General features: G+C 33.2%; 58 protein-coding genes (1 of these 58 running past the window's edge). 42 read left to right on the top strand and 16 right to left on the bottom strand.

Features of this window, described 5'->3' with window-relative positions:
- From QO200_RS06595 to QO200_RS06580, 4 genes are all read left to right on the top strand, one after another.
- Window positions 1-187, top strand: the end of a protein-coding gene (locus QO200_RS06595; RefSeq protein WP_371537945.1) for a hypothetical protein. 803 nt of this gene lie to the left of the window's left edge; 187 of the gene's 990 nt are visible here — the last part of the coding sequence; its start codon lies beyond the left edge, outside the window; it ends in the stop codon at window positions 185-187.
- Between the two features lie 83 nt (window positions 188-270).
- Entirely contained in the window at window positions 271-1,575 is a 1,305-nt protein-coding gene (locus QO200_RS06590; protein WP_371537943.1) for an MATE family efflux transporter, read from the top strand.
- A 75-nt stretch (window positions 1,576-1,650) separates the two neighbouring features.
- Complete coding sequence (locus QO200_RS06585; RefSeq protein ID WP_371537941.1) at window positions 1,651-2,721, top strand: hypothetical protein; 1,071 nt, start codon at window positions 1,651-1,653, stop codon at window positions 2,719-2,721.
- 139 nt (window positions 2,722-2,860) lie between these two features.
- Complete coding sequence (locus QO200_RS06580) at window positions 2,861-3,976, top strand: O-antigen ligase family protein (RefSeq protein WP_371537938.1); 1,116 nt, start codon at window positions 2,861-2,863, stop codon at window positions 3,974-3,976.
- Window positions 3,977-4,006: 30 nt separating this feature from the next.
- Here QO200_RS06580 and QO200_RS06575 read toward each other — a convergent pair whose 3' ends face one another.
- Window positions 4,007-4,393, bottom strand: coding sequence for a hypothetical protein (locus QO200_RS06575; RefSeq protein WP_371537936.1), 387 nt, complete (start codon window positions 4,391-4,393; stop codon window positions 4,007-4,009).
- 202 nt (window positions 4,394-4,595) lie between these two features.
- Here QO200_RS06575 and QO200_RS06570 point away from each other — a divergent pair, with 202 nt between their 5' ends.
- The 5 genes from QO200_RS06570 (at window position 4,596) to QO200_RS06550 (ending at window position 9,842) form a co-directional block, all read left to right on the top strand.
- On the top strand, window positions 4,596-5,714 hold the full coding sequence (locus QO200_RS06570; RefSeq protein ID WP_371537934.1) for a glycosyltransferase: 1,119 nt from the start codon (window positions 4,596-4,598) through the stop codon (window positions 5,712-5,714).
- Window positions 5,715-5,727: 13 nt separating this feature from the next.
- A complete protein-coding gene (locus tag QO200_RS06565) occupies window positions 5,728-6,468 on the top strand; it encodes a class I SAM-dependent methyltransferase (protein ID WP_371537932.1) in 741 nt (246 codons plus the stop codon).
- A gap of 171 nt (window positions 6,469-6,639) precedes the next feature.
- Window positions 6,640-7,623 carry a UDP-glucuronic acid decarboxylase family protein gene (locus QO200_RS06560; RefSeq protein WP_371537928.1) on the top strand — a complete coding sequence of 328 codons (984 nt, stop codon included), beginning with the start codon at window positions 6,640-6,642 and terminating at the stop codon, window positions 7,621-7,623.
- Between the two features lie 66 nt (window positions 7,624-7,689).
- On the top strand, window positions 7,690-9,057 hold the full coding sequence (locus QO200_RS06555; RefSeq protein ID WP_371537926.1) for an exopolysaccharide biosynthesis polyprenyl glycosylphosphotransferase: 1,368 nt from the start codon (window positions 7,690-7,692) through the stop codon (window positions 9,055-9,057).
- 2 nt (window positions 9,058-9,059) lie between these two features.
- Window positions 9,060-9,842: a glycosyltransferase family 2 protein gene (locus tag QO200_RS06550; protein WP_371537924.1), complete on the top strand. Its 783-nt coding sequence runs from the start codon at window positions 9,060-9,062 to the stop codon at window positions 9,840-9,842.
- On the opposite strand, the gene QO200_RS06545 is transcribed toward QO200_RS06550, so the two are convergent.
- Window positions 9,826-11,136, bottom strand: a complete 1,311-nt coding sequence (locus tag QO200_RS06545; RefSeq protein WP_371537922.1) for a phenylacetate--CoA ligase family protein — start codon at window positions 11,134-11,136, stop codon at window positions 9,826-9,828. The genes QO200_RS06550 and QO200_RS06545 overlap by 17 nt on opposite strands.
- A 131-nt stretch (window positions 11,137-11,267) precedes the next feature.
- On the opposite strand from QO200_RS06545, the gene purD reads away from it, so the two are divergent.
- Window positions 11,268-12,542, top strand: coding sequence for a phosphoribosylamine--glycine ligase (purD, locus tag QO200_RS06540; protein ID WP_371537920.1), 1,275 nt, complete (start codon window positions 11,268-11,270; stop codon window positions 12,540-12,542).
- Window positions 12,543-12,588: 46 nt separating this feature from the next.
- Here purD and QO200_RS06535 read toward each other — a convergent pair whose 3' ends face one another.
- Window positions 12,589-12,819 (bottom strand): uracil phosphoribosyltransferase, encoded by a 231-nt coding sequence (locus tag QO200_RS06535; RefSeq protein WP_371537918.1) that lies wholly within the window; start codon window positions 12,817-12,819, stop codon window positions 12,589-12,591.
- Window positions 12,820-12,963: 144 nt separating this feature from the next.
- On the opposite strand from QO200_RS06535, the gene QO200_RS06530 reads away from it, so the two are divergent.
- Window positions 12,964-13,893, top strand: a complete 930-nt coding sequence (locus QO200_RS06530; protein ID WP_371537915.1) for a DUF6427 family protein — start codon at window positions 12,964-12,966, stop codon at window positions 13,891-13,893.
- Here QO200_RS06530 and upp read toward each other — a convergent pair.
- Complete coding sequence (upp, locus tag QO200_RS06525; RefSeq protein WP_371537913.1) at window positions 13,888-14,541, bottom strand: uracil phosphoribosyltransferase; 654 nt, start codon at window positions 14,539-14,541, stop codon at window positions 13,888-13,890. The genes QO200_RS06530 and upp overlap by 6 nt on opposite strands.
- Window positions 14,542-14,674: 133 nt before the next feature.
- Between upp and QO200_RS06520 the strand changes: the two genes are divergently transcribed.
- Together QO200_RS06520 and QO200_RS06515 are read left to right on the top strand one after the other, a co-directional pair.
- Window positions 14,675-15,280, top strand: a complete 606-nt coding sequence (locus QO200_RS06520; RefSeq protein ID WP_371537911.1) for a DUF4254 domain-containing protein — start codon at window positions 14,675-14,677, stop codon at window positions 15,278-15,280.
- A 45-nt stretch (window positions 15,281-15,325) separates the two neighbouring features.
- Entirely contained in the window at window positions 15,326-16,339 is a 1,014-nt protein-coding gene (locus QO200_RS06515; RefSeq protein ID WP_371538254.1) for a glycosyltransferase family 9 protein, read from the top strand.
- An 83-nt stretch (window positions 16,340-16,422) separates the two neighbouring features.
- Here the strand turns inward: QO200_RS06515 and QO200_RS06510 are convergent, their stop codons facing one another.
- Complete coding sequence (locus QO200_RS06510) at window positions 16,423-17,475, bottom strand: 2Fe-2S iron-sulfur cluster-binding protein (protein ID WP_371537909.1); 1,053 nt, start codon at window positions 17,473-17,475, stop codon at window positions 16,423-16,425.
- A 151-nt stretch (window positions 17,476-17,626) separates the two neighbouring features.
- Here QO200_RS06510 and QO200_RS06505 point away from each other — a divergent pair, with 151 nt between their 5' ends.
- From QO200_RS06505 to QO200_RS06380, 26 genes are all read left to right on the top strand, one after another.
- Entirely contained in the window at window positions 17,627-17,968 is a 342-nt protein-coding gene (locus QO200_RS06505) for a PadR family transcriptional regulator (protein WP_371537907.1), read from the top strand.
- A gap of 9 nt (window positions 17,969-17,977) precedes the next feature.
- Entirely contained in the window at window positions 17,978-18,649 is a 672-nt protein-coding gene (locus tag QO200_RS06500) for a hypothetical protein (protein ID WP_371537903.1), read from the top strand.
- The gene (locus tag QO200_RS06495) at window positions 18,646-19,317 is read left to right on the top strand and encodes a hypothetical protein (RefSeq protein ID WP_371537901.1); all 672 of its coding nucleotides are present in this window, start codon (window positions 18,646-18,648) and stop codon (window positions 19,315-19,317) included. The genes QO200_RS06500 and QO200_RS06495 overlap by 4 nt, the downstream gene beginning before the upstream one ends.
- A gap of 6 nt (window positions 19,318-19,323) precedes the next feature.
- Window positions 19,324-19,995 carry a YrzE family protein gene (locus QO200_RS06490; protein WP_371537898.1) on the top strand — a complete coding sequence of 224 codons (672 nt, stop codon included), beginning with the start codon at window positions 19,324-19,326 and terminating at the stop codon, window positions 19,993-19,995.
- A gap of 6 nt (window positions 19,996-20,001) precedes the next feature.
- Entirely contained in the window at window positions 20,002-20,664 is a 663-nt protein-coding gene (locus tag QO200_RS06485; protein ID WP_371537896.1) for a hypothetical protein, read from the top strand.
- Window positions 20,661-21,368, top strand: coding sequence for a hypothetical protein (locus QO200_RS06480; RefSeq protein ID WP_371537893.1), 708 nt, complete (start codon window positions 20,661-20,663; stop codon window positions 21,366-21,368). Before QO200_RS06485 ends, QO200_RS06480 begins: the two co-directional genes overlap by 4 nt.
- 47 nt (window positions 21,369-21,415) lie before the next feature.
- Entirely contained in the window at window positions 21,416-22,900 is a 1,485-nt protein-coding gene (locus QO200_RS06475; RefSeq protein WP_371537891.1) for a DUF5687 family protein, read from the top strand.
- A 40-nt stretch (window positions 22,901-22,940) separates the two neighbouring features.
- Window positions 22,941-23,636 (top strand): ABC transporter ATP-binding protein, encoded by a 696-nt coding sequence (locus QO200_RS06470; RefSeq protein WP_371537888.1) that lies wholly within the window; start codon window positions 22,941-22,943, stop codon window positions 23,634-23,636.
- An 87-nt stretch (window positions 23,637-23,723) separates the two neighbouring features.
- Window positions 23,724-26,363, top strand: coding sequence for a tetratricopeptide repeat protein (locus tag QO200_RS06465; RefSeq protein WP_371537886.1), 2,640 nt, complete (start codon window positions 23,724-23,726; stop codon window positions 26,361-26,363).
- A gap of 2 nt (window positions 26,364-26,365) precedes the next feature.
- Entirely contained in the window at window positions 26,366-26,773 is a 408-nt protein-coding gene (locus QO200_RS06460; protein WP_371537883.1) for a polymer-forming cytoskeletal protein, read from the top strand.
- Window positions 26,742-26,969, top strand: coding sequence for an AtpZ/AtpI family protein (locus QO200_RS06455; protein ID WP_371537881.1), 228 nt, complete (start codon window positions 26,742-26,744; stop codon window positions 26,967-26,969). Before QO200_RS06460 ends, QO200_RS06455 begins: the two co-directional genes overlap by 32 nt.
- Window positions 26,970-27,035: 66 nt before the next feature.
- Window positions 27,036-27,428 carry a DUF6168 family protein gene (locus QO200_RS06450; protein ID WP_371537878.1) on the top strand — a complete coding sequence of 131 codons (393 nt, stop codon included), beginning with the start codon at window positions 27,036-27,038 and terminating at the stop codon, window positions 27,426-27,428.
- 118 nt (window positions 27,429-27,546) lie between these two features.
- Window positions 27,547-28,701 carry a F0F1 ATP synthase subunit A gene (atpB, locus tag QO200_RS06445; RefSeq protein WP_371538252.1) on the top strand — a complete coding sequence of 385 codons (1,155 nt, stop codon included), beginning with the start codon at window positions 27,547-27,549 and terminating at the stop codon, window positions 28,699-28,701.
- Window positions 28,702-28,735: 34 nt separating this feature from the next.
- Window positions 28,736-28,927: an ATP synthase F0 subunit C gene (gene atpE / locus QO200_RS06440; protein ID WP_371537875.1), complete on the top strand. Its 192-nt coding sequence runs from the start codon at window positions 28,736-28,738 to the stop codon at window positions 28,925-28,927.
- Between the two features lie 88 nt (window positions 28,928-29,015).
- Window positions 29,016-29,516, top strand: a complete 501-nt coding sequence (locus QO200_RS06435) for a F0F1 ATP synthase subunit B (RefSeq protein ID WP_371537873.1) — start codon at window positions 29,016-29,018, stop codon at window positions 29,514-29,516.
- A gap of 4 nt (window positions 29,517-29,520) precedes the next feature.
- On the top strand, window positions 29,521-30,054 hold the full coding sequence (gene atpH / locus QO200_RS06430) for an ATP synthase F1 subunit delta (RefSeq protein WP_371537872.1): 534 nt from the start codon (window positions 29,521-29,523) through the stop codon (window positions 30,052-30,054).
- A gap of 38 nt (window positions 30,055-30,092) precedes the next feature.
- The gene (gene atpA / locus QO200_RS06425; protein WP_371537869.1) at window positions 30,093-31,670 is read left to right on the top strand and encodes a F0F1 ATP synthase subunit alpha; all 1,578 of its coding nucleotides are present in this window, start codon (window positions 30,093-30,095) and stop codon (window positions 31,668-31,670) included.
- A 93-nt stretch (window positions 31,671-31,763) separates the two neighbouring features.
- Entirely contained in the window at window positions 31,764-32,624 is an 861-nt protein-coding gene (gene atpG, locus QO200_RS06420) for an ATP synthase F1 subunit gamma (protein WP_371537866.1), read from the top strand.
- Between the two features lie 490 nt (window positions 32,625-33,114).
- Window positions 33,115-33,519 (top strand): GNAT family N-acetyltransferase, encoded by a 405-nt coding sequence (locus tag QO200_RS06415; protein ID WP_371538249.1) that lies wholly within the window; start codon window positions 33,115-33,117, stop codon window positions 33,517-33,519.
- An 11-nt stretch (window positions 33,520-33,530) separates the two neighbouring features.
- Window positions 33,531-34,028: a hypothetical protein gene (locus QO200_RS06410; protein ID WP_371537864.1), complete on the top strand. Its 498-nt coding sequence runs from the start codon at window positions 33,531-33,533 to the stop codon at window positions 34,026-34,028.
- A gap of 38 nt (window positions 34,029-34,066) precedes the next feature.
- Window positions 34,067-35,524 carry a lipopolysaccharide biosynthesis protein gene (locus QO200_RS06405; protein WP_371537862.1) on the top strand — a complete coding sequence of 486 codons (1,458 nt, stop codon included), beginning with the start codon at window positions 34,067-34,069 and terminating at the stop codon, window positions 35,522-35,524.
- A 143-nt stretch (window positions 35,525-35,667) separates the two neighbouring features.
- Entirely contained in the window at window positions 35,668-36,102 is a 435-nt protein-coding gene (gene dut, locus QO200_RS06400; RefSeq protein WP_371537858.1) for a dUTP diphosphatase, read from the top strand.
- Window positions 36,103-36,279: 177 nt separating this feature from the next.
- Window positions 36,280-37,296: a sugar phosphate nucleotidyltransferase gene (locus QO200_RS06395; protein WP_371537856.1), complete on the top strand. Its 1,017-nt coding sequence runs from the start codon at window positions 36,280-36,282 to the stop codon at window positions 37,294-37,296.
- 224 nt (window positions 37,297-37,520) lie between these two features.
- On the top strand, window positions 37,521-38,864 hold the full coding sequence (locus QO200_RS06390; RefSeq protein ID WP_371537854.1) for a tetratricopeptide repeat protein: 1,344 nt from the start codon (window positions 37,521-37,523) through the stop codon (window positions 38,862-38,864).
- 7 nt (window positions 38,865-38,871) lie between these two features.
- Window positions 38,872-39,642: a DUF4292 domain-containing protein gene (locus tag QO200_RS06385; protein ID WP_371537851.1), complete on the top strand. Its 771-nt coding sequence runs from the start codon at window positions 38,872-38,874 to the stop codon at window positions 39,640-39,642.
- A 23-nt stretch (window positions 39,643-39,665) separates the two neighbouring features.
- Window positions 39,666-40,955: a murein hydrolase activator EnvC gene (locus tag QO200_RS06380; RefSeq protein WP_371537849.1), complete on the top strand. Its 1,290-nt coding sequence runs from the start codon at window positions 39,666-39,668 to the stop codon at window positions 40,953-40,955.
- Between the two features lie 187 nt (window positions 40,956-41,142).
- Here the strand turns inward: QO200_RS06380 and QO200_RS06375 are convergent, their stop codons facing one another.
- The 5 genes from QO200_RS06375 to QO200_RS06355 form a co-directional block, all read right to left on the bottom strand.
- Entirely contained in the window at window positions 41,143-42,081 is a 939-nt protein-coding gene (locus QO200_RS06375; RefSeq protein ID WP_371537846.1) for a transglutaminase domain-containing protein, read from the bottom strand.
- Window positions 42,082-42,086: 5 nt separating this feature from the next.
- A complete protein-coding gene (locus tag QO200_RS06370; protein WP_371537843.1) occupies window positions 42,087-43,040 on the bottom strand; it encodes an alpha-E domain-containing protein in 954 nt (317 codons plus the stop codon).
- Window positions 43,041-43,071: 31 nt separating this feature from the next.
- Window positions 43,072-44,508 carry a circularly permuted type 2 ATP-grasp protein gene (locus QO200_RS06365; RefSeq protein ID WP_371537841.1) on the bottom strand — a complete coding sequence of 479 codons (1,437 nt, stop codon included), beginning with the start codon at window positions 44,506-44,508 and terminating at the stop codon, window positions 43,072-43,074.
- Window positions 44,509-44,880: 372 nt separating this feature from the next.
- Window positions 44,881-45,735 carry a polysaccharide deacetylase family protein gene (locus QO200_RS06360; RefSeq protein ID WP_371537839.1) on the bottom strand — a complete coding sequence of 285 codons (855 nt, stop codon included), beginning with the start codon at window positions 45,733-45,735 and terminating at the stop codon, window positions 44,881-44,883.
- 10 nt (window positions 45,736-45,745) lie between these two features.
- Window positions 45,746-46,771 carry a hypothetical protein gene (locus QO200_RS06355; protein WP_371537836.1) on the bottom strand — a complete coding sequence of 342 codons (1,026 nt, stop codon included), beginning with the start codon at window positions 46,769-46,771 and terminating at the stop codon, window positions 45,746-45,748.
- Between the two features lie 176 nt (window positions 46,772-46,947).
- Between QO200_RS06355 and QO200_RS06350 the strand changes: the two genes are divergently transcribed.
- On the top strand, window positions 46,948-49,038 hold the full coding sequence (locus QO200_RS06350; RefSeq protein WP_371537834.1) for a TonB-dependent receptor family protein: 2,091 nt from the start codon (window positions 46,948-46,950) through the stop codon (window positions 49,036-49,038).
- A gap of 262 nt (window positions 49,039-49,300) precedes the next feature.
- On the opposite strand, the gene QO200_RS06345 is transcribed toward QO200_RS06350, so the two are convergent.
- Together QO200_RS06345 and QO200_RS06340 are read right to left on the bottom strand one after the other, a co-directional pair.
- Entirely contained in the window at window positions 49,301-49,753 is a 453-nt protein-coding gene (locus QO200_RS06345; protein WP_371537830.1) for a cytochrome c, read from the bottom strand.
- 145 nt (window positions 49,754-49,898) lie between these two features.
- Window positions 49,899-51,014: a PQQ-dependent sugar dehydrogenase gene (locus QO200_RS06340; protein WP_371537827.1), complete on the bottom strand. Its 1,116-nt coding sequence runs from the start codon at window positions 51,012-51,014 to the stop codon at window positions 49,899-49,901.
- Between the two features lie 140 nt (window positions 51,015-51,154).
- Here QO200_RS06340 and QO200_RS06335 point away from each other — a divergent pair, with 140 nt between their 5' ends.
- Entirely contained in the window at window positions 51,155-51,373 is a 219-nt protein-coding gene (locus QO200_RS06335) for a hypothetical protein (protein WP_371537825.1), read from the top strand.
- 398 nt (window positions 51,374-51,771) lie between these two features.
- On the opposite strand, the gene QO200_RS06330 is transcribed toward QO200_RS06335, so the two are convergent.
- The 3 genes from QO200_RS06330 to QO200_RS06320 all read right to left on the bottom strand — a co-directional run bounded on the left by QO200_RS06330 (window position 51,772) and on the right by QO200_RS06320 (window position 56,518).
- Window positions 51,772-55,218, bottom strand: coding sequence for a DUF3427 domain-containing protein (locus tag QO200_RS06330; protein WP_371537823.1), 3,447 nt, complete (start codon window positions 55,216-55,218; stop codon window positions 51,772-51,774).
- On the bottom strand, window positions 55,211-55,606 hold the full coding sequence (locus QO200_RS06325) for a (deoxy)nucleoside triphosphate pyrophosphohydrolase (protein ID WP_371537821.1): 396 nt from the start codon (window positions 55,604-55,606) through the stop codon (window positions 55,211-55,213). Before QO200_RS06325 ends, QO200_RS06330 begins: the two co-directional genes overlap by 8 nt.
- Window positions 55,607-56,056: 450 nt before the next feature.
- Entirely contained in the window at window positions 56,057-56,518 is a 462-nt protein-coding gene (locus QO200_RS06320) for a hypothetical protein (protein ID WP_371537818.1), read from the bottom strand.
- Between the two features lie 466 nt (window positions 56,519-56,984).
- Here QO200_RS06320 and QO200_RS06315 point away from each other — a divergent pair, with 466 nt between their 5' ends.
- Window positions 56,985-57,383: a DUF2452 domain-containing protein gene (locus tag QO200_RS06315; protein WP_371537816.1), complete on the top strand. Its 399-nt coding sequence runs from the start codon at window positions 56,985-56,987 to the stop codon at window positions 57,381-57,383.
- A 79-nt stretch (window positions 57,384-57,462) separates the two neighbouring features.
- On the opposite strand, the gene QO200_RS06310 is transcribed toward QO200_RS06315, so the two are convergent.
- A partial coding sequence (locus tag QO200_RS06310; RefSeq protein ID WP_371537814.1) for a hypothetical protein occupies window positions 57,463-57,671 on the bottom strand: 209 nt, incomplete at its 5' end.

The raw sequence follows: 57,671 nt of genomic DNA, 5'->3' as shown, positions 1-57,671 counted from the left end.
AGTACAATTAGTTGGATTAAACAAAATTATAAAGGACAATAGTACCACATTAAATATTGAAAACAGCAAGTCAATCAATGGTAAATTAAAACTGGTTTTGCCAATTTTGTTTTTGCTTTCATTTATTTTTATACACTTATTTTTAAAGTATTATAAAAGTCAAATGAAAAAGGCACAATTGATATAATTTCTTTTAAAATAAGGCAGAATCAAATAGGCATTTAATTAATTCAACAAATACAATTTCCTGAAATTTTGAAAAAAATCAATATGGGTTTCAATAAAATAAAAAAAAATCCAATTGTTTTACAGAGCTTTACAACTATGTTTTTAAGAATCATAGGGGTACTCACTCTTTTTGGTTTTTCATTGTTTTTAACCCATAATTACGACCCAAAAATCATTGGTCAATTTGACTTTATAAGAATGGTTTTATTGGTTTTAAGCAGTATTTGCGTTCTGGGCACAGATCAATCCATATTGTATTTTACTGGCATATTAAAAAGCAGTAATGAAACAGAAAAATTAGAGGCGATTTATAAAAAAATTGTCAAATTGATTTTTGCAATTTCTATGCTGGTACTGACTGTATTTTTCATCATTGGTCAAAATAGAATTAATGTTTTTTTTAACCAAAAAGGTACTTATTTACTCATGGCTAAGGCCATTATCGCCTTGTTTTTCTATTCCATAACTTTATTTAACACAGAAACAATTAGAGCATTAGACAAAATTTATATTGCTGAATTGTTTAGAAATACCTTTAAGTATGTTTCCGTTATTATTGGGGCTGTCGTCTTGTTTTATATACATGAGGAAAGCTATTTGGTAGATACTTTTTTGATCGGGTTTGTTGCGCTATCGATTATAACGACGATTATTGTTTTTAGACTGTTCGAAAAGCAAAAAAAGGAATCAGTATTAGCAAATGGAATTGATCGTTTTACCTACTCTTTTATCGCCCACAAATCATATCCTATGGCTATTAGTAATTTAGCTATTTTCTTGATGATGACCTTTGACGTGGTGTTTTTGAAAAAGTTTAAAGGAGATGAAACAGTCGCTTATTATTCAATTGTGATGAAGTTGGTTTCTGTTTTGTTCATGATTAATAACTCCGTGTATATTTCTGTTTCTTTAAAAATTGCACAACTTTATACTGAAAAGAATCAGGCAGAATTAGTAAAAACATTGAAAGAAAGCGCTAGAATAATTGTTATGTTGACATTGGCCGTGGTTATAACCGTTTGTTTGTTTTCTGAAGATATTTTATATTTCTTTGGAGAAAACTATATAGAAGGTAAACAGGCGCTTTTGATATTAATGCTAGGACAATTGTTAGCTTCTTTTTTTGGAGTTTCTGCGATTTATTTGAATATGACGGGACGACAAAGTATTTTCCAAGTCGTCTTGATTTTTGCAGTAGTACTCAATTTACTTCTAAATATTATATTAATCCCAATGTATTCAATGACAGGAGCAGCAATTGCTTTTGTTGCGAGTTTACTTTTTTGGAATATAATTACATCAATAATTATATATAAAAAAGATAAAGTAGTGGTTCTATTTCATTAAAAATCGATTGTAAACAGCATCGATTTTTAACTGAATTATTCATAAACAAATTAAGGTTTCCTATAAAAAGCAAAAATGCGAACACTAGTTAAAAAAAATAAGGCAGTATTTATAGGGTTGTTTTTTTGCAATTTACTAGTTGCCTTTTTAACGCCTTATATTTTACCAGAAAGGTATTTTAATGATACTGTAATAATTGTGTTTGACAAAGGGCACGAAATAGGCTGGTTGGGTAGTTATCCGTTTGCGATTATGTTTTATAAACTTACAGGTTTACGGCATCTTTCTTTTTTTCTTATTGCCTTGATTCAATTTCCCATAGTAACTTACATACTATATAAAATTGGGGTTCCGTACAACTTTCATAAGCTAAACGTAAAAAACATTTTGGTCTATATTGGGTTCTTGCTTTTGGGAATATATATGTCGATGCCCACTAAGGAATTCATTACATTTTTAATGTTTTGTACTATTCCTTTTATATTTCAATCCAATAAAAAGCCAGTATTTAAAATTGCGTTTTCACTTATTTTAATCGCTTGTTTTTCTTTTTTCAGGCCTTATTATCTATTGATGCCAATATTTGCAATAGGGATGTATGTACTGTCGTTTATCGAATTTGAAAACAAAACACTGTCGATTATTTTTTATGGAATATTGATCGCGATTTTTTTATCACTGAGTCATGGAGTTATAAAAGGGGAGTATATTTCGAAGCAAACAAGGGAAAATTATGTAGTTGAGAATATAAATAAAAAGAATATAAATACGGCTGTAGTATCGCCACTATCGCAAGACACATGGTACGGAGAGGCATTTGGTATTGTTTATGGTTTTATGGCTGTAAATGTACCCGTAATTGAAGCAATCAAACATATTTTATCACCACAAGTATTGGTTTTTGTATTGTGGCAGTTATTGCTATTTTATATTTTGTTTGTCCGGTTTTCCAGATGTTTAAAAAACAGGAAACAATATCAATTTGAGTTATGGACCTTATTGATTTTATTTGCTTTTTTTATCGTTCAAGGTATATTTGAACCAGATTTAGGCACTTCTATCCGACATAAAATAGGGCTTTTTCCTTTAATATATTTTGCATTGTATTATGAAGATTTCAGAAAAGACATTCGACAAATTATTTAATTTATTTCTGTTTCTAATTGCTATTACATTAATTTTCAGAAAACTATGTACCGTTTTTTTGATAGCTTTTGTAGTTTTCAATTTGCTGTTTTTAAAAAAAATAAAAATTTCAAAAAAGCAACTGCCAATTATCTTGTTAGTGGCAGCTCCATTCTTAATGGAAATGTTGTTTTTTTGGAATAATGATTCTTACGCTCTCGGTTTAAAATCATTAGAGAAAAGTGTTTCGCTACTCTTTTTCCCAATATTTATAATTGGGAATTATCAGCGTATTCAATTTATAAAAATTTTGAAAGCCTATTGCATCACTACAACGCTTATTATGGCCTTCTTTTTTGTGCGTTTTATAGTGTTGGATCCGGAGCATTTCTTTAAATACCTTAATGGGAATGACCTTTGGGAAATGGGCTATGTTTTTGCTGATAGTATTGGTATTCATGCACCAGCGCTCAATATGCATTTGGCTTTTGTTGCTTTTTCTAATTTTTATTTCTTGTTTGAAGCTTCCAAAATCAATTACAGTAAATGGACCAAAATAAGCAATTTATTGATTTTCATTCTTTCCTTCTTTTTTGTTTTGTATGTGAACACCAGAATGGCTTTATTAGCCACTTTAATTGGTTTTCTGATAGTTGTTTATTTCCAAATTTCAAAAAGTTACAGCTCTAAAGTAATCTTTAAAAGAGCCATAATTTCTCTAGTTTTGGTTACTTCGGTTTTATTTTTATTCATACAGAAGAATCCCTATATGAAAGAGAAGTATTCGACTCAAATTTTTTCGAATATGGATAAAGTAGGGAAACTAGACGAGATTGATCATCCTGAAATAGCGGTTTATAGCTCTTTTGTTACTAGGGTATCCATCTGGAAATCTGCTTGGGAACTATCACTCAAGAATCTTCCTTTTGGAGTAGGAGCCTCAGATGGAAAGCCAGAATTAGTAAAGTATTTTAAAGAAACAAATCAAGTATTTCTGGCAGAATATGAGTTTCCCACGCACAATCAATTTTTAGATTTTTTATTAAAATTTGGAATATTGGGTCCCATTGTTGCCTTGTTCTATATTGGATTTATTGCTTATTTGGGAATTAAGACTAAAAACGCAGTGATAATTTCGTTCTTTTTTTTGTTTTTCATGTCAAACCTGACAGATGATTTTCTGCTTCGTTTTGATGGAATTGTTTTCAGCGGATTATGGATTTCTATATTTGCTAGTTATTGGCTTCAACAAAAATCGGAGGCAATTGTAACTTAATATTTTTAGAATGAAACAAAAAAAAACCGCTTATTTAGCGGTTTCAATTACATCTTTTTTAAATTCTAAATGTGGATATATTTCTCCAACTTCTGAAAATTGTTGTAGTGTTTCCATAGGCACATTTTTCACGACATAATCTTTCCCAGGAGGTAGTGTTTTTATATAATCATCCGTAGCCGCTATTGAATTAGTTCTCCAACGAGCGCCTTCTTTTATTAAATACCATTGACCATTAGTTCCTAAAACAATTTTGCCTTCGTAACGGTCAAAGTCAGTAACTTCAACTTTTACTTCATTAGATGTTGCAGGTGCAATCTCTTGCATAGCATCTTGCTGAGGCGTTTCCTCGTTCTTGTTTCCGCAAGACAATGAAAATAAAGCAACAAGAGTTGCAATTAAAAACCTTTTTTTCATTTGAATTTATTTAATATAGTAAAATTAAAATTTTGGTAAATATCGCTATTTTTTTTATCAAAGAAACTGAATATATTTCATAAAGTGAATTGTCTTTTTTTAAAGATTCGAATGGCATAATTTAAGGCAATACTATGTAATCATTAAAATAATGATACATTTGGATTTAAATGCAAATGGATAAATTGCGCATATAATTAAAATGGCAAAAACGAAAATAGCTCATCTATTACATTCCTTAGGAGGAGTCGATATTTATGTAAGACTGTTATTAAATAACATTGATACAGATTCATTTGAAAATATAGTCATTCATGGCACTAAAGACACCGCTGTGCCTTTTTTGGATAAAAATAAGAAGAATCTAAAAGAGTATAAAATTTCAATTTTTAGAGAAATATCAATATTTAATGATCTAAAAGCTACCTATCAAACCTACCAAATTTTAAAGAAAGAAAAACCCGATCTAATTCATAGCCACAGTGCTAAAGGAGGGATAATAGGAAGGGTTTTAGGACCATTATTAGGGGTAAAAGTAATTTATACACCGCATGCTTTCTCCTATTTGAGCACCCAAAGTAAATTAAAAAGAGGCATTTTTCTGGCTATTGAAAAACTGCTGGCAAAAAGAAGCAGTTTGCTGTTAGCAACCTCTAATTCTGAGAAAAAACGTGCGATTGATGAAGTGGGGTTTGATCCTCAAAACACCATCGTTTTTAATAACTGTATTGAACCAATATTAAAAATAGAACCCTTATCCATTCCTAAAACATGGCCTGATTATTATATCTGCACCGTGGGCCGACCTTCTTATCAAAAAAATATTGAACAGATGGTTAGGGTAATGAATGAGGTGAATAAAGAAGTTAAAATTCATTTAGTGGTAATGGGAGTAGGGCCTGTTTCAGATCAATTAGAATCAGTAAAAAGTCTTATTCAAGAACTTGATATGGAGAATGAGGTAACTCTTTTGAGTTGGACTGAAAGAACAGACGTTTTTAATATAATTGACCAATCTAAATTGTATATTTCGACAGCTCGATATGAAGGGCTTCCATACGCTGTCATAGAAAGTTTAGCATTATCGAAGCCTTGTGTCGTAACAAATTGTGACGGAAATAGGGATTTAATTAAAGACGGTTTTAACGGTTTTGTTATTAATGAAGACGTGATTCAATTCAAGGAGAAAATTTTAAAGTTGCTTGGAGATGAAAAATTATTAGAGCGCATGTCAAAGAATTCGCAGCAAGTTTTTGCGGAAAAATTTTCAATTAAATCGAATATCAAACAATTGGAAGCAATTTATAAAAACTACAATTAATTATAACAAATTCATGTTCAGAGAAATAATTAAAAAAAGAATAAAGAAAGAAAAATTTAATCCTGGAATACTTGGTTTTTTTATCAACTATAATTTTCTGATTAGAAGGTCGCTATTTTTAGCTATTAAGGATAATGCCACTAAATTAGATGGTTCATTATTAGATTTTGGTTGCGGTACAAAACCATACAAGGATTTATTTGTCAATGCGAAAGAATACGTAGGAGTTGATTATAAAATTGAAGGAAGAGATCAAAATACTGATGAAATTGACCGATTTTATGATGGAAAAGTGATTCCATTTGAAAACGAAAGATTCGATTCTATTTTATCCACCGAAGTCTTGGAACATGTTTTTAATATTGATGAATTATTGCAAGAGTTTAATCGAGTTTTAAAAGAAAAGGGAAGAGCAATAATAACAACTCCATTTACATGGGAAGAACATGAAATGCCTTATGATTTTGCCAGATATACTACTCCAGCGCTACAGTTTTTATATCAAAAACATGGTTTTAGAGTTATTGAAAATTTTAAAACAGGGAATTATATTGAAGTCATTTTTCAATTTCAGTTAAACTACATAAAGAACATACTTCCCGGCAATAAGAATCTAAGACAGGTATTTCTTATTCCTTTCATCGTTTTCTTCAATTTCTTTGGACTGCTGTTTAGTTTAGTATTGCCAGTAGATAAAAATGCCTATTTTAACAATGTCTTTGTGTTAGAAAAAACATCAAATATAGTAGAGTAAATAGTGGATTTGGTAAATCGATTAACAATACTAAAAATTTTATAGGTATTACTTTCGGAATCCTAATGATAAAGTTATTTTTGACAGAATAAAATTTATTATAAAAGCGGAGATCCGTTTTTTTATTCCATTCTGTATTTTTTATACAGGCCTATTTCTAAATGTTTTATTATGAAAAGAATACTTATTACAGGAGCTGCAGGATTTTTAGGCTCACATTTATGCGACCGTTTTATTAAAGAAGGATACTTTGTAATGGGAATGGATAATCTCATAACTGGAGATTTAAAAAATATAGAACATTTGTTCAAACTGGAGAATTTTGAATTTTATCATCATGATATTACAAAATTTGTTCATGTTCCAGGTAAATTGGATTATATCTTACATTTTGCCTCACCAGCAAGCCCTATTGACTATTTAAAAATCCCGATACAAACTTTAAAAGTAGGTTCTCTAGGAACGCATAATCTTTTAGGATTGGCACGAGTAAAGAATGCTAGAATTTTAATCGCATCGACATCTGAGGTTTATGGAGATCCATTGGTTCACCCGCAAACCGAAGAGTATTATGGAAATGTAAACACAATAGGACCTAGAGGGGTTTACGATGAGGCGAAACGCTTTCAGGAATCAATCACTATGGCCTATCATACTTTCCATGGTGTTGAAACTAGAATCGTACGAATTTTCAATACATACGGACCAAGAATGCGACTCAATGACGGTCGTGTGATTCCTGCATTTATAGGTCAGGCAATTCGTGGGGAGGATCTAACCATTTTTGGTAACGGAATGCAAACTCGTTCGTTTTGCTATGTTGATGATCAGGTAGAAGGAATTTTTAGATTGTTGCACTCGGATTACGTATATCCAGTGAATATTGGAAACCCAGACGAAATCACGATTAAAGATTTTGCCGAAGAGATTATAAAATTGACGGGAACCAATCAAAAAATTGTATATCATGCTTTGCCAGAAAATGATCCTTTGCAACGTCAGCCAGACATCACTAAAGCAAAAGAAATATTGGGTTGGGACGTTACAGTAAATCGTGCCGAAGGAATGAAAATAACCTATGATTATTTTAGATCATTATCAGAAGATGAACTTTCAAAAGAAGAGCACAAAGATTTCTCTAAATACATCAATTAAAAAAGGATACTTTTAAACCAATAAATTTAATTCTATTACAATTCAGTTAGGATAGATTCGCTACTCATGACATTACCCCAAATAGGAAGATATTCAAAATACATAAGGCCAATAAGCATCTTAATGGACTTATGTATCATTTCTATTTTAGGTTTTTTTTTATTCGAAGACCTTAAAATAAATTTAATTTTCTATTTAATATACCAAGGATTAGGTTGGATTGCCATTGCTTTGCTTATAAAATTTTATGGAGTCTATCGTTTTACAAAACCTATAGAAATAATTTCAAAAATAATAAAGCAAGGTGTTCTTTTTCTTTTGATTGTCATTGCTTTTTTCCCGTTTTCGGATCAGGCTATTTTTAATGCAGAGCGTATTGGTCTATTCATAGTATGTAGCTTGATTTTAATCACTATTTCAAAATTCTTTTTGTTTTATTGTTTGAAAAAATACCGATTGATAATAGGGAATAATTGCAGATTTGCTGTGATCGTTGGGTATACACCAGAATCTATCCAGTTGAAAGAACTTTTTGAAATTAGGAAAGATTATGGATATCAGTTTTTGGGTTATTTTTCAGATAAGAAAAGAAATCAGGAAATCAAGGGAAATTTACAGGATTTAAAGACCTTTTCAATAGCAAATCATGTCGATGAAATATATTGCTCCTTGAGTGAAGTTTCAAATTCACAACTCAAAGATTTAGTGGAATTTGCTGATGAAAATAACAAAACAATAAAATTCATTCCAGACACAAAAGAGATTTTTTCAAAGAATTTAAAGGTAGATTATTACGATTTTTTTCCTGTACTATCTTTGAAAGACACTCTTTTAAATGAGCCGACAATAAAGATATTTAAACGTTTTTTTGATGTCATTTTTTCATTGATTGTAATAATTGGTCTTCTTTCTTGGTTAGCGCCATTATTGGCTATTTTAATCAAATTAGAGTCCAAAGGCCCAATTTTTTTCAAGCAAGGAAGACCAGGAATTGGTGAAAAACCATTTAACTGTTATAAATTTCGTTCGATGCAAATAAATGCAGTGTCAGAAACAGAGGCTTCTAAAGACGACCCTAGAGTTACTAGGATAGGGAAATTGATGCGGAAATCGAGTATTGATGAAATGCCTCAATTTGTAAATGTTTTGTTTGGAGATATGTCTATTGTTGGACCGCGGCCTCATCTTTGGTCACAAAATAAAACCTATGCTGGTAAGATTAAAAAATACATGATGCGTCATTATGTGAAACCTGGGATTACTGGTCTGGCTCAAGTAAGTGGTTATAGAGGAGAGATTGAGACAGAAAAAGACATGGTTAATCGAATAAAAATGGATGTATTTTATATTGAGAATTGGTCTGTAATTTTAGATTTAAAAATAATTCACATGACTATTGTTAATATTCTAAGAGGAGATAAAAAAGCATATTAAAAATGGAAAGTACTCTTGTATCTGTAATTATTCCAACATTCAATTCTGAAAAGTTTATTTCGCAAGCGATTCTTTCTGTCCAAAATCAAAGCTATGTGAATTGGGAAATTATCCTTGTTGATGATTGTTCTACTGATGCTACTCTTTCTATTGTGTCAGAACTTGCTTTAAACGATACACGAATTAAATACTCTAAATTATCCAAAAATTCTGGAACTGGTGTTGCCAGAAATCGTGGCGTATCTAATGCACACGGAAGGTATATTTCCTTTTTGGATGCAGATGATTTATGGAAAACGGAGAAACTTCAAAAACAAATTGATTTCCTGACGGTAAATAATGTACCGTTCACTTTTTCTTTTTATGATTGCATGGATGAAGAGGGGAAACCCTTAAATAAAAGAGTCGAAGCACCATTGAATTTGAGTTATAGGCAATTGTTTTTCTGTAATTATATTGGGAATTTGACGGCTATTTATGATGTTAATTATTTTGGAAAAATCCCTATTTCTCCTATTCGAAAAAGACAAGATTGGATGCTTTGGCTTACGGTTCTTAAAAAGTTAAAAGTTGCCCATCCGGTTACTGAAAGTTTAGCGTATTATAGAGTAAGAGATAACTCCATTTCGACTTCTAAGTTTGATTTGATAAAATATAATTATGCTGTTTATAGAAAGTTTCACGGTTTTATTTTCCCTTTTGCAATAGCCTGTATGAAACTGTTTTTATTCACACAATTGTTCATAAAACCATGGTATATCAAGAAAATTAAACCATCGATTTAAACTGTTTCAGTTTTCCTCTTTTGTTTCTTTCTAAGGTGGTTTTTCGTATAAAAGTAAACTTCAAATTGGGTTCCAAATATAGAATAATGGCTTGTTCAATTTTTTGAATTTCGGCCAAATTCAATTCAGTTTCACTGACATATTTTATCTCAAAAGTATCAATTTTGGTTTGCTTAATCGTAAACTCTTTTACATTTCCGTCGTCTTCGATAATGCTTTTTGTTATGTAGTAAAAAGTTAAACCGGGTGCTTTTTTTCCGCTTGGTAATAAGGCAACATCATTTGTCCTTCCAATTAATTTTTTGAGAATAGGTTTTTGAATGGTACTTTTTTCATCCAATATTCCTATATCACCTATATCATATCTAATAAAAGGATGTGCTTTGTTAAAAAGGGAAGTGATTACGATTCGACCTTCCTGTCCGTGAGGTAAAACGGCATCATTGTCATCTAAGATCTCTACAAATAAGGTTTCCGAATTTACTTGCCATTCTCCTTCCAGATTCTGAAAAGCAATTAAATCCAATTCTGACGCACCATATTCATTGACAATGGGAATGCCTAATTGTTTTTCCAAAAGGATTCTATCGTCCTCAAAAAGCATTTCAGAGGTAGCCATGCAAACTGTAAGTGAAGGACAGATGTCTTTTAGTACGATATGCTTTTTCTGTAGAAACTTAGCAAACAAAACAATAGAACTCGTGTAACCGTTGATATAATCAAATTTTTTGTTTCTAAACTGAGTCAGAAATTCTTCCAACACAGCATCTGACAAATCAAAAATGGGAAAACGGAAACGTTTGCTTAAAAAATCTTTTAATTGCTCTTTTTTATTACCAATGAAATCCATTGGGATTCCATAAAAACGTGCTTGGTATGAGTTGTTAAAATCAAGACCGTACCAACCAAACCGATAGATGTTTGAAGCCCAAGTCAAAGAATGGCAATATTTGTCTTTTGCAAAAATAAAAGGATCTCCGCTTGAACCAGAGGTTTTGTTTCGATAAATATTTTTAAGTGTATAGCCTTTAGAAAGCCTTTCCTGTAAAGGTTTTTGCAAGTTTTTTTTATTCAAAACAGGCAAATCGGCCCAAGTGCTACAATCTTTTTCGCCAACCAAATCCCGATAAAACGGATTGTTTTCCAAATGAAAAGCTACGATTTCTTTCTTTTTTTGTTCAATAAAAGTCTGCTTATCCATTTCAGATAACGCTGTGATTTTCAATAAATCGGCACTAGCCCTTTTTATCGGATACCCGTTTAATTGAAGCGATAAGTCAAAAATAGATAGCATTTTATGAGTTTATTTAGTCAAAAATAATATTTAACGGCAACTAATAGGGGAGAACCAACAAGTTTTTAAAAATTAATTATTATTTACGTGCAAAAGCAATTATTTTTGCACGACAACTAAAATAACAACACATGAATATTTTACTATTGGGTTCAGGAGGAAGAGAACATGCATTTGCATGGAAAATGATTCAAAGTCCGCTTTGTGATACTCTTTTTGTAGCACCGGGTAACGCAGGAACCGCTTCGATTGCAACGAACGTCAACATGAGTCCAACAGATTTTGATGCCATAAAAGCATTTGTAATTGAGAAAAAAGTAGAAATGGTTGTTGTAGGGCCGGAAGATCCTTTGGTAAAAGGGATTTATGACTTTTTCCTAAATGACGATAAATTAAACCATATACCAGTTATTGGCCCTTCAAAATTAGGCGCACAACTGGAAGGAAGTAAAGAGTTTGCAAAGGAATTTCTTGTAAAACATAAGATTCCAACTGCAGCTTATGATAGTTTTACTGCTGAGACTGTAGAAAAAGGATGTGATTTCCTTGAAACACTGAAACCTCCGTATGTTTTGAAAGCAGACGGTCTGGCTGCAGGAAAAGGGGTTTTGATTATTCATGACTTGGCAGAAGCCAAAGAAGAATTAAGAAACATGTTAGTGAACAAAAAATTTGGTGCCGCAAGTTCAAAAGTGGTTATCGAAGAATTCCTTGACGGAATTGAATTGAGCTGTTTTGTTCTTACAGACGGAAAGAGTTACAAAATTCTGCCAACAGCCAAAGATTACAAACGTATTGGCGAAGGCGACACAGGCCTAAATACAGGCGGAATGGGAGCTGTTTCTCCAGTTCCTTACGTAGATGCTGTTTTGATGGAAAAAATAGAAACACGCATCGTTAAACCTACAATTGACGGTTTCCAGAAAGACGGAATACCTTATAAAGGATTTGTGTTTATTGGGTTGATTAATGTGAATAACGAACCTATTGTTATTGAATACAACGTAAGAATGGGTGATCCAGAGACAGAAGTGGTCGTTCCTAGGTTGAAAACGGATTTAGTTGAATTATTTTTGGCTGTAGCCAATGAAAAATTGGACGAAATAACACTTGAAGTTGACGAAAGAAGTGCAACTACGGTTATGCTTGTTTCTGGTGGTTATCCTGAAGATTTTGAAAAAGGAAAAGTCATTTCTGGATTAGAGAATATCACTGATTCCATTGTTTTCCATGCCGGTACAAAATTAGACAACGGTACTGTTGTTACTAATGGAGGAAGAGTATTAGCCATTACGTCTTATGGGAATGACTTCCAAGAGGCCATAAAAAAATCTTATCAAAATATAGACAAGCTACATTTTGATAAGATGAATTATAGAAAAGATATTGGTAACGATCTTTTATAAAAAAATATGATACTTAACCCTAAATTTTATTTGGGGTTAGGTTATTTTATTTAAAAAAAGAGTGTGCAGTAGTATCTTGTTTTTCAGTTCCAGCGTCATCAAAGATTTTTAGTTGTCTAACCCAATACACCATTGCGATTGCACAGATAATCATGAAAATCCAGTTGATAGTATTGGCAGCAAACCATGACTGAAGTTCCAATGAACGTAAAAAGTCCAAGGGAGCAAATAATATATTTACAAATAGGTATTGAATTCCTTCAAAAAATGATTTCATATCGTTAAAATTATGTTGTTGTTCTTTTTAATTTCCTGGCAGTGAAAAATTCTTTTATTAAGAATCTTTTTCAACTTAAGGGATTCCTTTTTAAACAAGTATTATATTTACAGTTTTAAAGTTACAAAAGTATAAAATATCCTTATGATTACAAGTCTTTTTAAAAAATCTACACCATTAAATTTTTCTTTGGTTGTAATTTTAATACTGAGTTTTTTTTCAATCTATCAAATTCAGGATTTGGTCTGGACAAATTCTGTTATACTGATTTTTCAAAAAGTTGGAATTTTACTTGGTTTATCGGCTTCTATTTTCATCACAAATTTCATTTCGATAAAGAACGGTCTCAGTAAAGACAGTAGTTACACGATCTTTTTTTATTTTTTATTCTTGATTTTCTTCCCTTCGGTTTTAGACAATATTAATTTAGTCTTTGCCAATTTCTTTATTCTATTAGCACTTCGAAGGTTGCTTTCTCTTCAGTCTTTAAAAGCATCTAAAGAAAAAATATTTGATGCTTCACTGTGGATTTTTGTAGCTTCTTTATTTCATTTTTGGAGTATTCTTTATTTAGTATTGGTTTTTATTTCAATCATTTTTCACGTTTCCAGTGATTATAGAAATTGGATATTGCCCATTATTGCTTTTTTTGCAGTAGGAATTCTTTTTGCACTTAGTTCCATACTTTTTGACATTAGCGCAATAGAATATATTAACAGCAGTATTCACACTAGTTTTAAAATTAATTATTTTACTAATAATTATCAAAACGGTGCTTTGTCAATCTATGCGACTGTGGCTTTGTTTTTTGTTATTTCGATGTTTGCTACAATATCGAACAGACCATTAGTAACACATGCTTCCTTCAAAAAAATCATCGCTTCTTTTTTTATTGGAATATTAATTTATTTGGTTTCTTCTAATAAAAGTAATGATTTACTGATATTTACTGTTGCTCCTTTGGCTATAATGGCAACAAGTCATATCGAAATGCCTCAGTTAAAATTGAAGCAAGAAATGGTTTTGGTTGTTCTTATAGCCTGTAGCTTTTTTGCTTTTTTCTCTCAGTTATAATTTAGTTCCGTACGATAAGTCTCCTGCATCGCCTAGTCCCGGTACAATATAACTATGCTCGTTTAGTTTCTCGTCCAGTGAGGCTACCCATAAATGACAAGTATCAGGCAAGTATTTTTCTAGATGAGCTATTCCTTCTGGAGCAGCAATTACAACAGCAATATGAATTTCTTTTGCTTCTCCTCTTTCCATCAATCGGTTAAATACTGCCACAATCGATTGTCCAGTGGCAAGCATAGGGTCTACTAATAATAAATATTTGCCATTAAAATCAGCAATAGCCTGGTATTCGACAAGAATTTCAAAGTAATCATCGTTGTTTGGGTGGTGTCTTGATGCAGAGATAAAACCGTTTTCAGCCGCATCAAAATAATTTAAAAATCCAGTATGCATTGGGAATCCAGCACGTAAAATAGAACAGATAACTAATTGATCAGAAATTTCTGTAGTCTTTTTTATACCTAAAGGTGTTTGAATTTCGACTGCTTTATAATGCAATTCTTTACTCAATTCATAGGCCATTATTTCTCCTATGCGTTCAATATTTCTTCTAAAACGCATGCTGTCATTATGTATATTTACATTTCTGATTTGGCTCAGAAAATGATTTAAAACGGTATTGTTATCTGATAGATTGTGAATTTGCATGATTTATGGTATTAACATTTTTTAGTCCCCAAAGCAGATTTAGCACTGATTTTTGAGTTCTAGATTAGATTTGTGATTTGTAATTTTTTTATAAAAGTATAAAAAGTATCTTTGTAACTATAAAATATAAATTATGTTTTCAAAATTAGCGTATACCGTATTCGAACAAAGCATCAAAGATTATCATCAATTTGATAATGTTGATCAGCCTATAAATAACCCTTTTCCTAAAGATCAATTTGAACATTTATTGTATCTAAAAAACTGGATTGACACTGTTCAATGGCATTTTGAAGATATTATTCGTGATCCAAATATTGATCCTGTTGCTGCTTTGACTTTGAAAAGAAGAATTGATGCATCTAACCAGGAACGTACTGATATGGTAGAATATATTGATGGTTATTTTTTGCAAAAATACAGTGATGTAAAAACAAAAGATAATGCAAAAATCAACTCTGAAAGTCCAGCTTGGGCCTTTGATAGGTTGTCAATTCTGGCATTAAAAATTTATCACATGAATGAAGAGGCAACTCGTGCAGAAGCTTCTCAAGAGCATAGAGATAAATGCCAGGCTAAATTAAATATTCTGTTAGAACAAAGAACAGATTTGTCTACAGCAATTGATGATTTATTAATAGACATTTCTAGTGGAGATAAGTTCATGAAAGTGTACAAGCAAATGAAAATGTACAATGATGATGAATTAAATCCTGTTTTGTACCAAGGGAAAAAATAGTTGACAAGTACTAATCTGTCAAATAAAATGAAGCATATAGCCGTCATGAGACTTTCCGCAATGGGAGATGTCGCCATGACGGTTCCTGTTTTACGGGCCTTTGTAAATCAATATCCTGAGGTTAAGTTAACCGTCATTTCCCGTCCTTTTTTTAAACCTTTTTTTGAAGGAATACCTAACGTTTCTTTTTTTGCTTTCGATGAAAAAGAACGACATAAAGGATTCTTGGGTTTGTTGCGGTTATTTCAAGAGGTGAAAAAGCTTGATATTGATGCTTTCGCCGATTTGCATAACGTGTTACGTTCTAAAATAGTGAGAACATTATTTGTCTTGAGCGGAAAAAAAACTGCTTATACAGATAAAGGACGTGAAGGTAAAAAAGCATTAACTCGTATCGAAAATAAGATTTTTAAGCCATTAGTTACCGTGTTTGAAAGACATGCAAAAGTGTTTGAAGAATTGGGTTTTCCCATAGATTCATCTCATCCTAAATTTCCTGAAAAAGCGGCTTTAAATGCTGATATTCTGAAATTAATGGGAGGTGAAAATCAAAAATTAATTGGAATCGCTCCTTTTGCACAATACGATTCTAAAGTTTATCCCTTGGATTTAATGCAAGAGGTGATCCTTCAATTAGCTGAAAATCCAAAGTATAAAATACTCCTTTTTGGTGGAGGAAAGAAAGAAATTGAAATCTTGAATTCTCTTTCAGATTCAAAGGACAATGTTATTAACATGGCGGGAAAAATCAAGTTGCGACAAGAGTTAGCGCTCATTAGCAATTTAGACGTTATGATTTCTATGGATTCTGGAAATGCCCATATTGCGGCAATGTTAGGAGTAAAAGTCATTACGCTTTGGGGTGCCACGCATCCGTATGCTGGATTTGTGCCTTTTAATCAACCGCTTAGTAATTCATTAGTTTCTGACAGGGAAAAATACCCCATGCTACCCACTTCTATTTATGGCAATAAAGAAGTTCCTGGTTATGAAAATGCGATGCGAACGATTACGCCAGAGAGGATAGTGTCCACTGTTGAGTCACATTTAGAAGATTAAATCTAGATAAATCCTAAAATAAAAAATTCCAAACCCCAATTTTAAAGTTGGAGTTTGGAATTTTTTTATTGCAGTTTTATTTTCTATACATCATCATAATCTACATAGATCGTTTCTGATGTGGGATGTGCTTGACAACTAAGAATTAATCCGCTTGCAATTTCTTTATCAGTTAGGATAGAATTCTTTGTCATTTCAGCAGTTCCCGAGGTTACTCTACAAAGACAGCTGCTGCAAATTCCGCCTTGGCAGGAGTAAGGAGCATCTAAGCCTTGTTTTAGCGCCGCTTCAAGTATGGTTTGTTTTTGAGACATTTCAAAAGTAGTTTCTTCATCATCTACCATAACGGTAATTTTTGAATGCCCTTCTAATGATTCTTTTATTACGTTTTCATGAGAAGACGAAGTAAAAAGCTCAAATTTTATAGCCGATTCTTTTACATTTTTCTCTTTCAAAACGCCAGAAACCAATTCAATCATTTCCTCTGGACCACACAAATAGAATTTATCAAATTCTAATGCTGCGTGTTTGTTGGTTAAAACATAATTTACGGCAGATTTGTCTATTCGACCAAATAAAGCGTCTTCTGCTTTGGCTTGACTAAAAATAAAGTGAATAAATAAGCGACCTACATATTGTAATTGTAAATCGTGTAATTCTTTACTAAAGATTGTTCCTTCTGGTGTTTTGTTACCGTAAACCAGTACAAAAGAGCTTTTAGGTTCACTTTTTAAGACGCTTTTCAAGATCGAAATCACGGGTGTTATACCACTTCCAGATACAAAAGCCACGTAATTTTTTTGTCGGTCGGCTTGAGGTTCAAATGTGAATTTTCCTTCCGGTTTTCCTATTTCAAGTGCTTGTCCCGCTTTTAATTTGGTATTGGCAAATTGAGAAAAAGCTCCATTTTTTACCGCTTTAACCGCGATACGCAATTCACCACTTTCCGGAGAAGAGCAAATTGAATAAGCACGACGAATTTCTTGACCGTCTAGTGTTAATCGTATATTAACATATTGTCCAGCAATAAAAGTATAATTGGGTTTTAATTCCTCAGGAACGTTAAAGAGTATGGAAACCGCATCTTTGGTTTCGCGTCGTACTTCTTTTATGATTAGTTTTAAAAATGAAGACATGAGATATTTTTTTTGCAAATATACTAAACTGTATAGCTTTCTTAAATCAAAGTCTTTGAAATTTTACATGCCTAAAAGTGTTATGTATAAGATTCTTATGTATATTTGTTTTTCAAAATGAGATTGCTTCGTGCCTCGAAATGACAAAAAAATGAAAAATTCACAGTTGTATAAAGGAAGTTTAAATACCATCATCATGAAATTACTAGAAGAAAACAGCAAGATGTATGGCTATGAAATCACCCAAAAAGTAAAAGCCATTACCCAAGGAGAACTCAATATCACTGAAGGTGCTTTATATCCTGCCTTACATAAACTGGAAGCCGAAGGCATACTGGATGTGGAAATTGAAAAAGTAGATAACCGAATGCGGAAATACTATAAGCTGACGGAAGCGGGTACTAAAGAAACCGTTAACCGTCTCGCAGAACTGGAAGACTTTATCAGAACCATGCAGAGCTTAGTGAATCCAAAACCGAATTTAGAATTTTAATTTTTGAATATGAAACTAACCAACCAACAAATAACCACAATAGAGCAAACTTTAGTTTTAAACGGAGTTGTCTATGACGATATCAAACTGGAACTACTAGATCATATTGCTACAGAAATTGAATATATAATAGACGAAAGTCAGTTTTCATTTGAAGAAAACTTAAAAAAAGTTTTTGCAAAATGGAAAAACGAACTGACACCAAGCAGCTCTTTCTGGATTAGAAATAACAAATCAATTCCTAAGATTGTGATTCAAAAATCCATTAAAATGATTCAGCATGTTTTCTTGACGTCTTTTTGTTTAGGATTAGGAACGGCAGTAGTTATTACCCTAATCTTTAAAAGCAATGCAAATCAGGAAGTGCTTGTGGTATTGAATACATTACTGAGGGCAATGGGCCTTTTAGGAATTGTGTTGCTGATCTATGCTAAATTTAGGCTATGGCAATCCAATCAAGAATCTACATATAGTTATTTATTCAATCAAAATGGCTTTTTACAAGTTATAAATCTAGTATTGATTGCTACGGGTATATTTCGATTTAAAGGGAACACCGCTTTTTTTGATTTTCATTTTATGAGCACTTTTTTTCCAATCACTTTATTATTTATCTCATGGTTCTATTTAAACATAGCTTTCAAACATATAAAATTTGAAAATAAAATAAATATGATATGAAACTAACCACCGAACAAATAGAATATGTTGAAAATTATATCATTTCGAAGGACATTAAATGGTATGAATTGCAAGTAGAACTAACCGATCACATGGTAACTAGTATGGAGGGTTTTTGGGAAAAAAATCCGGAATTGGCTTTTCATCAGGTCAAACAATATGCTGAAAATATATTTGTAGGAGATTCCAGTTTTAAATCGATTGAAAAGCAAAGAAAACGTATTTTGCAGAAAGAATACCGGAAAGTACAATGGAAAATGATAACTGAATATTTGAAATTCCCTAAGATTTTTGGAAGCATTCTATTAGTATATCTCGCATATACTTTTTCAGCTTATTTCGTTAGTCCTCAGAAATATTTAGCGGTATTATTCTGTCCTTTAGCAATTGTTGGTTTACTATACGTGCATTATTGGCGGAAAAGCAAAGAAATTGAAGGCAAATATTTTTTAACTTTAGAAACTTTAAACCCTACTCTTTTGGTATTTTCTTTTCCGTCTCTGGGTATGAGTATTACTACTCAATTGAAAGAAGAATTGCTACAACATCAATGGTTAGTATTGTTCTTTTGTTGTATTTGGGTATTAGGAATCTTATTTTCAATTACGGCAATTCATCTTCAAAAGAAAACAATCGAGAATGTAAAAAAACAATACCAATTAACCTAACTTGCTATGAAACTAACCACCGAACAAATAGATTATGTTTTTGATTATATAGTCTCTCATGATATTAAATGGTATGAACTGCAAGTAGAATTGACAGATCATATGGTTATAAGTATGGAAGAGTTCTGGAAAAAAGATCCTGAATTGACTTTTCATCAGGTAAAATACTATGCTGAAGATAAATTTGGCAGGAACGGGTTTAAATTAATTGAAGAGGAGCGAACCAAAATACTAAGAAAAGAGTTTAAAAGAGCACAATTAAAAATGATTGCGGACTATTTTAAATTCCCAAAAATTATTTTAGGTATTCTGTTAGCCTTTTTAGCTTTTAAGGCATCTTTTTATTTTGATGAACCAGTAAAGTTTGTTAAAAATTTATTCGGTTTATTAGCAGTACTTTTTATTCCAGCGCTCTATTCTTTTTATACAAATAGAAAAATTAAAGGGAAACGTTTTTTAGAGTTGAATATTAGTCATGGTACTTTCACAGGAATTTTCGGATTGCTGTACTGGGTAATGTATCTATTAAATTCTTTTAAGGAGTCGGTTCAATCGCATCCAATTTTAATATTAGCTTTCTGCTGTTTATGGGTAGTGGGAACCTTATTTTTAATTACAGGAATTCATCTTCAAAAGAGGACAATCGAGAACGTAAAAAGACAATACCAACTCACCTAATTTGCTATGAAACTAACCAACCAACAAATTACAACGATAGAAGAAACTTTAGTTTTAAACGGAGTTGTTTATGACGATATCAAACTCGAATTAGTAGACCATATTGCTACAGAAATTGAGGTTTTAACAGAAGGAAATAGTCTTTCATTTGAAGAAAACGTACAAATGGTTTTTAAAAGATGGGAGCCACAATTAAAACCTTCGAATTCATTTTTTACAGGAATTAGTAATAGCTACCCAAAAATGATTTTAGATAAAAAGCTTGCTCTAATAAAAAAACAATTATCTACCGGGTTTTTAATAAGTACAACTGTCTTAGTTACTTTTTTAGTTCTTAAAGAATATTATAATCCGCAGTTTCTGACGTCTCAATTTCAAAAAGGAGTTCGATTTCTATATGTTGTGGGATATTTATTATTGACTTTCAGTACCATAAGAATCTGGAAATCAAAATTAAATACGTCATTTAACCACCTTTTTAAAACAAGAGTAATGTTGTACCTATTTTACATATATCCAATTATTTTTTTTACTACGCCTACAACTATTAATAATCAAGTAATGCTCGTTATTTTTGAATCTTTAATGGTATTCCATCTTTTATTAAGTTTTCAATTGGTGAGTAACCATATTCAATTCGAAAAAAAACTAAACATTCACAAATCATGAAACTAACCGCCGCTCAAATAGACCAGCTGTTTACTTTTACTCGCCAACATTATGTGGAATGGTATGACTTACAATCAGAACTAGTGGATCATTTGGCGAATGCGATAGAAGCACAATGGGAAGAGAATCCTAATCTTACTTTTGACCAAGCCCTAAATGTAGAATTCAAGAAATTTGGTGTTTTTGGTTTTATGGATGTGGTCGAAAAACGTCAAGCTGTTTTAAGCAAAAAATACAATCGTTTGGTTTGGCAACATTTCAAAGATTTTTTTGGAGTCCCTAAGATTGTGTTGACAATTTTAACGACGCTGGTATTATTTAGCATTCTCAAAATAAGCCATTATAGCGAATGGATTTATATGGGGCTTTTTATTATTTTGATAGTGTTTTCAGTTTATGAAATTTTCAAAAGCAAAAAAAAGCAAAAACAAAAACTGCAATCGGGACAGAAAAGATGGTTGTTTGAAGAAATCATAAATCAATATGGGGGTTTTTTAGTACTGATTAGTTTTCCAATTAACCTGTTTTCTCGTATTTTTTACCATAGTGAAAAGTATATTGGAAACGACTATTGGATTCTTGGCTTAAGTTTCTTTTTTGCCCTTCTGGCTATAGTAATTTTCATCATCTTTAAAGTTATTCCATCTAAGGCAGAAGATTACTTATTGGCCACTTATCCAGAATATAAATTAGAAAGACTGTAACATTTTCTTACTTTTAAATACTTACAATAAAACTAAACCATTAAACTATGTTCAAACATTTTATAGATTTAGAATTGAAATCTTTCTTCCGCTCAGCAAGTGTGGGGAAAAGTATCGGGCTTAAAATTCTGATGGGTTTTTTAGTGGTTTATTTTTTACTTGTTTTTTTAGTATTAGGTGTTTCTTTATACCCACTGTTAGAAAAAACTTTTCCAGGTCAAAAACCATTGGCTATTGTGAATAGTTTTGTATTTTTTTGGTTGGCTATAGAACTTGTTTTCCGTTTTTTTATGCAAAGTCTACCGGTAATGAATATCAAACCATTATTAGTATTGCCCATTAAGAAAGAAGCGGTAATCCATTTTGTGTTATTGAAGAGTCTGACTTCAATTTATAACATCTTTCCGCTATTAGTGATTATTCCTTTTGGGATTTTCAACATTATCGAAGGAAATTACGATCCAGTTACTATGATTGTATGGATGTTTGGGATGTATCTTTTAGCGTTAATTGTTAACTATGCCAACTTTTTAATTAAGAAGAAATTTGCCGAGAATATCAAAGCATTTCTTCCTTTTGTAGCTTTAGGGTTGCTGTTTTTTGGTTTAGATTATTTTGGAGTTTTTAAAATAACGACGCTTTCAGGAGTTGTTCTTGATAATTTGGTGCTGCAACCCATTTTGGTTTTAGTCCCCATTTTGATTTTAGGGGGTTTGTACTTTCTAAATTTCAAGTATCTAAAAAGTAATTTCTATTTGGATAGTTCGTTACAGTCAAAAGTGGAGGAGGCAAAAACATCTGACTTAAGTTGGACGAAGCGTTTTGGCGAGATTGCACCCTTCTTGCAATTAGATCTTAAAATGATTTGGAGAAACAAAAGACCAAAAACCACAATTTGGATTTCTTTAATTTTCTTGGCCTACGGTTTAATGATTTACACAAATCCTAGTTACAAAGGTATTTCTCCATTTTTTGTATTGGTTGGAATTTTAATGACTGGAGTATTCATGTTGAATTACGGGCAATTCGTTCCTTCGTGGGACAGTAATTATTACGGAATGATGATGTCACAAAACATCCCTATGAAACAATATTTAGCTTCAAAGGCAGGATTAATGTCTGTTTCTGTAGTGATTTTGGCGATTTTAAGTACGCCTTATCTTTATTTTGGTTGGAAAATTTTGGCCATAAATTTAGCCTGTGCTACTTATAATTTAGGGATCAATATCCCCATTTTATTATTTGCAGGTTCGTATAATAAAAAAAGAATTGATTTAGAGAAAAGTCCGTTCATGAATTACCAGGGGACAGGAGCGACACAATGGATTGTAGGATTGCCTTTAATGTTGATTCCCACCTTGATTTTTTATGGTATTTATAAACTGGTAAATGCTGAGGCTGCTATAATTGCAATTGCTATAATTGGGATTATTGGATTAGTACTGAGAAATTATTTTTTAAATAAAATAGCAGCAGGCTATACTAAAAGGAAATACGCTACGATAAACGGTTTCAAACAACAAGAAAATTAGTAATGATAACTCCAGAGTCATCACAATACATAAAACAATAATGATACAGGTAAATCAGCTTTCAAAAAAATATAACGGAACTACAGTTTTAAATATCGAAAACCTTGAAATCCCAAAAGGACAAAGTTTGGGTCTTGTGGGAAATAACGGTGCCGGAAAGACAACCTTTTTTAGTTTGCTTTTGGATTTAATCCAACCGTCAACTGGGAATATAGTAAACAATGGTATTTTAGTAAACGCTAGTGAAGACTGGAAACCTTTTACTGCTGCATTTATTGACGAAAGCTTCTTGATAGGCTATCTGACACCGGAAGAATATTTCTATTTTATTGGTGATTTACGCGGTCAAAATAAGGCTGATATTGATGCTTTATTAGATAAATATGAAGAATTTTTTAATGGTGAAATTCTGAAAAACAAAAAGTACTTGCGTGACTTATCTAAAGGAAACCAAAAAAAAGTAGGTATAATTGCGACTTTGATAGGCAATCCGGAAGTAGTTATTCTTGACGAACCTTTTGCTAATTTAGACCCTACGACCGTTAATCGTTTGAAAAAAGTAATTAAGGAACTTGCTGAAAATCCTGAGATCACAATTTTAGTTTCAAGCCATGATTTACAACACACCGTAGAGGTTTGTGATCGAATAGTAGCTTTAAATAAAGGAGAAATTGTAAAAGATATTCAAACCTCTACTGAAACGCTGCAGGAGCTAGAGATGTTTTTCGCGGTTTAAACTTCCATATTTCAAAAAGAAACGTATTTTTACCAGTCATTATACTAAAAAGCTTTTTAAAAAGTTTAATGATAAAAACGGTACCATTTGAAAACCAATATATTTAAATATTCAATCCCAGTAGGCTTTTTGTGCTTTTTGGTAGCCTGTTCTACGAGGAACAACAGTTTTTTATCTCGAAATTCTCATGCACTGAGTACTAAATATAATATTTTGTACAATGGAGGAATTGGCTTAGATAAAGGTATTCTAGCGATAGAAGCTAATAGCAAAGATAATTTCTGGAAACGTTTGCCTATCGAAAGAATGCAAATAACGGATGAAGTTACTACACAAGAAAAACCGAAAAATGCTGATTTTGAATTGGCCGAAACTAAGGCTACTAAAGCCATTCAGAAGCATTCCATGAACATCGACGGAAGAGAAAGAAACTTCCAAATTGACGAAGCTTATTTACTTTTGGGTAAAGCCAGATACTACGATCAAAGATTTATTCCTGCATTAGACGCCTTCAATTATATTCTATACAAATACCCCAATAGTAGCAGGATTTATGAAGCAAAGATTTGGCGCGGAAAAACCAATATGCGCTTGGGTAACGACGCTTTGGTTGTCAATAATATGACATATCTGTTAAAGGAACACAAACTTAAAAATCAGGTTATCGCTAATGTAAATGCTCTTCTATCTGAAGCGTATTTGAACTTAGAAGAAAAGGATTCGGCTTTGATTAAATTGAAAGTAGCTGAGAAATTCACCAAACAAAACAAAGAAAAAGCAAGATATCGATTTATACTCGGGCAACTTTACGAAGAGTTAGGTAAAAAAGACAGTGCGATCTACAACTACGAAGCGGTGATAGGTATGAATCGCAAGTCAGAAAGAAAATACGTTATTCAAGCGCAAGCCAGAAGAGCACAGTTGTTTGATTATCAAAACGGGGACACTACCGCCTTTTTGAAAAACTATAGAAAATTAATTGCCGACAGAGAAAACAGACCATTCCTAGATGTATTAAATTATCAGATGGGTGTTTTTTATGACAAACAGGACAATCAAAAGAAAGCATTAGATTTTTATAATACTTCATTAAAAAAATCAACTGCTGACCAGTATTTAGTAGCGTCAAATTATAGAAATATAGGGAATATGTATTTTAGAAATGCTGCATATCCTATGGCAGCAAAATATTACGACAGTACCTTAGTGAATCTTGATCTTAAGACAAGAGAGTTTGTTCACATTCAAAAAATTAGAAAAGACTTAGACGAAGTAATTTTGTACGAATCGGTTGCAACAAGAAATGATAGTATTTTACATGTTGTTTCCATGTCGGAAGGTGGCAGAATTTCTTATTTCGAAAATTATATTGATACCTTAAAAAAGAAGGACGAAGCTAGAAGAATTGCAGAAGAAAAATTGAAAGAGAAGCAAGAAAACAGAGAAAAAAATAATAATTCAATGGCTGCTGATCCTGCAGTTTCTGTTAAAAACGGAGGGAATGTAGATCCTTTATCACCGTTTGCACCACCTTCTATGGGATTATCTAATGCAACTACAAGTGTTTTCTATTTTTACAATCCTACGACTGTTTCTTTTGGGAAAGTGGAATTCAAAAAAATATGGGGGAATAGAAGTTCAGTTGGCAATTGGAGACTTTCGTCAACAGCTAAAGCGAATGTGGTTTCAAAAGACACGTTGAATAGTAATCCAGCACAGACGGGTGATAAGTTGAGAGAGGAAGAAAATAATATAGTCATAGTCGAAGAGTACACTACTGATTTTTATTTAAAACAACTTCCAAGTACGAAATCTACAATTGATAGCATAGGGAAAGAGCGCAATACAGCCTATTACCAACTTGGAGTGATTTATAAGGAAAAATTCAAAGAATATGAACTAGCGGCGAACAAGCTAGAGCAGTTATTGCAAAATAGTCCAGAAGAAAAATTGATTCTTCCTACAATGTATAATCTATACAAGATATACCAAATAACAAATAGCAGTAAAGCGGAAGCAATGAAAGATAGGATTAATTCCCAGTTTCCAGACTCTCGTTATGCTCAAATAATAAACAATACAAATCCAGCGGGAACTAATTTGAAAGACACCCCCGAAGGAGTTTATGATGCCTTATATAAACAATATGAAGAGGGACAGTTTATATCTGTTTTAGAAAAAACGGAGGATTTAATCAGTCAGTTTTCTGGTGATGAAATCGTATCAAAATTCGAGTTTTTGAAAGCGAATGCTATTGGGAAATTGAAAGGATTAGTAGCTTATAAAAACGCATTACAGTTTGTGGCAGATAATTATCCAAATACGGAAGAGGGTAAAAAAGCGCAGGAAATTGTGAAGAGCCAAATTCCTTTTTTAGAACAATTAGATTTTACAACGACAGATACTAAAAACTGGAAAGTACTCTACAAAGTGCCGGTATCAGATGAAAAAGATACAAAATCGATGGAAGAAAAGATTAAAAAATTCATGACCGCAGCAAACTTTCAGGATTTAAATTATTCATTAGACGGGTATAGCGATACAGAAAATTTTATAGTAATTTACGGTATAAATTCAGAAGCATATGCCAGAAATATTAGTTCCATTCTAAGAGAAAATAAGGATTTTAAAATAGCAATACCAGCGGTTATTCTTACGAATGAAAATTATAAAGTAATCCAAATTAAAAAAAATCTAGATATTTATTTAGGGTTAAAAAAAGACTAAAAATGTTTAATAGAAAAGCAAAGCCCTATACGGAGCTTTTAGGAAAAACGAATAGAATAGTAGAAGGAACAATTATAAAAGGAGATATCGTTTCTCAGGCTGATTTTAGGCTTGACGGAGAATTGATAGGAAACTTTCAGTCTACCGGAAAATTAGTAATAGGCCCTGCTGGAAGCGTAACGGGTGATATTAACTGTAAAAATGCAGATATCGAAGGAAAATTTGAAGGGACTATTCGTGTTGCTGAAATCCTGAACGTAAAATCTAAAGCTAGTATCAACGGTGAAGTGACCGTAGGAAAGTTATCTGTGGAACCGGGGGCTGATTTTAGCGCATCCTGCATAATGAAGATTAATGAAGAAAATTTCTTATTAACCGATGGAAAAGAAACCCAACAAAAAACAAGCTAGCAAATGGTTAGCTTTAATTAATATTCCTATTCAAATGGGGGTTATCATTTTTTTGTTTGCTTATGGAGGTAACTGGCTTGATGAAAATTACCCTAATCCTAAAGTATATTACAATAAAATCCTTGTCATGGTTGGTGTCGCTCTCGCTTTATACAACGTGATAAGACAAGTGAACGAAATCAATAAATCTCAATAAAATTTTAAACAACAAAAGTAAATTAAGTCTCGAGTCTTTGTGTCTTGAAGACCAAATAAACACAACATGAATTTAAAAAATCAAAAGCCTCTACTAAATTTAACCCTCCTAGCCATAGTGGCTTATTTGTTACATAAATTCATTTTCTACGTTTTAAAAATTAATGTTGCGCCATTTCAGTATTCGATTGAAGTGCTCTATTTATTATTTTTTGGTATGTCCACTCTGATATTCATTGTTTTGCTAAAAGTGAAAGAAAAAAGCTTTGATAACGTAGGTATGTCTTTTCTTTTAGGAACAAGTATTAAAATGGTATTTTGTTATTTGATATTAAAACCTATCTTGCACGTTACAGCATATGATAATTCAATAGAGAAAATTAATTTTTTTGGGATGTTTATTCTTTTTTTGTTAATAGAGACCGTTTTAACCATACGAATATTAAACGAAAAGCAATAGATTAGCAAAAATAGGAAGGATTGAAAAAAATAATTTTATATATTCTTTCGAAGAATAATAAAAAATGTACATTTGCACCAAATTTCAGAAACGTAAAAAATTAAGATATTTAACAGTTATGGTGATTTCAAACAGACCACTTAGATTTATAATGGCGACTTTAGTAGCGTGTCTTCCTTTAATGAGTTTTGCAAATCCTGAAGTGGATTCTGTAAAAGTTCACACTGAAGTTGCACACGAAACAACAGAACTAAGCCATGAAGGAGCTCATGCTGAACCTACAGATGTAAAATCTAAAATTAAAGCATTCATTGGTCATCACGTTTTAGACTCTCATGACTTTACTTTTTTCTCTGATGAGGTAGAAGGAAAACATTATGGTTTCTCTTTACCGGTAATTCTTTGGGATAATGGTATACATTTCTTTTCATCTTCAAAATTTGAACACGGAGAAGCAGTTGCCGAATCTAACGGTAATTTCTACGCGATTAATCATCATGATGGAAAAATATACAAAACGGATGCTTCAGGAAAAATAACAGAAGACGAAAAAACAGGTTTTCCTGTAAATGAGCGTCCTATTGATTTCTCAATCACAAAAACAGTTTTATCTATATTCATAGCTTCTTTTCTAATGGTGTTCCTATTTGCCGGTTTGGCAAGGACTTATTCTAAAAATGGCGGAATTGCTTCTGGAGGGGGAAGAATATTTGAACCAGTGGTTCTTTTTATTCGTGATGAAATAGCTATTCCTAACATTGGAGAAAAACACTACAAGAGATACATGAGTTATTTATTGACTATATTTTTCTTTGTATTGTTCTTGAATATTTTTGGATTGATGCCTTTCGGTATAAATGTTACTGGTAATTTAACGATTACATTTGCATTAGCAATCATGACATTTTTAATTACTAACCTTACGGCTAATAGAAACTATTGGGGTCACATTTTCTGGATGCCAGGGGTACCAAAGATAATGCGTATCGTATTAGCGCCTATTGAGTTATTAGGAGTTATAATTAAGCCTTTTTCATTAATGATTCGTTTGTATGCAAATATCTTTGCAGGACATATCGTTTTGATGAGTATTATTGGTTTAATGTTTATTTTCAAAAGCTGGTTAGGAAGTAGTTTATCATTTGGTTTGTCATTTGCACTTTCTATCCTAGAGATTTTGGTAGCATTCTTACAAGCTTATATTTTCACATTGTTATCAGCGCTGTATTTTGGTTCAGCAGTAGAAGAGCACCACCATGAGGAGGCGCACTAATAAATTGAATGTTTAATTTTTAATTATATATATTATGGAAGGTTTGAATTTTATTGGTGCAGGATTAATCGTAATCGGAGCAGCTTTAGGTATTGGTAGAATTGGTGGTTCAGCAATGGACGCTATCGCTCGTCAACCAGAAGCATCTGGAAAAATCCAAACAGCTATGCTTATTGCAGCTGCACTTATTGAAGGTATTGGTTTCGCAGCGTTATTCGCAGCTTAATTAAAACTTAAAAAAACAGTAGTCGCAACGGTTGGTTGTGACTCCTGTTTTATTAAAAAAAATTAAATATTTTTAGAGATACATTGATATGGAAAAATTAATAAATCAGTTTGAATTAGGGTTGTTCGTTTGGCAAGTTTTAATATTTTTAGGATTAATATTTTTACTTAAAAAATTCGCATGGAAACCTATTCTTGATGCAGTTAATGAAAGAGAAGATGGTATAAAAAATGCTTTGCTTTCTGCTGAGAACGCAAGAAAAGAAATGCAAAACTTACAAGCAGATAACCAACGTATTTTGCAAGAAGCAAGATTAGAGCGTGACAACATGCTTAAAGATGCTCGTGAAATTAAAGAGAAAATGCTTGCTGACGCAAAAAGTGAAGCTCAAGTTCAAGGACTAAAAATGATTGAGCAAGCAAAAGCAGCAATTGAAGGTGAGAAAAATGCAGCTATGGCTGAATTGAAACTACAAGTTTCTACTTTGTCATTGAATATCGCAGAAAAATTATTGAAAGACGAATTATCTAATAAAGAAGCTCAAACTAAATTAGTTGAGAAGATGTTAGGTGACGTAAAGTTAAACTAAGATTATGGCAAATACAAGAGCAGCAATTCGTTATGCAAAAGCAATTCTGGAGATAGCACAATCTAAGGGAGTGGCTGAAGCAGTAAGTGATGATATGAATTCTATCGCTTCAACTATAGGTGGGAACCTAGAATTGAGCACTTTTATCCAAAACCCTACTTTAAAAGTAGAGGTTAAGGAAAATGCCTTAATGGAAGTTTTTGCAAGTACTAATAGTGTAACTAAAAGTTTGTTTCATTTGTTATTCGAAAACAAAAGATTCGAAATTTTAGAAACAATAGCGTTAGAATATAGAAAGTTATTTGATATCATGAATGGTGTTCAAATAGCTAAAGTCACTACTGCGGTTCCTATGGATGCGGCTTTAGAAGCTAAAGTATTAGCTAAGATAGCAAGCTTATCAGATAAAAAAATTACGATAGAAAGTAACGTAGATCCTTCAATCATTGGTGGGTTTATTTTAAGAATAGGTGACCAGCAGTACAATGCTTCGGTAGCCAACAGATTACAAGTATTAAAAAGAGAATTAAGTAACTAGTTTTATTGCACATTTAAGTGTCTAAATTATAAATTAAGATGGCGGAAATCAAACCTGCTGAAATTTCAGCAATATTAAGAAAGCAAGTAGAAGGTTTTGAATCTGGCGCTACGCTAGAGGAAGTAGGAACAGTACTTCAAGTTGGAGATGGTATTGCTCGTATTTACGGGCTTTCGAATGTTCAATACGGTGAGTTAGTAGAATTTGACAATGGTTTAGAAGCTATTGTATTGAATCTTGAAGAAGACAATGTTGGGGTGGTACTTTTAGGACCATCAACAGGAATCAAAGAAGGTTCTATTGCAAAAAGAACGCAACGTATTGCTTCTCTTAAAGTTGGAGAGCAAATGGTAGGACGTGTAGTTAACACTCTTGGTTTTCCAATTGATGGAAAAGGACCAATTGGTGGAGATTTATACGAAATGCCTTTGGAAAGAAAAGCTCCTGGAGTTATCTTCCGTCAACCAGTAACTGAACCATTACAAACAGGAATTAAAGCAGTAGATGCTATGATCCCAGTTGGTCGTGGACAACGTGAGCTAGTTATTGGTGACCGTCAAACAGGTAAATCAACTGTTTGCATCGATACTATCTTAAATCAAAAAGAATTTTACGATGCAGGAAAACCTGTATTTTGTATATATGTTGCAATTGGACAAAAAGCGTCAACTGTAGCAGGAATTGCTAAAATGTTAGAAGAAAAAGGAGCAATGGCTTATACCATTATTGTTGCTGCTAATGCTTCTGATCCTGCTCCGATGCAAGTATATGCTCCTTTCGCAGGTGCTGCAATTGGAGAATATTTTAGAGATTCTGGTCGTCCAGCTTTAATTGTTTATGATGATTTATCTAAACAAGCTGTTGCTTACCGTGAGGTTTCTCTTTTATTAAGAAGACCACCGGGACGTGAAGCATATCCTGGAGATGTATTTTACTTACACAGTCGTTTATTAGAGCGTGCTTGTAAAGTAATTGCTGATGATGGAATTGCTAAAAACATGAATGACTTACCAGATTCATTGAAACCAATCGTAAAAGGTGGTGGTTCATTAACGGCGCTACCAATTATCGAAACTCAAGCTGGTGACGTTTCTGCATATATCCCAACAAATGTAATTTCGATTACAGATGGTCAAATTTTCCTTGATGGAGATTTGTTTAACTCTGGGGTGCGTCCAGCGATCAACGTAGGTATCTCGGTATCTCGTGTTGGAGGAAATGCACAAATTAAATCAATGAAAAAAGTAGCAGGTACTTTGAAACTAGATCAAGCACAATTCCGTGAATTGGAAGCGTTTGCTAAATTTGGTTCTGACTTAGATGCAGTTACTTTAAACGTAATTGAAAAAGGTAGAAGAAACGTTGAGATCTTGAAACAAGGTTTGAATGATCCTTATACAGTAGAAGATCAAGTTGCGATTATATACGCTGGTTCAAAAAACCTATTGAGAAATGTTCCTGTGAATAAAGTAAAAGAATTTGAGAAAGATTTCTTGGAATTCCTTAACAATAAACACAGAGCAACTCTAGATGCTTTGAAAGCAGGGAAACTTACAGATGAAATTACAGATGTAATCCAAACTGTAGCAAAAGAAATTTCAGCAAAATATAACTAGAAGTTATTTTAAGTTTTGAATTTTAAATTAGGAGAAGCCAGTCTTTTTATAATTTAAAATTCAAAATTTATAATTCATAATAGAAAAAAATAAATGGCAAATTTAAAGGAAATCCGTAATAGAATTACTTCCGTTTCATCTACGATGCAAATCACATCTGCGATGAAAATGGTTTCTGCAGCAAAGCTAAAGAAAGCACAAGATGCAATTACAGCCATGCGCCCTTATGCCGAAAAATTAACGGAATTATTACAAAATCTTTCCTCTACACTAGAAGGTGGAACAGGTGCAGAGTTTACTACACAACGTGAAATTAAAAAGGTATTGGTTGTTGCTATTACTTCAAATAGAGGTTTATGTGGTGCATTTAATTCGAATGTAATTAAGGCAGCTAAAACCCGTTCTGGATTCTATGCAGGAAAACAAGTGGATATTTTTGCAGTAGGTAAAAAAGGAAATGATGTTTTGGTTAAAACTAATACTGTAATTGACAATCAAAGTGCAGTTTTTGATGACTTAACTTTTGATAATGTAGCTTTAATAGCAGACACGTTAACTGAGAAGTTCCTTTCTGGAGAATATGATAAAATTGAATTGATTTACAATCAATTTAAAAATGCAGCTACTCAAATCGTTCAAGTTGAACAATTTTTACCGCTGGCACCAATAAAATCTGATTTGACGGTTTCAACTAGTGATTATATTTTTGAACCATCTAAGGAAGAAATTGTTTTGACTTTGATTCCAAAATCATTGAAAACACAATTATACAAAGGAATTAGAGATTCATTTGCTTCAGAACATGGTGCTCGTATGACTGCTATGCATAAAGCAACTGATAATGCAACTGAGTTGAGAAATCAATTGAAATTGACTTACAATAAAGCACGTCAAGCTTCAATTACTAACGAGATCCTTGAAATCGTTGGTGGAGCAGAAGCGTTGAACGGATAGTATTTGTTCATAATAATATACAAAAGCTTCGCTATCGCGAGGCTTTTTTTATGCAACAGTTTTTTTTTAAAACTGTGTCTGGAGTCGCTTCGCAAATGAAAGCTGACAACAAATACAAAGAGAGGGTTACAGACAATATTCTATTCTCAGATGATATCGAAACTAAGCTTTATAAACTTAACAATTATTGGTGTAGTCAAAAGCTAATTTGCAATTTTTGTTCATGCTGTTTTCATAAATAGTTTAGCATTTGTAAAGGTTAATTATAGCATGCTACTGAAAATAAATCAATTACAGCGAATCTTACTCATGAGACTAGGACAAATTAAGGTTCTTAATTTAATAGTACATTGCTTTTCCTTACAGTGTCATTAAACATTTATGACAACTTTAATTGTCGGGTTTATTAACCACTTTATTTTTTCACTATTTTTATGGTTTTATAAACCATTCTCCATTGAAAACACAAGAACTTACCACCGTAGTCGAAATGCTTAACAATTTTGAATTGATGCGGTTTCTTTATCCAGCCTTTACGTTAGAAAAATATGAATCCTATCTCAAAGAGATGGTTCCTCATAATTATAAGCAACTGGTTGTTATTGAAAACGACATTAGTGTTGCTGTAACTGGTTTTTGGACCGGAACAAAATTATGGTCGGGTAAATACATTGAGATTGATAATTTTATTGTTCATCCAGAGCATCGTTCTAAAGGACTAGGCAAAATGATGACAGATTACATTGATGTAAAAGCTAAGGAAGAAGTCTGCACCATGATCGTTCTCGATGCTTTTACAGGAAATTTCACTGCGCATCGTTTTTATTACAATCAGGGCTATGGACCAAAAGGCTTTCACTTCGTTAAAATTCTCGATAGAGAAGGGTTATCTTAAATCATTTCACAATGGGTTCTACTATAAAAATAGCGTTGTTAGTGTTGATTTCTTGTAGCCTTTCTTTTTGTGCCTCTAAACAGGATAATCAAATGAAATTTCCACAAGAAATAGTAGCGGCGTATTACCAAAAAACGAATAGCGTAGAAGGTCAAGTCCCAAATGGAATCGATTTTTATATTGAGTTCAATATACCTTTGCAAGAAGGAATTATTTTAGATAAGGTCTATTTCAAAAATCAAGAAGCGAAACTAGAAAAAGAAGACAAATATACTTTTAAGGCGCATTTCAACCAGTTTCCAGCCAGTTATGATTTGGTTTTAGACAGCGACCCACTCAAAGAATACGGAAATAAAGCACACAGTATAACCCAACCCAAATTTGAATTACAATCAACCGAGGCGGTATTGGAATATAGTAAAAATGATAAAACTTTTTTTTATAAGATCAAGGCAATAAAAGAAAGACCAATGATTCCTAATCCATCAGGGATTAAACCAAAGAAATAGTTATTTTTGTGCTCTAAATATTAATAAGACGTACCATTTTGGGATTATATAAAAAACTTTTTAAACAGACAGCCATATACGGACTCGCTACAGTTTTACCGAGAATGTTCAGTTTTTTGTTAGTTCCGCTTTATACCGATTTGCTTCCAAAAGCGGAGTACGGTAAAGTATCTGTTATTTTTGCCTGGATGATATTTTTTAATGTTATTCTAGCCTATGGAATGGAGACTGCTTTTTTTAGATTTTATAACAAGGAATCTAATAAAAAATCAGTGGTAGAAACTTCTATGGTTTCTATTTTTTGGAGTACCATAATATTTTTATTTATTGCCCTCTTATTTAGGAGTTCTTTAGCAACCTGGTCCGGAATCGATTCCCAGTATATCGGCTATACGATTTGGATTTTGGCATTAGATGCCTTAGTTATTATCCCATTTTCAAAATTAAGAGTCAATCAGAAACCCATGGTTTATGCGGCAATAAAAATTGGAAATGTATTGGTTAACCTGATTCTGAGCGTAGTTTTTTTACTGTATATTCCCATGTTAATTGAAGCAAATCCCCATGGTTTTTTGCGTTCTATTTATGTAGATAATTTTCAAATAGGATATATATTTTTAGCAAATATTATAGCGAGTCTACTAACCTTTGTCGTGTTATCTCCAGATTATGTGTACTTGAATTGGAAGTTCGATACTGATTTGTGGAAACGAATGATGCGTTATGGAATGCCTATTATGGTGGCGGGAATTGCCTTTGCCATTAATGAACAGTTCGATAAAATTCTTTTGGCAAATTTGTTACCAGCTAATATTGCTGAATCAGAGGTAGGAGTTTATTCTGCCTGTTATAAATTAGGACTGTTCATGGTTTTGTATAGAACTGCTTATACTTTAGGAATAGAACCCTTCTTTTTTAGCCATTCGTCTGATAAAAATGCGCCACACACTTATGCGATGGTGACTAAATATTTTGTCATCTTCGGATCTTTTATATTACTGTCGGTAATCGTTTTTGCGGATCTTTTTAAATTATTAATGATTCGCGATAGCTCTTATTGGGAAGCGATGAAAGTAGTGCCGTTGATTATACTGGCTAATTTCTTTTTGGGAATTTACACTAACCTTTCCGTTTGGTACAAGTTAATTGACAAGACGTACATCGGAGCTTATATTTCCATAGTAGGTGCCATAATTACTTTAGTGCTCAACTTTTTACTGATTCCTACAATGAGTTATTACGGTTCCGCAATAGCAACAATTGCAGCTTATGGAAGTATGATGATTATTTCCTATTACCTGGGAAACAAATATTATCCCATTCCTTACGACTTAAAAAAAATAGGAGGGTATCTCTCACTATCCATAGCTTTTTCAGCGGTATCCTTTTACGGTTTCAGGGAGAATTATTATGTTGGTGTGGGTTTACTAATCGTGTTCCTTTATTTCATATACCATAATGAAAAAGAAACGCTGCTGAAAATTATAAAAGGGTAGGAATAGTTTGGAGCTATTTCCTGCTATTCGCTATATCTTTTCTTTCCTAAAAAGTCAAGAAAAGGATGCCGATACTATCAGGGCTATAAATAAAAACATCAGTAGAACAAGTCAAGACCTGTCACTGAATTAAAATAAAAAACATGAAAATAAACATTATCAATAAATCACAACATGCCTTGCCTAACTATGAGACTATAGCCTCGGCAGGAATGGATTTAAGAGCAAATCTTACAGAATCTGTAACCTTGACACCATTAGGACGCGCAGTGATTAAAACGGGTCTTTTTATCGAATTACCGATAGGCTACGAAGCACAAGTACGACCAAGAAGCGGACTAGCTTTCAAAAACGGAATTACAGTATTAAATAGCCCCGGAACAGTTGACGCCGATTATCGTGGTGAAATTGGTGTGATTTTAGTAAATTTATCCAATGAAGCTTTTGTAATCCAAAACGGAGAACGTATTGCACAACTAATTATCGCTAAACACGAACGCGCAGACTGGATTGAAGTTCAGGAGTTATCTGAAACTTCTCGAGGTGAAGGCGGATTCGGAAGTACGGGAGTGAAGTAGTTCTCAGTGTTCTGTTTTCAGTCAGCGCTTAATCGAGTTGCTATTTGAAATATACAGAGCATAGCAATCTTTGCGTAAAACCTTGCGATCTTTGTCGTCAAAAAAATAAAGCAACAATAAACTTAGCGAACTTTGCGAAAATTCTTTGCGAACTTTTCGTTTAAATAAAAACAAAAAATGAAAATAATAGTACCAATGGCAGGACGTGGTTCTCGCCTTCGCCCTCATACTTTAACTATTCCAAAACCATTGATTCCTATTGCTGGAAAACCAATCGTACACCGATTAGTGGAAGATATCGCCAAAATCCTGGATGAACCTATTGATGAAGTTGCTTTCATATTAGGAGATCCGGCTTTCTTTGGAGATGATCTTGTAAAAAGTTTAGAAGAATTGGCAGAAAGCTTAGGTGCTAAAGCCTCTATTTATCGTCAACTTGAGCCGTTAGGAACAGGTCATGCTATTATGTGTGCCAAAGAATCACTTTCTGGACCAGCAGTAATTGCTTATGCAGATACACTTATCAGAGCTGATTTTGATCTTGATCCTGAAGCAGACGCTGTTATTTGGGTAAAACAAGTAGATCAACCAGAAGCCTATGGTGTGGTAAAACTAAATGAGGCGAATGAAATTGTCGAACTAGTTGAAAAACCACAAGAATTTGTAAGCGATTTAGCCGTTATTGGTATCTATTACTTTAAAGAGGTAGGGGTTTTAAAAGAGGAACTTCAAAATGTTTTAGACAACAACATTCAAAATGGTGGAGAGTACCAAATTAATGATGGGATTAAAGCAATGATGGCCAAAGGAAAAGTCTTTAAAACGGGTAATGTAGACGAGTGGATGGACTGCGGAAATAAAAATGTAACTGTAGAAACCAATTCCAGAATGTTAGGCTTTTTACAGAAAGAAGAGGCAGCATTAGTGGCTGTAAATGTTAGAATAGACAACTCAACAATTATTCCACCTTGTTATATCGGAGAAGATGTGTTTTTAATAAACTCAACTGTAGGACCTAATGTTTCTCTAGGAAAAGGAAGTCATGTTACAGGAAGTGTGATTACAAACAGTTTAATTCAAACACATGCACACATCAGTAATGCTAAGTTAGACAATGCGATGATTGGGAATCATGTTCATTTTGACGGTGATTTTACCAGTATAAGCATTGGGGATTATTCGGTATTAGAATAATAATTATTTTTTGCGTTCCCGTTTTCTAACCGGAGCGCAAAAATGCTATTTCGTTGTACTACCTTTATTTGTTTCCTAGAAGGGATGCTTCGATTTTTGCCACAGATTAGTTTGTCTGTTCGACCTTTGGTCTTGAGTGACGGATTATTTTTTTTAAAATCGGTGGCTACTATTTCACTAATACCTTGTGGGCTCTGTCCCGAGGTAGTTTATTAAATAAGTCAATGAAAAAATCGGCTTTATGGATTCTATTTTTTGCTTTGCTAAGCAATTCGGCATTGCTATTGGCACAAACGGAACCAGAAGGAATAAAGTCAAATAGTGACAAATTCCAGGATTATTTTTATGAGTCCTTAAAGCAAAAAGGGATCGAAAACTACGACAAGGCAATTCTGGCTTTGGAGCAATGTTTAAAAATCGAACCTCAGAATGCTACCATTCATTTTGAATTAGGGAAGAATTACTTAGCCTTAAAAGACTATAAAAATGCCTATAGTTCCTTTGAACATGCCACGCAAATCGATTCTACAAACAAATGGTTTTGGGTAGGAATGTATGATGTCGATTATCAGACGAAAGACTATGTCAACGCCATAAAAACGATTAACAAACTCATCCCTTTTGATGCTAAATTTAAAGAAGATCTAACCTCGCTTTACATGAGCACTAGTCAATTTGATAAAGCATTAGATTTGATCAATGAACTCAATGAATCGTCTGGAAAGTCAGATCGTCGAGAGTCGTACAAAATGCAAATTTTATCTCAGGGGAAATATCAGAATACTGAAATCACCAATTTAATTGATCAAATTAGCAAGTACCCCAAAGAGGAATCCAATTACATTTCGCTGATTTATCTGTACTCTAAAAACAATGAAACGGATAAAGTGTTGGAAACGGCACGAAAATTGGAAACAGCAATACCAACATCTGAATGGGCACAAGTGAGTTTATTCAAGTACCATTTAGAGAATAATGAAGGAGAAAAAGCTGTAAATGCAATGAATATTGCTTTGGCTAGTGCCAAAATAGATTCAAAAATTAAACATCGGATTCTGAATGAATTCTTGCTTTATGTAAATGCAAATCCGCAATTTGCTCCTGATTTAGAAAAAGCGATTGGCTATTTTGATAATGATCCAGAAGTGAATGTGTCTAAGGAAATAGGGAAGTTTTATCAAAATAAGAAACAGTGGGATAAAGCCAGTGGATATTACGAAAAAGCGAATGCTAAAAGCACGGAGACTGATATTGAAACAAATTTACTTTTGCTTCAAGCGTACACAGAAACTAAGGCCTTTTCTAAAGTAGCAAAAAAAGCCATGGATATGGTAGATGTCTTTCCTGCACAGCCACAGTTTTATTACTATTCTGGTTTAGCATACAATCAATTGGCTCAATTTAAAAAAGCAAAAGAAGTGTTGGAGATGGGATTGGATTACCTGATAGACGACAACGCATTAGAAATAAACTTCAACATACAACTTGGTGAAGCTTACAATGGATTAGGAGATGTGAAGAAAAAAGAATTCTATTTTTCCAAAGCCAATCAATTATTAAAAAAATAAAAATAAAATGAATAAATTTTTAGCATTACTGGCAGTTGTCCTATTGTTTTCGTGCAAGTCGAAAGCGATTGTGACAGAAGCAACCGTTCCGGTTACCTATTTAAAATCGAGTAAAATAATAGCGAATCACTACAACAATAAAAGTGATTTTTCTACATTATATATTAAGGCTAATGCTAAATATTCTGATGATAGACAGTCACAGAATGTTACCGCCGAAATTAGAATTAAGAAAGACGAGCAGATTCTAGTGAGCATTCGTTTTCTTGGAATTACAATGGCAAAAGCAAGCATTACACCAACATCAGTGAGTTATTATGAAAAAATAAAAGGAACTTATTTTGAAGGTGATTTTAGCGCTTTGAGCCAATGGCTAGGAACTGATTTAGATTTTAATAAAATTCAAAACATGTTGTTAGGGGAAGCCTTGGATGATTTGTCGAAAGGAAAATACAAAGAATCGTTATTCGATCAGTTGTATCGATTAGATGACTTAGCAAATGGCAATACAAAAAAAACATTCTATATCAACGCAGCAAATTTTAGTGTGCAAAAACAAGAAATCACACAAACAGCTGAAGGCAGAATGATTCAAGTTGCTTATGCAGACATCAAGGAATACAAAGAAGCAATGTTGCCGGGTAGTGTGGTAATTAATACGTTTCAGCCCAAAGGGAAATCAGTAATTGATTTAGATTACAATAATATTACGTTTAATGAGGAACTTTCTTTTCCATATAGTGTTCCAAATGGTTACAATAAAATTATAATTAAGTAAATTTGCAAAAATATATTTTTACGATGCCAAAATTTCTCCTTAGCCTACTGTTTATGTGCATGACTTCTATGATGTGGAGTCAGTCTTCGCAACAAGAAAAGTTAGAAAAACGAAAAGCCGAAATCCAAAAGGAGATTAGAGAAAATGAGAAGATGTTGCAAAACGTTAAATCAAAGGAAAAATCGGCGATGAATGTGTTTTTGATCCAAAAAAACAAGATCAGACTAAAAGAAACCTTGATCAATACGACCGAAAAGCAAACTAAGCTTTTGGCCAATGACATGTACATTAATCAGATGAAAATCAACAAACTCAACAAAGAGCTTTTGGTTCTCAAAGAAGATTATGCTAAGATGATCGTAAAATCTTATAAAAGTCGCTCAGAGCAAAGTAGGGCGATGTTTATCTTATCTGCTGAAAACTTTTTACAGGCTTATAAAAGAGCGCAGTATTTAAAACAATACACCAGCTTTAGAAAAAATCAAGGAGAAGAAATAAAAACCAAGTCAACCCAACTGGTTAATTATAACGATAAATTAAAAATTCAAAAAGTAGCCAAACAAAAACTGCTAGTCGAAAACAAGAAAGAAAAAGAGACGCTTGTAAAAGAAAAAGAGGAGCAGGAAAAACTGGTGAATTCGATTAAGAAAGATAAAAATAGAATCGTATCTGACATTCGAAAAAAACAGCGCGAGTCTAAAACAATTGATAAACAAATTGACCGCTTGATTAGAGAAGCGATTGCTGAAGCAAATAGAAAAGCGGCATTAGAGAAAGCAAGAGCAAAAGCATTAGCAGAAAAACCAAATGCGACGCCAAAAGAGGTTGCTGCTGCAGTTGCTAAGGCACCAGTATCTTCTTCCAGAATTGAGCTTACGCCAGAAGACAAATTGATTGCAGATAGTTTTAAAGCAAACAGAGGAAGCCTTCCTTGGCCGGTAGAGAAAGGATTTATATCATTAGGATATGGAGATCAAGCACACCCAATATATAATACCTTAGTAATTCATAATAGTGGAGTCGAAATCACTACGAATGAAGGTGCTACGGCCAGAGCGGTTTTTGGTGGAGAAGTAGCTAGTGTTATGGTGCTGTCACCGGTAAATAAAGCAGTGATGATACAGCACGGGGATTATTTCACCATCTATCAAAACTTAAGTTCGGTGTCTGTGAGTAAAGGAGATAAAGTAAGTATTAAACAAAGTCTAGGAAGAGTGAGAACAAACGGAGATACGGGTAAAACGGTAATCAAATTTCTATTGTTACAAAACACGACTTACACGAATCCGCAAGGATGGTTGTCCAATAAATAATTTTAAATTTATTTATAGTGCTATTTAAAATGGCCATAACAAAAAAAGCGAATCATAGGATTCGCTTTTTTTGTTATGATTGATACTATCTGAGTTTTAAAAATAGTGCAATGAAACAAAACTAAATGTTAGATTTAGGGTCTGAAGGATTTTACAATAATTTCTAAGATTCGATGGTATTAGTTCATTATTGTTGCTGCTGTTCAGCATAATCCAGTTCTTTCTGCAACTCAGCAGATACATCTTGGAGTTGTACATTATTTACTTCCTCAAAATGCCTACCGTCTTCATATCCTATAGAAACTGATACAGATAGTGTTTGCTTCGCCAATCCTTTAAACGTTCCTTTAATAGGCGTGCATTCGATAAAGTTAAGGCCCACGGAGAGCTTTACATGATTGTCCATGGTCCAGATATTATTTGTAGGATCAATACCTAGCCAACCTTGTATAGGTGAGTAAATTTCTACCCACGCATGTGTTGCGCCTTCACCTCTAAGGCCACTTTCATTAGGACAGATATAGCCACTTACATACCTTGATGGAATACCGGCAGTTCTAAGAAGCTGTAATAAGACAAGGGCAAAGTCTTGACAAACCCCTTTTCGATGTTCTAAAATCTCATCTATTGTGGTTTCGATATTTGTAATTCCTTTAGTATACGTAAAATTAGTAAAGATATATTCGTTGCATTGTTGTGCAATGGCAATAATCGATTTGTCACTGTAATCAATTTCTTTTAAGATCTTGATGATTTCTTCTTGCTTCTTAATTGTTTCTGGATACGAGAGTCTTAATAAATAAACATCTTTCTCTAGTTTAGTTGTTAAGTCTGCTACTTTCACATGGTCTATTTCGGGTATTTTTTGTGAATGTGTTGTACGCACTAACATCTTAGACTCAACAATCATTTCTGAGTGCGGCTCCATAATATTGAAATTCCCCACACGATTCCCGTGGTAATCTGTACTGATACTTAGCTGTGGGTTTTTAGTAATAGAAAGCTGAAATTGCAATACCTCTTGATTTTCAAAATTATGAGGAAACAATCTGATTTCATTAATACTTTCTTTAATTGGCCAGTTATATTGGTATGTCGTGATATGAACAATATTAAAAACAGCCATTTTTTTTAGGAATAAGAGAAGAATAATTTAGAGAAATCTATCGAAAATTGAGTTATTTGTGTTCTTGTGTTTTTCAGTAAATCTTCTAGTTGTTGATTCGTAAGTTGGTGATAATCGGTAAACTCTAAGGAGCTTTTTAGTCGGCCAAATTGATTGCGCATCGTTACCGCTTCGCTTTGATTGTTGTCTTTTAATATGGTGTTTAAATACGATTCCAGTAATGTTAAAGTATAGATTACGGAGTGAGCAAAATCCTTATTAAAGATTAAGTGCTGCACTACCTTGCGATTGTGAGCAATGTTACTATAACTTTTTTGATAAAATTCATAGCCAGAAAGGGACAGTAATAGTTTTCTCCAATACAGCAAATCCTCTTTGCCTTCTAGATTATATTGTATAGGCTCATAATAAGACTGTGTCATAGATATGGTTTGCAAACATCTTTCAATATGTTTTCCAATTCTAGAAAATGACCAGCCCAAACCTCTTGGCATCGTAACTTGATAAATACCATTATAAAGTAAAAAATCTTTATTGATTCTACTTAAAACTGTAATTGCTTCAGGTGTTTCTAGTTTTTTGGGTAACTCTGGATCGTTAATAAAATGATACATAGAGTTAATATGTTGCCACAATTCTTTGGTAATTTTATCTTGAGAACCTCTTGCATTTTCTCTGGCTTTAGAGATAAGACACTTAACAGAGCTCGTGTTTGTAGCTTCACAAATAATGTGCTTTAATACAAAGTTAGTATTGTGTTGTACAGCTAATATTTCCTCAGGCGATAAATTAGTATAGTTTTCTAATAATGGTTTATACCCGTGATAGTCATTTGTTTCTTGATCAAAAGACATGATATAAAGCGTGTTGAGCGTAAGCAACATGCCATCTGCTCTTTCCATGTATCTGTTGAGCCAAAACATCCCATCAGCAACTCGGCTTAGCATATTTACTTCCATAGTGTTTGTTTTATTGGTTCTATTTTATTGACTATTTCATTATCCAGGTATCCTTACTTCCGCCACCTTGAGAAGAGTTAACAACAAGTGAACCTTCGGTAAGGGCTACTCTTGTTAAACCTCCAGGTACAATTTGCACTCCGTTAGGACCACATAAAGCGTAAGGTCGTAAATCAACATGTCTAAGTTTGAGTTCTCCATCGATAAAACAAGGAACCGTACTGAGTTGGATAATAGGCTGTGCAATAAAATTTCGTGGATTCTTTACAATAGCAATTTTCGCGTCTTCTAATTCTTTTTCGGTGGCTTTATTTCCCATAACCATTCCGTAACCACCACTTCCATTGGTTTCTTTGATTACCATATTTCCCATGTCGGCAAATACAAACTCACGTTCTTCTAAATTTTCCATTTGGTAGGTAGGAACGTTTTTAAGAATAGGTTCTTCATTTAGATAATAACGAATCATTTCTGGTACATACGCATAAACGGCTTTATCATCAGCAACGCCATTTCCTACGGCATTAACTAAGGCTACTGTACCTAATTTGTATGCACTGATTAAACCAGGAACTCCCAAGGCGCTATCGGGTCTAAATACCAATGGATCTAAATATTCATCGTCTAAGCGTCTATAAATAACATCAACTTGTTGAAGACCTGAAGTTGTTTTCATATAAACCTTACCATTATTTACTACTAAATCTCTTCCTTCAACTAATGGAATTCCCATTTGTCTGGCTAAAAAAGTATGTTCGTAATAAGCAGAATTATATACCCCCGGAGTCATTAAAACCACATTAGGTGTCGAAATGTTTCTAGGAGAAAGTGACACTAAGATATTATGAAGAATCATAGGATAGTTAGCGACCATACTTACATTGTTAGCGCTAAACATCTCTGGAAAAATTCGCTTAGTGATCTCTCTATTCTCTAACATGTAACTTACGCCACTAGGACATCTTAGATTGTCTTCTAAGACATAAAATTCGCCTTTCTCTCCTCTTATTAAATCAATACCTGCAATATGAACATGAATGTCATGAGGTACTTTAATACCATGAACTTCGGGCATATAATGCGGGCAGGTTGTTATTAGTGCAGCTGGAATGATCCCTTCTTTTACAATGAGTTGGTCATTGTATATGTCTTCTAAAAATAAATTAAGGGCTTTTAAACGCTGTGCAATTCCTGTTTCTACTTCGTCCCATTCCATTTTTGTAAGAATCCTAGGGATTATATCAAACGGGAAAATCCTTTCTATTCCTTGATCTTCATCACTGTAAACCGTAAATGTAATTCCTTGATTCATGAAAATATCCGAAGCCAGATTGTGTTTCTTATTTAACGTTTCAAGATTTAAACTTTCTAATGTTTGTAATACTTGACGGTATGAATCTCTTACGCCATTTTTAGAAAACATTTCATCCCATCCCCTTGGGTTTAAATTAGGTGTTAATTTTACCATGTCCTCTGTTGTTGAATAATTAATAAAAAACCAGCTTGTTGTAAACAAACTGCAGTTTTTTAGTTAAAAATACGATTTTAATACTTTCAAATGAATTTTTTCTTGCAAAATTAAAGACAAATATATAATTCTCTTTATGTTGGCTTTGTATTTAAGAATAGTTGTTTTTTTATCTTTTTTTTTAAGATTTAACAGCATTTTATTTGCTGCTAAAAAGCAAGAAGCCTTTAAAACAGAGGTGTGCGGTTCATTTGTAATTTAGAAACCAACTTAAAAAACGAATTTAAGAAGAAGTGCTTGGGGATTTTATTGTAGTACTATGAATTATTAGGAAAAAAGCAGTGTTATTTTTAATTGTTAAACACAATCAAATTATTTATTGAAGGTCGACGCTGTAGCTTTCATCATGCCTTCTGTATTCCATGTACCAGAAACAATCATACGCCTGATGGTGTATAGTGGGTCTATTGAATCTCTTTTAGTCGAAAGGATAAATGCCATTTCATAGTCACTCTTTTTTATTTCAACAATCGCGGCCTTATTCCACAAACCAAAAGGATATGCAAAATAGGTAACGGGTGTTCCTGTAATTTCTTCTAGTTTCGCCTTTGGTTTTACTAATTGCGTATTCCAGTCGTCGCCTGAGTATTTCGTAACCATGTGATGATCCCAAGTATGCGCTCCTATGACATTACCGGTATCTGATAATTTTTTTATTTCTTCTTTTGTCAAATAGTTGGGACGGTTAATGGAAACAGTCATGACAAAGAAAACGCCTTTAAAACCATATTTTTCCATTTCGGCTGCGCCAATGGTATATTGTTCTCCGCGGGTATCATCAAAGGTAATCATGATTGGTTTTGAAGGTAGTGGTCCGTCATGTACTAAATACTCATACAATTGCGCAGGCAAGATAGTATGATAACCTGCTTCTGATAATGCTTTCATTTGCGCTGCAAAGTCTGCCGGTTTTACTGTGTAGACTTTGGTCATAGGACCAGCACTAGCATCAAAATTCTTAATGTTGTGGTAGCACAAAATAGGCACTTCTTTTTTTGAAAGAATAGTGGCCGCATCATTAGTCACTTTTTGTACTTCGGCTTTTTGGTCAACCTCATTTACCACAGTGATTTGCTGTGGAGCTTCTTTGTTTGTTTCCTCTGCTTTTGACTGGCAACCTTCTAAAATAACAAGTCCTAAAATCAAACAGGCAAAATAATTTTTCATTGTACTGTATTTATTGAAATTGAATGTAGCTTGGTTTTGGTGTGAATTTCAGCAATTCTTCTGGAGTGTACATTTTTGAATTGTTCCAATTGTCATTTTTGTAAAACAATTTAAACCCGGTAAACATCACCGGCTCTCTATAAATATAAGTCAGGTAGGTAGATCTTTTCAAGACCCTGCTCCCAAAACCGTCCATATCCATCACCACTTGCACTTCAGGAAGTTTTTTTATTCTTTTATAGTCCGTTACCATTCCTTGGGTGAAACGGTGAACGACAAGTACTTTTGGTGTTAGTTTGTTTTCTCTAACGACCTTAGCCAGAATATCAATGGCGTCATTGATATCATCAGCAGTAAAACTACCAATTTTAGTCCCTGGAACATGTCCGTTTTTTAGTGAAAATTCAGGGTCGATTCCTAGATGGACATTAGGTAAGGAAAGGTACTTTACCAGTTCGGTTACTTCTGCTTTAACGGTACTGTGCCCCACTTGGATATCTAAAAATACCAAAGCATCAATAGGTTTTGCCCATTTAAGAACCGTGTCGATTTGTTTGAATGGCATGCGCATGCGGTGCATGCTGTCTCTTCCGGGTGATCCTTGTGCTGTTACGGCAATATAGTGTAACGCTGGTATTGCTGTCGTGGTAGAGTCTGCAGCCTGCCATTTAGCGACTTCGCCTTGTAGTTGTTTGATCATTTGGGCTCTTGGGATTTCTCCTAAAATCCCCATTCTTGTAGAATATAAATTTCCGTAAAAGGCGATAATTCTATTGTACGGCAATAATGCGCCCGGCAATGGATAAGGCGTTTTTACCGGCCATCTTCCCGTGGTGTCGTTATTGCTTAAAGCTAGCATTCTCTTATTATAGTCAACAGTATCTATTGTACTAACTGCTTTTTTCTTCACAGAATCAACGGCTACTACAACTGTTTTTTCCACCTCATTTTTTTCTTCGGCAGCTTTGCTTTTATTGCAACTGATGGCTATTGTTAAAACAGATAGAGAAAGGCATGCTATGGCGTATTTTTTCATAAAATTATTCTAGTTTGATTACAAAGGTAAACCTATTTTAAGGCTATTTATTATGTTCTATGGTATTGCTTTTACAATATAATCATAAATAATTTCAATCCACCCCCGTTTTTGATTTCAAAGTAGAATAGCCTAACTTTATAACCCTTTTCTACTCTTAATTAAAAAGTATGTTGGTGAACAAAAAACCTTATTTTTTTATTGGTATTTTATTTATGGTATTCCATCATGGAGTTATTCTTAGTCAAATCACTAAGGACACTACAGCACTTGCTGCAGTAACTATAGTGGCTTCTCCTACAGCAGCAACGCTTCAAAATACGGCCGCGTCCATAATGGTAATTAATAGAAAAGAGCTCGATAAAAGCGATGGTACTATCCTGACCTCGGTACTCAATAAAGTGCCGGGACTTTATATGCAACAAGGCGCTTTGAACACTGTTAAAATTAGTATTCGCGGAATTGGTTCGCGTTCTCAGTACGGAACCCAAAAAATCAAGGCTTATTTTGAAGGTATCCCGCTAACAACTGCCGAAGGGGAATCTACGATTGAAGATATTGATTTGGAAAATATTGGTAGTATCGAAATCATAAAAGGACCTAACAGTAGCAGTTTTGGTTCCGGTTTGGGCGGTGTTATCCATTTGTTTGCTCGCGAAATACCTGTTGAAGAATTGCAAGGTAAATCAAGCACAACCTATGGAAGTTTCGGACTTTTGAAACAAAGTTTTTCTGTAAATTATGGCAAATCCTCCACGATGGGTTCCGTTAATTACAGTCATCTAGAAAGTGATGGCTTTCGCCAAAATTCCTCTTATGACCGAAAATCACTTACGCTACAAGCCAAACAAAAGATAAATACAAAAGGCGAATTGTCCTTTATCGGAATGTATACCCAACTCAAAGCCTATATTCCCAGTTCTATTAACGAAGACGATTTTAATAATAATCCCGAAAAAGCAGCAAGTAATTGGGCGCAGTCACAAGGCTATGAGTCTTATAATAAATGGATAATGGGTGTGGGCTACCGTCAGCAATTGTCTTCAAAATGGACATTGAAAACCAGTGTTTTTTCGAATATTAAAAAAGCCTACGAGCCACGACCGTTCAATATATTGGATGATGAAAGTAACAGTATTGGTTTCCGTTCTAGTTTGAATTATAAAAACACAATTGGGTCGGTACCATTTGAAACGAGTTTGGGAACCGAGATGGCTTTTGACGATTATAGTTTTTCTCTTTTCGAAAATTTATATGCTTCGCAGCCCAATCAAGGAAGTATTGCTGGAGCCAAATTCAGTAAGAAGCAACAGAAAAGCAGCTACCAAAATTATTTTTTGCAAATGGATTTTTCGCTGTCCCCAAAACTTCATTTAGAAACCGGCCTGGCTTTTAATACCACCCGCTATTCCTTGCGCGATCTTTTTGCGGAAGCGGTACCCATTCCAGACCTCGCCTATACCTTTGGGAAAATATGGTCACCAAGAGCGGGACTTTCTTATAGTTTTACCAAAACCAAAACGATATATGCATCAATAAGTAAAGGATTTTCGACGCCATCTGTTGCGGAGACGCTTACTCCCGAAGGACAAATTAATACCAACCTAAAACCCGAAATAGGATGGAACTATGAACTGGGGTTGAAGGCGCATGGCTTAAACAATAAATTATACACGGAGTTGACTTTCTTTAGTACTCAAACTACTAATTTACTGGTGGCAAGACGCACCGCCGAAGATCAATATATAGGAATCAATGCTGGGGCGAGTTCGCATACGGGGGTCGAATTTCTTCTTGATTACCAAATCTTACAAACGAGTCAGTACCAACTTTCAACTTATTTTACGGCGGCAGTGAATCATTTTACATTCAAGGATTTTGTGGATGGTGTTAATGATTATTCTGGAAACCAACTCACGGCGGTACCAGATGCACAATGGAATGTAGGCGTGGATTTGAGTACTACAAACGGATTCAAACTGCACACTGCTTTTAGTAAAGTGGGCGCAATGCCGCTAAACGATCTAAACTCAAAATACACGCAAGCCTATTCTCTTTTAGATCTTAAAACTAGTTATACTTTCACGCTTTTAAAAAGCCTGAAAACGGAGCTCAGTACGGGAATCAATAATGCGTTAAACGCGCACTATGCAGCTAGTATTTTGCCTAATGCAGTGGGTTTTGGTCAGGCCAAACCAAGGTATTATTATCCCGGAAATCCCCGTAATTATTATGGCGGAATTAGCTTGAGTTACCTTTTTAAGTAATAACTTGAGTTTAGTTCTAAGTAGAGCTGCATCCGTTATTTTTCCAATAGATATGATGGAACGCAGATGAAACGGATTTTAGCATATTATCGCAGATTGCAATTAAAGGAGTTAATAAAATCCGTTTTTAATAGTCAAATCCGTGTCGTCTGTTGGTTGTTTTTCGTTTTAGGCCACATTGAAGACCGTCATTTTACAAAAAACACTTCCCGAAATAAGTTCGAGATAAACTGAACTGACGTTTTTGATAATTTCAACCTACTTACTTTTTTACCAATAGCACTTCTTCAAGGCTAACACTCTTTTTTTGTTTATTGCTCCAGGAATTCATGAGGTAATTCATCACATCTGTTACTTCTTGATTGCTGAGTCCCATGGGTGGCATAGCGCTTTTAAATTTCTTGCCGTTGACCACAATAGGACCATTTAATCCAAATTTTATCGCGTGGATACTCTGAGTTCTTTTTTCGGTGAGCCAATTGGATCCGTCCAAAGTGGGGAAACTAGCGCCATCGCCTTTTCCGTTTGCCTGATGGCACTGCATACAAAAATCAGCATAGACTTCTTTTCCGTCTGCGATGCTTTTTTGTAAAGGCGTTTGTTGTTGGATTTGGGAAATAGGATGATAGTTCGTTTTTGAAAGAACACTTGGATTTGAATAATATAAATAAGCGGAGGCAAACAAGGCGATTCCGAGATGTAGTTTAGCGATCATCAATTTAATTTCTTTAGGTTTAATTGCGTAAAGTGCTGCTTCGATTTTTTTACCACAGATTCACTGCTTAAAAAATGATTTTTACAATCAGTTAATCTGTAGCTATTATTTCACTAATACCATTTGGACTTTTTCTCGAGGTAATTTAATTTGGAATAATTTTTAAAATTCCTTTTCCTTCCACGCCTATGTAAATATAACCGTCTGGACCTTGAGCTACATTTCGTAAACGCCCAATGTCAGTAGCAATTTTTTGTCGTCCAATGATTTCATTTCCTTTTAATTTCACCAATTCTAAGTATTGAAATTTTAGAGAACCTACAAGCAAATGTCCTTTCCAGTCAGGGTAGCGATCACTAGTTACAAATGCCATTCCGCTTGGTGCAATAGAAGGAAGCCAATAGTAAATAGGGTCTTCAATTCCCGGTTTCTGCTGTATTTTGCTTATGGTCGTGTTGTCATAATCGATTCCGTAAGTAACAACAGGCCAGCCGTAATTAGCTGCTTTTTTTATGATGTTGATTTCGTCACCTCCTTTTGGACCGTGTTCATGTTCCCAAAGATCTCCAGTAAACGGGTTTATAGCTAATCCTTGTGGGTTTCTGTTGCCATAGCAATAAATGGCTTCTTTTGCATTTTCTTGACCTACAAAAGGATTGTCCTTAGGAATGCTTCCATCATCATTTAAACGGTATATTTTTCCGTTATCGCGCGTGATATCTTGTGGATTTACAAAATGCTCACCTCGTTCTCCAGCTGAGAAATATAGAAATCCGGCTTTGTCAAATACGATTCGGGAACCAAAATGCTGTCCCTTGGTCGTATTAGGCTCGCATTTGTATAAGGATTCGATTTGTGTCAAAGCTCCGTTTTGTAATTTAGTACGAATGAGTTTAGTGTTTCCGCCCTCGCCTTCGCCCTCAGTAGAGGCATAAGTGATATAGATCCAACCATTTTTAGCATAGTCAGGATGCACGGCAATATCGAGTAATCCTCCTTGTCCGCGATTGTAAACAGCAGGGACATTTTTTATTTCCGTTTTTACTCCATTTTTGATTTGGTATAGAGTCCCGCTTTTTTCGGTGACTAACAAAGTTCCGTCTGGCAACCATGCCATTCCCCAAGGGTTTTGAATGTCTGAAGCGACTGTTTCAAAAGTATAATTTATCACTTCGTCCTGTATGGGAATATCGTTTGGTTTTTCCTGTGCTTTGCAGCTAATGAAAAACAATAAAAGTAGTATGGGTGTGATTCTTTTCATGATTTTCTTTTTTAAATCGAGTTTGAATAAATCCTAATACTCGAAGATAGTAAAAGAAGAGAAGCGAAACAATCTAATTTAGTAAATCGAGGAGAACTAGTAGTTAATTATTTAGATACTTTGAATCAAAAGAAAATTAGATGAAAAGTAAAATACCCGATAATGTTGTCTACTCCGTTGAGGAAAGATTTAATGGCAATATTTTGCCCTACGGAACAAATGTGGGGTCTCTAGTAATTAGATTTGATAATGCTGTTTCTTGGAAAAGCAGAGGTATTGATAATGTAAACAAAGAGCTAGGAAATAAATTCAACGAACTGAAAATTCAATATCAAAAGTTGGAATTGATGGAAGAATAGGAATGGAATAAGGGACACATTGGTACATTTAAACTAAATAGTGACAAAAAATGGATACTATTAAAAGCAGAGAAGTCTCCTATAAACTAAAGTTAGTTTGCTCTTTTCATAAAGAGTAGATAGTATTATGAATTAGTGCTCCGTTATAAGAAACGTACTCTAATGTATTTTCTACGATTGTATCGCAGGTCAAAATATAAACCGTAAACCGTCAATGAATTGCACAAGTATCGAAATTTATCCCACATAATATTGTTTTAATTTAAAGATACGGAATTTTAAAGGAAATAATGGGACATTCACAACAATAAAAGAAGTGTGGTCTAAGACTTTAACTTTTTGCGAGCGGAAGTTGCTTTAAAATATTTGAATGAATATTTTGAGATTGAATCATTAATTTAACTATTAGTGGTAATAATTGAAACAAACTCTCCAACAACTCTCATAGAATCACCGTTCTCTTGATTAATAATTATGTTTTTATAAGAATCGTCAAAGGAATTTGGTCTCAAAACAATCGAAGTATGTTCCCAACCTTCTTCAGATATTATTTTTTCGCTTGAGTATGTCTTAATCGTAAAAGCAGAATTGAAATCTTGATCTTGAATATCAATATTCTCAACTAAAACTATTTTACCGTTTCTACTACCACCAGTATAAGGTTTAAATAAACAAACCGAACCATTTGGAATGACTCTACTCATTGATTCTCCAATTATTTTACATGCAAAATAGTCGCTTTTAGAGTTTACTGGTCCTTCAATTAGTGTAAATTCTTTTTCAGATTGAATCTCACTAAATGTTCCAGCTGCTGCATAGAAATCATATAAAGGGATTGGATTCTGTAAAATTGGTTCAAAATCTATAGTTGATTGAAGCTCTTTCTTTTCAATTTTCTTTTCTGGTTTCTTTTGAGATTTTAGAGTTTTAACCTTTACTTTTTCTTCTAAATAATTATACATCGAAGTCGAAACCGGATTAGCTAAATTAAAGCGGATTTTTACAACTGAAACTTGTTTCCCTTTATCATTACCCATCGTGGTTTGCTCAATCTGATTCATTTCAGGACTCACTTCTCCCATATAATAAAAGTCCATTCCTTCATCATTGTTTTTTTTGATAAAAAGAGGAATTCTAATCGCTCCGTTTTTTCCTAAAATAGATTGAACATCTTTACTATTTATCTTTCTATTTGATTTTGACATCCAATCAAATTCTTTATTATTTACAAATTTATCCTCGTATTTTGTTGATTCAGATATATCTTCTTCTTTATGATAGTTAACAAAAATGGGACAGTGTGTATTGTCGGGACTTACTAAATAACCTCCTACATTTTGAGCGACAGGATTTTCTGAAGCATTTAATATTCTAAAAACATCTTTACGAGAGTATTTTCGATAAAGTACAAATCCTTTCTGCCAATTGTTAGGAACAAATAGTTTGTCAAATTCGTAAATAGAATAATTTGTACAATCAGCAATGTGTTTCTTAAAAGTTTTGTTTTTTAAGTATGAAAGAAATGTACTTGAAAAGTATAGATTTCCATTTTTAATATTTAGAATGTCAAAATTATAGATCTCTTTTACTGAAATTAATTTACCTTCTTTTTTTTCTCTAATGAATTCAAAATTTAGATTTGAAATGCAAGATTGAATGGTTTCATCAGAAACAGTGTAATGATATTTTTTTAATATAGTTTCTTTTAAAATATTTCCTGAAAGAGAGCCGTTACAAATCAATAGTTTGATGATTAAGCTTTCTTCAACTCTTTTGGAGTTGTTTATTTCTTTAGAAAAAAGCTCTAAAAGTTTAACCTCTTCTGTAGATAATTCTGAGTCAAAGTCCTTCTCAACTTTAATAATGAAGTTATAATAAGAATTGGCATAATTTACATACAAATATGGATCTCTAGAACCATGTTCTATAAAATCCATCATCATTGGTATTCTACCAAGCTTGAATTTCAACAAGTAGTAATCTTTTTTCAAATCAGAAAACAATTGCATGTTTGCAGAGTCAATAGATTGAAATATTTTTTCTTTAGTGATTTCGTCAAAATTAATTGTCGACGAACCGGGAATCATTCTGCTGCCTTCGGTAATTAATTTTCGAAGAGAATCTTTATTATATGAAGTATCACCATAAAGTGCAATTGGAATCAGATAATTGTTTTCGTAGTTTCCAATGAAATCAATAACAGTTACATAGCTTTTTCCATCAACTTTCCTTAACCCTCTGCCTAGTTGCTGAATAAAAATTATTGCTGAGTCTGTAGGGCGAAGCATTATAATTTGATTAATTTTTGGGATATCAATTCCTTCATTAAAAATATCAACCGTAAAAATGTAATCGAGCTTCTCCTGTAAATTATCTGATTCTAATTTTTCAATTGCTTTTGCTCTTTCTTCTTCTGTACTATCACCAGTTAAGGCAACTGTTTTTATTCCATTTAAATTAAATAAATTAGAGAGTTCAATTGCTTCTTTTTTTCTTGAACAAAAGATTAAACCTCTAGTTATACCGTTGTCACTTCCGTAGAATTGCGCTTGCTCAATTACCCTGTTAACTCTTTCACTGGAAACTAATAGATTAAAATCTGATTTATTGTCTATCTCATTATGATCAATTAGTAAATCAGTTACTCCGTAATAGTGAAATGGACTAAGCATTTCTTCTTCCATTGCTCTATTTAATCTAATTTCGTAAGCAATATTATGATCAAATAATTGAAAAATGTCATTCCCATCAGTTCTTTCAGGAGTTGCAGTCATTCCCAAGAGAAACTTTGGTTCAAAATAATCTATTAAACGCAAATAAGAATCTGCACCAGATCTATGAGTTTCATCAATGATTATGTAATCGAAATGATCTTTTGCAAAGTTTTCAAGATGTGCTGATTTTGAAATTGTTTGAATTGTTGAGAACACGAAATCACATTCTAAGTCTCGTTTTTCACCAGAATACAAACCCATTGTTTTGTTTTTTTCAAAAACTTTTTGAAAGGTCTTTAATGAGTCTTTTGCAATGGTCAATCGATGTACTACAAAAAGCAACTTTTTAGGATTAAATGCTTTTGCATCGAATGCTGACAAATAAGTTTTTCCTGTTCCTGTTGCAGATATTATTAAAGCTTTATTTTTTTTATCTTTTCGTAAATTTTCTAAATTTCCCAATGCCTCAATCTGCATATCATTAGGAGTTATTTTTGTTAGAATTTCATTTAATCCTTCAATTTTACTTGTTAGAAATTGCTTTTTATAAATTTCTTCGTAACGTAAAATATAATCAGTTGTAACTGGTATTGCTTTTTCAAAATCAGTTTGAAATTCACCGAGTACATTTTCAACTAAACCACTTTCATCTAAGGCCGAGACTTTAATATTCCATTCCTTGTTAGTTGATAAGGCTTGGGCTGTTAAATTACTACTACCAACAATTAGATTGTAATGATCATTATTTTTAAAAATGTAGCCTTTTGCATGCGCGTTTCCAGTTGTAGCAATTCTTAAGTCAATATTTTTAAAACGTAATAACCTCTTTAATGCTTCTGGTTGGGTAAAATTCAGATATTGTGAAACTAAAATTTGGCCTTTTATTTCACGATTTTCTAATTCTTTTAATTTGTTAATTATTGTTGCAACTCCACTTGCTGTAACAAATGCAACGGAGATATAAAACTGGTTACAATTTTCAAGTTCTTGAATAATTGTTGAAAGAACTTTTTTGGGTGGATTTTTTTGATTTACGAGTAATTCCGGTTGATAAGCTGCATCAGATAAAACATTTTTATCTATATAACCAGTTTGTAGACTGGAATTGAAAATTTGAATTAACTTATCCATTCATTATCAATTTATTTACTATCGGAATATCAGCTGCCGCCCAATCAAGTTTACTAAGTTCACTTACACTTAACCATTCTTGTGCAATGTGTTCGTTTAGGATAAGTTCTTTAGATTTAGCTTCACAAATAAAACTGTGCATCGTTAATTCAAAATCTGGGTATTGATGAACAACTGTAAGAAATAAAGATTTAATATCTGTTACAATATCAAGTTCTTCTAGTAATTCACGCTTTAAGGCTTCTTTTTGTGTTTCACCTTGTTCAATTTTACCACCAGGAAACTCAAACTTCTCTGATATGTAACTGAGTTTGTTTTTAGGTCTTTGAACACAGAGAATATTATTTTCAAAATATATGATCGCTGCGACTACTTCAACTTTTTTCATTCTTAACCTTCGTTTCTCGTATATACTCTTTCTATATAGAATGAGCATTCTACCATGTTTTTATTTTTAAGCTTTACAAATATATAGGTTTATTCTGAACAAGTGCCACGTTTTGAGGTCTTATCACTTTTTACGTTTTGTAATTTTAAAGTAGTAAAAAAACAATGTTTTTTAAATTGAATAGACTTTAATTAGAATATCAAATTCTCTTTTAATCAACTCCCCTTAGCCCTGACTGCAATGGAATTCCTTATGCAAGAGGCTGCTGATTTTCTAGGTATAAAAGAGCGACTGTAAGAAGCTACTTTTATGCTGTAGAAAAGCAAAGGCTGTAAATAAGAATGAAATGTAAGGCAGGAATAGCTCCTAGAATAAGATGTTTTTTCAGGAGTTAAGCGCCTCAATTTATTTAGATAGCTAGTGGTTATTAAAAGTTGGTGAATTTAGGACTTAGTATTTAACGAACCATTTATAATTGATCATTGCCCAGCCCTCAAAATTTTCATTCATATTGACCACTGGATATTCATGTTTCCAACCGTCAACGAGTAAATTTCCGTCCTTTTCGATTACATAGGTTAGTACTCCTTTTTCTTCTGTATTATTTTGAATTGATAGGACGTTTTCTTGTGTCAATTCACATCTTGGACAATCTATAACGCTTCCATCATTATAATAGGCACGCAAGCCCTGTTTAGAATAATACAAAAATCTTAGTTTCCTGTTTTTAGATTGTTCTGTGTTTTTTGTAACGATTGGCGGGATTTGTGTGTCTGGATTTTCTGCGGGAATTTCTTTTTCTTTCAGCTGTAATTCCTTAGCCTTAATCTCACGCTCTTGTTGTTTTTCTTTTTGATTATTGCAACTGAAGAGGGTTATTGAAAGCGCGATAATAAATATTAATCTTGTCATTTTGTTTTGTCTAATAGTTCTTAAAGGTACTGTAACTCGTTTATAATTATACTAAAGCGGTTCTACTCTATGAAAGATTAGGTGTCTTCTGGTTGAAACAAGCTCAGCTTAATATCAAGCAAGTTATTGATTATTTAATGAACAACACTATTAGTCTGTTTTTGTAGTCTTTTAGTTTTCATCTATTCCTGTTTTTATTTTGCTTAGGATTGCTATTTCTTTTAGTTAGAGGTGAAGTTTGTGATTGCTTATCGATGGGGAATACCCGCTTGGTTTTAAATTAAATCAGCGTGATTATTGTAAAGAGTCATACAGATTTTGATTAATACATTATTTCTTTTTTAAATTATTAAATTTCTCAAATGGAGATTAATTACTTTTGTTTAACTTTGTTGTAAAATTATTAAACAAAAAATAATTTAGCGATTGATAAATAATTCGTTGGATTCAATTAAATATAAAGAACATGAAAAGTAAAAGACCCGATAACGTTGTGTATTCAGATGAAGCTGGATTTAATGCAAATATATTGCCTTATGCTACAAATGTAGGTGCACCAGCAATTAGAGTGGACGATGTGGTGTCGTGGAAAAGCAGAGGGATTAGTAATGTAAACAAAGAGTTTGAAAATAAGTTTAATGAACTCAAAATGCAATATGAAAACCTAATGGAGGAATATGAGTGGAACGAATTAGTTTATAACGCTAAATTTTCATTTGAGCCCGTGGTGGGCGAAATCTATCATTTGTATCGCGATGCAGCAGGGGCGAACTTTCTTTCGTTGATAGGGCCGCAAGAATGGAATAAGGAGCACATTGGTACTTTTAAACTGAACAGTGATAAGAAATGGATATTCCTGCAGTAAGACTAGAATGGTAATTTTTTCTTGGTGCATGTTTCCAATTGGTTTTTGAGTTAAACAATTGGCATAAGAATTTGCAATTTTAAAATGGGAACCTCGAGATTTTAGATGGGTACCGCAATGGGTACCTTTTTTTATCATAAAACCTGTCAAACTTTTCAAATGACAAATCTTCCCCTTTTTCAATAAAACAGCATGAAATACTGATTTCACTATTGGAAAAACCGGTCAAATTGACCACCCAATTCCAGTGCAAATTGACCACCAGTTCCGGAGTAAACTGACCACCCT

This window comes from Flavobacterium sp. Arc3 (genome assembly GCF_041431375.1).
Lineage (GTDB): Bacteria > Bacteroidota > Bacteroidia > Flavobacteriales > Flavobacteriaceae > Flavobacterium.
This window is presented reverse-complemented; position numbering and strand designations above follow the sequence as displayed.

Excerpts from the sequence above, each read along its gene's own strand:
- QO200_RS06555 (WP_371537926.1), top strand. The coding sequence starts at position 7,690 with ATGACATTACCCCAAATAGGAAGATATTCAAAATACATAAGGCCAATA.
- QO200_RS06495 (WP_371537901.1), top strand. The coding sequence starts at position 18,646 with ATGAAACTAACCACCGAACAAATAGAATATGTTGAAAATTATATCATT.
- QO200_RS06520 (WP_371537911.1), top strand. The coding sequence starts at position 14,675 with ATGTTTTCAAAATTAGCGTATACCGTATTCGAACAAAGCATCAAAGAT.
- QO200_RS06340 (WP_371537827.1), bottom strand. The coding sequence starts at position 51,014 with ATGAAAAGAATCACACCCATACTACTTTTATTGTTTTTCATTAGCTGC.
- QO200_RS06395 (WP_371537856.1), top strand. The coding sequence starts at position 36,280 with ATGAAAATAATAGTACCAATGGCAGGACGTGGTTCTCGCCTTCGCCCT.
- QO200_RS06365 (WP_371537841.1), bottom strand. The coding sequence starts at position 44,508 with ATGGTAAAATTAACACCTAATTTAAACCCAAGGGGATGGGATGAAATG.
- atpE (WP_371537875.1), top strand. The coding sequence starts at position 28,736 with ATGGAAGGTTTGAATTTTATTGGTGCAGGATTAATCGTAATCGGAGCA.
- QO200_RS06510 (WP_371537909.1), bottom strand. The coding sequence starts at position 17,475 with ATGTCTTCATTTTTAAAACTAATCATAAAAGAAGTACGACGCGAAACC.
- QO200_RS06480 (WP_371537893.1), top strand. The coding sequence starts at position 20,661 with ATGAAACTAACCGCCGCTCAAATAGACCAGCTGTTTACTTTTACTCGC.
- QO200_RS06415 (WP_371538249.1), top strand. The coding sequence starts at position 33,115 with ATGCTTAACAATTTTGAATTGATGCGGTTTCTTTATCCAGCCTTTACG.
- atpB (WP_371538252.1), top strand. The coding sequence starts at position 27,547 with ATGGTGATTTCAAACAGACCACTTAGATTTATAATGGCGACTTTAGTA.
- QO200_RS06535 (WP_371537918.1), bottom strand. The coding sequence starts at position 12,819 with ATGAAATCATTTTTTGAAGGAATTCAATACCTATTTGTAAATATATTA.
- QO200_RS06355 (WP_371537836.1), bottom strand. The coding sequence starts at position 46,771 with ATGAAAAAATACGCCATAGCATGCCTTTCTCTATCTGTTTTAACAATA.
- QO200_RS06485 (WP_371537896.1), top strand. The coding sequence starts at position 20,002 with ATGAAACTAACCAACCAACAAATTACAACGATAGAAGAAACTTTAGTT.
- QO200_RS06560 (WP_371537928.1), top strand. The coding sequence starts at position 6,640 with ATGAAAAGAATACTTATTACAGGAGCTGCAGGATTTTTAGGCTCACAT.
- QO200_RS06570 (WP_371537934.1), top strand. The coding sequence starts at position 4,596 with ATGGCAAAAACGAAAATAGCTCATCTATTACATTCCTTAGGAGGAGTC.
- QO200_RS06515 (WP_371538254.1), top strand. The coding sequence starts at position 15,326 with ATGAGACTTTCCGCAATGGGAGATGTCGCCATGACGGTTCCTGTTTTA.
- QO200_RS06385 (WP_371537851.1), top strand. The coding sequence starts at position 38,872 with ATGAATAAATTTTTAGCATTACTGGCAGTTGTCCTATTGTTTTCGTGC.
- QO200_RS06450 (WP_371537878.1), top strand. The coding sequence starts at position 27,036 with ATGAATTTAAAAAATCAAAAGCCTCTACTAAATTTAACCCTCCTAGCC.
- QO200_RS06390 (WP_371537854.1), top strand. The coding sequence starts at position 37,521 with ATGAAAAAATCGGCTTTATGGATTCTATTTTTTGCTTTGCTAAGCAAT.
- dut (WP_371537858.1), top strand. The coding sequence starts at position 35,668 with ATGAAAATAAACATTATCAATAAATCACAACATGCCTTGCCTAACTAT.
- QO200_RS06435 (WP_371537873.1), top strand. The coding sequence starts at position 29,016 with ATGGAAAAATTAATAAATCAGTTTGAATTAGGGTTGTTCGTTTGGCAA.
- atpA (WP_371537869.1), top strand. The coding sequence starts at position 30,093 with ATGGCGGAAATCAAACCTGCTGAAATTTCAGCAATATTAAGAAAGCAA.
- QO200_RS06320 (WP_371537818.1), bottom strand. The coding sequence starts at position 56,518 with ATGACAAGATTAATATTTATTATCGCGCTTTCAATAACCCTCTTCAGT.
- QO200_RS06380 (WP_371537849.1), top strand. The coding sequence starts at position 39,666 with ATGCCAAAATTTCTCCTTAGCCTACTGTTTATGTGCATGACTTCTATG.
- purD (WP_371537920.1), top strand. The coding sequence starts at position 11,268 with ATGAATATTTTACTATTGGGTTCAGGAGGAAGAGAACATGCATTTGCA.
- QO200_RS06575 (WP_371537936.1), bottom strand. The coding sequence starts at position 4,393 with ATGAAAAAAAGGTTTTTAATTGCAACTCTTGTTGCTTTATTTTCATTG.
- QO200_RS06470 (WP_371537888.1), top strand. The coding sequence starts at position 22,941 with ATGATACAGGTAAATCAGCTTTCAAAAAAATATAACGGAACTACAGTT.
- atpH (WP_371537872.1), top strand. The coding sequence starts at position 29,521 with ATGGCAAATACAAGAGCAGCAATTCGTTATGCAAAAGCAATTCTGGAG.
- QO200_RS06410 (WP_371537864.1), top strand. The coding sequence starts at position 33,531 with ATGGGTTCTACTATAAAAATAGCGTTGTTAGTGTTGATTTCTTGTAGC.
- QO200_RS06585 (WP_371537941.1), top strand. The coding sequence starts at position 1,651 with ATGCGAACACTAGTTAAAAAAAATAAGGCAGTATTTATAGGGTTGTTT.
- QO200_RS06455 (WP_371537881.1), top strand. The coding sequence starts at position 26,742 with ATGGAAAAGAAACCCAACAAAAAACAAGCTAGCAAATGGTTAGCTTTA.
- QO200_RS06360 (WP_371537839.1), bottom strand. The coding sequence starts at position 45,735 with ATGAAAAATTATTTTGCCTGTTTGATTTTAGGACTTGTTATTTTAGAA.
- QO200_RS06505 (WP_371537907.1), top strand. The coding sequence starts at position 17,627 with ATGAAAAATTCACAGTTGTATAAAGGAAGTTTAAATACCATCATCATG.
- atpG (WP_371537866.1), top strand. The coding sequence starts at position 31,764 with ATGGCAAATTTAAAGGAAATCCGTAATAGAATTACTTCCGTTTCATCT.
- QO200_RS06530 (WP_371537915.1), top strand. The coding sequence starts at position 12,964 with ATGATTACAAGTCTTTTTAAAAAATCTACACCATTAAATTTTTCTTTG.
- QO200_RS06375 (WP_371537846.1), bottom strand. The coding sequence starts at position 42,081 with ATGGCTGTTTTTAATATTGTTCATATCACGACATACCAATATAACTGG.
- QO200_RS06500 (WP_371537903.1), top strand. The coding sequence starts at position 17,978 with ATGAAACTAACCAACCAACAAATAACCACAATAGAGCAAACTTTAGTT.
- upp (WP_371537913.1), bottom strand. The coding sequence starts at position 14,541 with ATGCAAATTCACAATCTATCAGATAACAATACCGTTTTAAATCATTTT.
- QO200_RS06475 (WP_371537891.1), top strand. The coding sequence starts at position 21,416 with ATGTTCAAACATTTTATAGATTTAGAATTGAAATCTTTCTTCCGCTCA.
- QO200_RS06330 (WP_371537823.1), bottom strand. The coding sequence starts at position 55,218 with ATGGATAAGTTAATTCAAATTTTCAATTCCAGTCTACAAACTGGTTAT.
- QO200_RS06590 (WP_371537943.1), top strand. The coding sequence starts at position 271 with ATGGGTTTCAATAAAATAAAAAAAAATCCAATTGTTTTACAGAGCTTT.
- QO200_RS06550 (WP_371537924.1), top strand. The coding sequence starts at position 9,060 with ATGGAAAGTACTCTTGTATCTGTAATTATTCCAACATTCAATTCTGAA.
- QO200_RS06345 (WP_371537830.1), bottom strand. The coding sequence starts at position 49,753 with ATGATCGCTAAACTACATCTCGGAATCGCCTTGTTTGCCTCCGCTTAT.
- QO200_RS06460 (WP_371537883.1), top strand. The coding sequence starts at position 26,366 with ATGTTTAATAGAAAAGCAAAGCCCTATACGGAGCTTTTAGGAAAAACG.
- QO200_RS06565 (WP_371537932.1), top strand. The coding sequence starts at position 5,728 with ATGTTCAGAGAAATAATTAAAAAAAGAATAAAGAAAGAAAAATTTAAT.
- QO200_RS06370 (WP_371537843.1), bottom strand. The coding sequence starts at position 43,040 with ATGGAAGTAAATATGCTAAGCCGAGTTGCTGATGGGATGTTTTGGCTC.
- QO200_RS06545 (WP_371537922.1), bottom strand. The coding sequence starts at position 11,136 with ATGCTATCTATTTTTGACTTATCGCTTCAATTAAACGGGTATCCGATA.
- QO200_RS06315 (WP_371537816.1), top strand. The coding sequence starts at position 56,985 with ATGAAAAGTAAAAGACCCGATAACGTTGTGTATTCAGATGAAGCTGGA.
- QO200_RS06490 (WP_371537898.1), top strand. The coding sequence starts at position 19,324 with ATGAAACTAACCACCGAACAAATAGATTATGTTTTTGATTATATAGTC.
- QO200_RS06335 (WP_371537825.1), top strand. The coding sequence starts at position 51,155 with ATGAAAAGTAAAATACCCGATAATGTTGTCTACTCCGTTGAGGAAAGA.
- QO200_RS06325 (WP_371537821.1), bottom strand. The coding sequence starts at position 55,606 with ATGAAAAAAGTTGAAGTAGTCGCAGCGATCATATATTTTGAAAATAAT.